Consider the following 53776-nt stretch of genomic DNA (forward strand, 5'->3'; position numbering starts at 1 on the left):
GGCCGCGGCGGCAATTGGAACGGGCACGGTGGCAACTGGAACGGCGGAGGCTGGCGCCATCACCGTCACGGCGGTTTCTGGCCTGGCTTCGCGGCCGGCGCCGCGATCGGCGGGTTAGGCTCTTACGCCTATTACGGCGGCGGCTACTACGATGACCCCTACTACTACTATGGCGACAGCTACTATGATGAGCCGTCAGTAGCGGTGGTCCCCGATAGCGGCGGCGACTCCGCGGCGTATTGCGCGCAGCGCTACAAATCGTATGACCCGGCTTCGGGCACCTATCTCGGCTATGACGGCCAGCGGCATCCCTGCCCGTAACGACTCAGGTCAGGTTTGAAGGAAGGCGTCGCAGCGCTGCGACGCCTTTTTTTCGCGCATTCATGCGTCACAGCGGTGCCGCCCATGTCGGGCCGTCGCCGTCGATGATGCGTACAAATCGACCTAAACGGACCTGTATTCACCGCACCGTGCATATCTCCCCTGATCCAATCCAAAATTGACCCGACACACGATTCGCGGATATCACCAATCACAATGGGGACTTCGATCTACTGGGAAGTGTCATGCCGCGTATTCTCGTGGTTGATGACGATCCGATGGTCGGCGCGACCATCGAGGTCCTCCTCCAACGTCAGGGCTTCGACGTCACGCTTGCCGACGGTGGTGAAACAGGACTGGCTGCGCTGGAAGCGCAGACCTTCGAGGTGATGCTGGTTGACATCTTCATGCCGCATATGCGCGGCTTCGAGTCGATCCGCATCTTTCATGAGCGCGCGCCGGCTACTCCGCTGATCGCGATGTCCGGTTACGCCTTCGCATCATCCGCCTCGCCCTCTCCCGATTTTCTCCGGATGGCGCTCGAGCTCGGCGCAACGCGCTGCCTGCGCAAGCCGTTCACGCCGGAAACGCTGCTGACCACGATCCGGGAATGCCTCGCGGGCGAGAACGCGCAGCCGAAGGACAAGAAAGAAGCCCCTTGATTCCAACGCAGCGCGTCATTCTCGGTGCTGGACTTGCCATCCTCCTGATCATCACCGCAGCCTCGATCGCCCTCGACGTCAAGTCGCGGTCCGATGCGGCCTGGGTCAACCACACCGTCCAGGTGCAGAAGAAGATCTCCGATCTGCGGGTGCTGCTGCGCCGCGCCGAGAGCGCCGCGCGCGGCTTTGAACTCTACCGCAGCCCGGCCTTCAGTGCCGAATTCGAATCTGTCCACGGCCAGATCGCGCCCGCCCTCGCCGAACTCAAGCGCGGCCTGCGCGACAATCCCGATCAGCTCACGCGGCTGGAGGGCATCGAGCCGCTGGCGCTGCGCCGGGTCGAGATCGCCGCCGAAGCGATGCGCCTGCGCGCGGCGAACGACGAGGCTGGCATAGCCGCGCTCAACGGCAAGGCCGAAGGCCGCGGCCTCATGGACGCGGTGATGGGCAACCTCGACCAGCTCAGCGCGGACGAGGAGGCCCTGCTTGCCGCGCGGTCCCAGGACTCCCGCCGCACCGGCATTGTGCTGCTCGGCATCGATGTCGCGGGTGCTCTGGTGATCCTGCTGCTGGTCGTGATGGTGATGCGCGAAAGCCAGCGCACGACGGTGCAGCTCCAGACCTCGCTCGAGCAAACACAAGCTGCCAAGCAGGCGCTCGAGGCGGCGGTCGCCGAGCGCACGCAGCATCTGGTGGATGCCCATGACGAGCTGCGTTTGTCGGTCAACGTGCTCCAGAGCACGTTTCACAGCATGGCGGAGGCGGTGCTGGTGATCGACGCCGACGGCAATGTCCTGCTGTCCAATCCGGCAGCGGAGCGCATGCTGCTGCATCGCACCGGCATGAACCTGCGCAATCTGCGCGCGCTGTCGGATGTGTTTCACGGCGACGGCGTCACGCCGCTCAAGGCCGACGAGCTGCCCTCGGCGCGCGTGCTGCGCGGCGAAAAGTTCGAGGACATGGAGATGATCGTCCGCCCGCACAGCGGCAATCTTCCGCGCCATCTGATGATCAGCGGCCGGCCGATGCTGGACGGGCAAGGCGAGATATCCGGCGCGGTGCTGGTCTATCACGATGCCACCATGTCACGCGAGACCGAGCGGCAGCTGTACCAGTCGCAGAAGCTGGACGCGATCGGCAAGCTCACCGGCGGCGTCGCGCACGACTTCAACAACATGCTGACGGTGATCTCCGGCAACACCGAGACGCTGGTGGCGAGCCTGAAGCAGCAGCCCGAGCTTCAGCACGTGGCGCGGCTGATCGACGAGGCCGCCGAACGCTGCGCCGAGCTGATCCAGCATCTGCTCGCCTTTGCGCGCAGGCAGCCGCTGCAGCCGCGCAACATCGAGATCAACGCCGCGATCGCGGACATCGCGAAACTGTTGCGCCCCACCCTCGGCGAGCAGATCCAGATCGAGACCGTGCTGGAACAGGGTCCGATCACTGCGCATATCGATCCGTCCCGGCTCACCAATGCCGTGCTCAACATGGCGATCAACGCGCGCGACGCCATGCCGAACGGCGGCAAGCTGCTGCTGGAGACCCACCGCGTCGTGCTGGACGAGGCCTACGCGCAGGCCCATGCGGACGTGGCGGCCGGCCCCTATGTCATGCTCGCGGTCAGCGACACCGGCACCGGCATGTCGGTGGAGACCCAGCACAAGGCCTTCGAGCCGTTCTTCACCACCAAGGAGGTCGGCAAGGGCTCGGGCCTCGGCCTCTCCATGGTCTATGGCTTCGTCAAGCAGTCCGGCGGCCACATCAAGATCTACAGCGAGGAAGGCCACGGCACCACGATCAAGCTCTATCTGCCGCCGGGCGAAGGCATGACGGAGGCCGCCGCCGCCGTGCCGCCGGCCGAGGGCGGCGCCGAGACCATCTTCGTGGTCGAGGACGACAATCTCGTGCGCACCTTCGTCACCGCGCAGCTCCAGAGCCTCGGCTACAAGACCGTGGCCGCCCCCGACAGCAAGGTGGCGCTGGAGTTGATCGCGGCCGGCCAGCCGTTCGATCTGCTCTTCACCGACGTCGTGATCCCCGGCGGCATGAGCGGGCGCGAGCTCGCCGAAGAGGTGGCCAAGCTCCGGCCGGGCCTGAAAGTGCTCTACACCTCCGGCTACACCGACAACGCCATCGTCCACCACGGCAAGCTCGATGACGGCGTGCTGCTGCTGACGAAACCGTATCGGAGAAACCAGCTGGCTGAGATGATCCGGAAGGCGCTGGGCTGAGATCGTAGTCGGATGGGTAACCGATCCTACATGCCCTTGCGCCTCAACGCGTCGCCAGCACCACCGCCGCCAGCGTGAACACCAGCGCGGCGATCTGGCCCGGTCCCAGCGGCTCGTGCAGCGCGATCGCCGAGGCAACGACGCCGATGACGGGCACTGCCATGGTCCCGATCGCGGCGACCGATGCCGGCAGGCGGGCCAGCGCTGCGAACCAGCTGACATAGGCGATGCAGAACTGCACCACGGTCGAATAGACCAGGAGCCACCAGCCGACCGGCGTCACCTTGTCCAGATGCGTGGTCTCGACCAACAGGCCGATGATCGAGATCGGCAGGCAGCCGATGCCGATCTGCCAGGCCGCGGCCGTGATCGGCGGCAGGTGGATCGGGTACTTCTTCGAGAACACCGTGCCGACGGCAAAGCCGAGCGCGCCGCACAGCGCCATGATGATTCCCGGCAGCTTCTCGACGCTGGCGGTGATGCCGTTGCCGCCCATGATCGAGGCAAGCCCGACGAAGGCCATCACCAGCCCCAGCGTGCGCAGCACGGTCGGGCGCTCACCCAGCACCGGCCAGGCGATGATCGAGGCCCAGACCGGCATCGTATAGGCGATCAGTGCCGCCTCGCTCGCCGGCAGCCAGAGCAGCGCCAGGCCCATCAGCACCATCCAGCCGGTGACGTTGAGCACGGCGGCGGTGAGCAGGCGCGGCCAGATTCCGGGCTCGACCCGCAGGCTCTGCCGGCGAACCAGCGCCAGCGCCGCCAGCAGCAGCGCGCCCAGCACGCCTGTCACCCCGCGCAAGGTCAGCGGCGGCAGCTCGGAGATCAGGAATTTCGTGACAGGCCAATTAAAGCCCCAGCCGATCGAAGTGATCGCGAGGAACATCAGGCCGGCCGGGGCGATGCGCGGTCGCGCATCCCGGCGAGTCGAATCAAGCATGTGGGTAGTCCGGCAAAATCTGCGGTCAGCTTGGCGCGGATTCGCAGCCCAGACCACCACCTCGGCGGGCATGCCTGCCCTCACCTTCCGTAGGGCTACGTGAGTCCTGCTGACGCAATCCCGTTGCTCAAAAATATACCTGCCCTGTGAACAGCGGGATGAAGGCTCCGGATCACCACGGGATGCAAATTTTTTCAGTTGGGAATCCTTCAGGACTCACTGATACTTGCCCCCACAACAGGCGCGGCGAAGACCCCTGTTATCCCCCACAATCCACCATATTTAGTATTTGATTCAGGAACCCGCACTAGTTCTTGACGGGCGCAACGGAGAGTCCTAGCTTCCGATCCGTTCGGCGCGAGTGAGTTTGCGTCCCGCCGGCACTCCCCCAAAGGGCACCGCAAATTTCAGCTCCGCCGGCCAGCCAAAGGCAGCGGATGAGGGCTTGTCTGTCCTCGAAAGGCGGACTCTTCGGGCGCCAGAACGGGCCGGCAACAGGCTCGGATGGCATCGATAGACGTTGTGACAGTGGGGCGTTGAACGCATGTCGCGCACATCCCCTTGGGGGCGGATGGGTGTGGATATGCCGGCGGGATGGATCGATGCACGCATCAACCCATCGCGTCGGGAAAAACAGGGCCGGGTCCACCGGCTGAACTGCGGAGCCTGTCCGGCCGATGGCCGAAGGGGCGCCGCGAAACGAAATGTCGACCCGGCACGCCTGAACGGAGGCGGGACCGGTCAAACTTAGGACGGGGCAAGACGATGCGGATTGAGCGGCGCCACACCACCCAGGGACAGTCACCTTACGCCGGGATCGAATTCCGGCTGACCACGTCGGAGATTCGCAATCCCGACGGCTCGGTCGTGTTTAAAATGGACGGCGTCGAGGTCCCGACCGAATGGTCGCAGGTCGCCTCCGACGTGCTCGCCCAGAAGTATTTCCGCAAAGCCGGCGTCGCCGCGCGCCTGAAGAAGGTCGAGGAGGAATCCGTCCCCTCCTTCCTGTGGCGCTCCGTGCCCGACACCGAGGCCCTCGCCGCTCTGCCTGAGAAGGAGCGCTATGTCAGCGAGCTCTCGTCGAAGCAGGTGTTCGACCGCCTCGCCGGCTGCTGGACCTATTGGGGCTGGAAGGGCAAGTACTTCTCGTCCGACGAGGACGCCCAGGCCTTCTACGACGAGCTCCGCTACATGCTCGCCATGCAGATGGTCGCGCCGAACTCGCCGCAATGGTTCAACACCGGCCTGCATTGGGCCTATGGCATCGACGGCCCCGGCCAGGGCCACTATTACGTCGACCCCTTCACCGGCAAGCTGACCAAGTCCAAGTCCGCCTACGAGCATCCGCAGCCGCATGCCTGCTTCATCCAGGGCGTCGGTGACGACCTCGTCAACGAAGGCGGCATCATGGACCTCTGGGTCCGCGAAGCCCGCCTGTTCAAATACGGCTCCGGCACCGGCTCCAACTTCTCGCGCCTGCGCGGCGAAGGCGAGAAGCTGTCGGGTGGCGGCCGCTCCTCCGGCCTGATGAGCTTCCTCAAGATCGGCGACCGCGCCGCCGGCGCGATCAAGTCGGGCGGCACCACGCGCCGCGCCGCCAAGATGGTCGTCGTCGACGTCGATCACCCCGATATCGAGACCTATATCGACTGGAAGGTGAAGGAGGAGCAGAAGGTTGCCGCCCTCGTCACGGGATCCAAGATCAACCAGAAGCACCTCAAGCTGGTGCTCAAGGCCTGCGTGAACTGCGAAGGCTCGGGCGATGATTGCTTCGACCCCGAGAAGAACCCTGCCCTGCGCCGCGAGATCAAGCTCGCGCGCCGCAGCCTCGTGCCTGACAATTACATCAAGCGCGTCATCCAGTTCGCCAAGCAGGGCTACAAGGACATCCAGTTCGACACCTACGACACCGACTGGGACAGCGAAGCCTACCTCACCGTCTCCGGCCAGAACTCCAACAACTCGGTCTCGCTGAAGGACGACTTCCTGCGCGCGGTCGAGACCGACGGCGACTGGAATCTGAACGCCCGCACCTCCAAGAAGGTGACGAAGACGCTGAAGGCGCGCGACCTCTGGGAAAAAATCGGTTACGCCGCCTGGGCGTCGGCCGACCCGGGCCTGCACTTCAACACCACCATGAACGACTGGCACACCTGCAAGGCGTCCGGCGACATCCGCGCGTCGAACCCGTGCTCGGAATACATGTTCCTGGACGACACGGCGTGCAACCTCGCCTCCGCCAATTTGCTGACCTTCTACAACACCGAGACCAAGCAGTTCGACGTCAGGGGTTATGAGCACCTGTGCCAGCTCTGGACCATCGTGCTCGAAATCTCGGTGATGATGGCGCAGTTCCCGTCGAAGGCGATCGCCGAGCTCTCCTACGAGTTCCGCACGCTCGGCCTCGGCTACGCCAATATCGGCGGCCTCCTGATGACCATGGGTCTGTCGTATGACAGCAAGGAAGGCCGTGCGCTCTGCGGCGCGCTGACCGCCGTGATGACGGGCATCACCTACAAGACCTCGGCGGAGATGGCGGCCGAGCTCGGCACCTTCCCCGGCTACAAGAAGAACGCCGCGCACATGCTGCGCGTCATCCGCAATCACCGCCGCGCCGCGCACGGTGAGACCTCCGGCTACGAGGCGCTCAGCGTCAACCCGGTGCCGCTCGACCACGCCTCCTGCCCGCAAGCCGACATCGTCGAGCGGGCGAAGCTGGCCTGGGATGCGGCGCTCGCGCTCGGCGAGCAGCACGGCTATCGCAACGCCCAGACCACGGTGATCGCGCCGACCGGCACGATCGGCCTGGTCATGGATTGCGACACCACCGGCATCGAGCCCGACTTCGCGCTGGTGAAGTTCAAGAAGCTCGCCGGCGGCGGCTACTTCAAGATCATCAACCGTGCGGTGCCCGCGGCGCTGCGCGCGCTCGGTTATCGCGAGAGCGAGATCGCCGAGATCGAGGCCTACGCCGTCGGCCACGGCTCGCTGTCCAACGCGCCGGGCATCAACGCCTCCACACTGAAGTCCAAGGGCTTCACGGATGAGGCCATCGCCAAGGTCGAGAAGGCGCTTCCGACTGCCTTCGACATCAAGTTCGCCTTCAACAAGTGGACCTTTGGCGAGGACTTCATCCGCGACCAGCTCGGCATCGGCGCTGAAGCCATTGCGGCGCCGGGCTTCGACCTGCTCCAGGCCGTCGGCTTCACCAAGCGCGAGATCGAGGCGGCCAACGTCCACATCTGCGGCGCGATGACGGTGGAAGGTGCCCCGCACCTCAAGGCCGAGCACTATCCGGTGTTCGACTGCGCCAATCCCTGCGGCAAGATCGGCAAGCGTTATCTGTCGGTCGAGAGCCACATCCGCATGATGGCGGCGGCCCAGCCCTTCATCTCGGGCGCGATCTCCAAGACCATCAACATGCCGAACGACGCCACGGTGGAGGACTGCAAGTCCGCCTACATGCTTTCGTGGAAACTCGCTTTGAAAGCCAACGCGCTCTATCGCGACGGCTCCAAGCTCAGCCAGCCGCTCAACTCGCAGCTCATCAGCGACGATGAGGACGAGGACGATGCGGTCGACCATCTCTACGAGAAGCCGATGGCGGCCCGTACCGCCCAGGTCTCGGAGAAGATCGTCGAGAAGCTGGTCGAGCGCATCATCGTGATGCGCGAGCGCGAGAAGATGCCTGACCGACGCAAGGGCTACACCCAGAAGGCCGTCGTCGGCGGCCACAAGGTGTATCTGCGCACCGGCGAATATGACGACGGCCGTCTCGGCGAGATCTTCATCGACATGCACAAGGAAGGCGCCGCGCTCCGCTCCTTCATCAACAATTTTGCGATCGCGGTCTCCCTCGGTCTGCAATACGGCGTGCCGCTCGACGAGTATGTCGACGCCTTCACCTTCACCCGCTTCGAGCCGGCGGGCCCCGTGCAGGGCAACGACAGCATCAAGTACGCGACCTCGATCCTCGACTATGTCTTCCGCGAGCTCGCGGTGAGCTACATGTCGCGCTTCGACCTCGCCCATGTCGATCCCAACGAGACCGGCTTCGACGCGCTCGGCAAGGGCGTCGAGGAAGGCAAGGAGCCGGACGAGGACGGCGGCCACCACGCCACCCGCCTGGTCTCGCGCGGCCTCACCCGCTCGCGGACCGACAACCTCGTCGTGATGCGCGGCGGCTCGAACATAGCCGAACTCGCGAAGACTTCGGATGGACCACGTATGGGCTTCTCTCCCCCGGAAGCGCGATCCGAGGCGGTTGTCGAAGGAGCTATAGCGCTTAAGCAGGAAGTGCATCACGACCTCTCCCCGACGGAGAAGCTGGAAGCGCTGCAGTGGAGCAAGGCCGGAAGCGCCGCTACCGCAGCCCCCACCAAGGCCGAACGCAGGGCCGAAGCGAAGGCTAAGGGCTACGAAGGCGAGATGTGCTCCGAATGTGGCAATTTCACCCTGGTCCGCAACGGCACGTGTATGAAGTGCGACACCTGCGGAAGCACGACCGGATGTAGCTGAGGCATCTCAAGCATGGCGCTCCGCGATCACAAAGTCCGGCATCAATCTCGCGAGCATATCGCACGCGTAGCATTGTTCTGGTGGTTGATCGCGGACCGTCGCGGCGGCAATAGCTTCAACATCTGCTCATTTGTGCTGCAAGTCCTTGCCAAACGGCTTCGCGGCAAGGGCAAACTACAGATAGAATTTTATAGTCCCGAGGATTTACCCGAGGGCGCTTGCGTCACGTTCAATCCCCTAACCTTGCACATCGTGAAGCGGATTTGGGACGACGCCGGCGCGGGTGAAACATATGCACGCTTCATAGTGGCTCATGAAATCGGGCATATCTTATTACACGATGGACTCGCCGTCGCATTTTCCAATGACAACGAAGCCGTTCTCAAATTCGTCGAGGAGGAAGAATCTGCTGAGGCCCAAGCAAATGCCTTCGCAGACCTATTTCTTGCGCCGGATCACGTGGTGCTCCGCTTGCGTGAACAAGATACCATTGCGGGTCTTTGCGTCGTAAGCGACGCGGTGGCAAAGCGCCGCTTGAAAGATGCACTGGCCACCAAGCATCCGCTATTCCCTCAGTATACGGGAGACGCTTGCGACAAATGCCGCAGCTTTACGTTGCTTCATATCGGAGTTCTGCTGAAGTGCGACGAGTGCGGCGACGTCACCGAGACGTAGGCGTCTAAGAAAACAAAGTCGTGGGAAAGCAGCAGACCGTTGCCACCACATCGAATCACGGCGATTAAATTTTCAGTTGGTACGGCGATTCGAGTTCTAGAGACACCAATGCCGAGGCGCGCCTCGGCATTGGGCCCGTGAAGACCAGCTAAGGTACTTACGGGGACGTCGAGAAAGCAAAGCTTCCTCTCCGTGGCACGAGCAGTTAAGCGATTCTTTCTTCGGGCGTCTAGCGGAGCCTTAGCGTTTTCTACAACGAGGTTTGGAGATGAGCGGCAAGAAAGACTATCACGTTGTTCCCAACGGAGATCGCGGTGGCTGGGACATAAAGCGAGAAGGTGCTGAACGTTCCAGTGGTCATTTTGATCGAAAGAGCGAGGCTATGGAGCGTGGGCGCGAGCTTGCTCGCGAGCACAGAACTGAGCTGGTGGAGCACGGCCGGAACGGCAGAATCCAAGACAGCGACAGTTATGGCAACGACCCCAATCCTCCGAGGGACAAGAAACACTAGCCAAAACCAATAAGCGTAGCGAAGCTTCGGGCCGCATTGCGCATTGCTACCCAGGTATCGCTACGTCTGCGCTAGCATTAGCTCGTAGGATGAACAGAAGAGCACTTGCGAAACCCATCATTTTCGAAGCAATCGATGGGTTTCGCTTCTCTCACCCCATCCGACGAGCTGTCATCGTGTTGCTCAATGCGCGATATTGTCCCGCGGACCGGTAGCTAGTGGGAATGAGTAGATTGCTTGTGGACCCCATCAATCGATGCTCGGTCACGATGGGCTGCTCCTCTCTGCCTAGCCTACGCTCTGCCGGTCAATTCAAGTCAGGACAAGGCGAGATGGCATGAAGTGTCCTCATTGCACCATTCATTTCCATGAAAACTGGTTTGCGGACTATCTCCGACGCGGGCAGGACTTGTTGAGAGACAAGTTGGGCGACGCTGCCGGTGCGTGGATGTACCGCAACTGCGTTTGTCCGGAATGCTCTGAAGTGACTATCGAAGTCACTATCGGCGCAAATCGGGAACCACTTGGGCCATGGCGTCAAATTTTTCCGATAGGTGCGAACCGAGGTCCAGTACCCGCCGAAGTGCCAGCGAATATCTCCAGCGACTACGTGGAGGCGTGCAATGTTCTTTCGATCAGTTCGAAAGCCTCCGCGGCCCTCTCGCGGCGCTGCCTTCAGAACATATTGCGCGCCACCGGCTACAAGAACAAAGACTTAGCTCGTGAGATCGAGCAGTTGCTTGACGAGGACGATCCAAAGAAGGCGCTGCCAAGCAGACTCCGCGAAACGATCGATGCGATCCGCAACTTTGGCAATTTTTCGGCTCATCCCATTGACGACAAGACCACCCTGCAGCTGATCGAGGTCGAACCGCATGAGGCGGAGTGGTGTCTCGAGGTAATTGAAGAGCTATTCGACCACTTTTACGTCGGCCCAGCGCTTGCGGCGGCAAAAAAGGCCTCGCTTAATGCGAAGCTCAAGGCCGGGGGAAAACCTGCTGCGAAGTAGGCCCGTAAGATAGGTTGGGCCCTTTGCTCAACGCATCCTACAAGCCGAATTGCCTTTGCGGTCGACCTCTTCACCCCTAAACTCCTGATACCACCGGCATGCGTTCCGACGGGCCCGGTAGCAGCGGAGTCATCTTATGCCCAAACCGGAAAGCTTCCCGATCGAGATTATCTTCGTTCCCACGAAGCAGAAGAAAGCCCTCAAGCCAGAGACCGTCGCGGAGATCGCGGAAAGCATGCTGGACATCGGACAGCAGACCCCCATTTCGGTCAAGCGCGACGGAGACCGCCTCGTCCTGGTCGAGGGACTGCATCGGCTGGAGGCTTGTAAGGCGCTCGGCGAGACGACCATTCTCGGCGTCGTGGTCACGGCGGAGTTTGCTCAAGCCAAGCCGCAGCTCGCCGAGCGACCCGAGGTCGAGGCCGAGCGCCTCAAGATGGCGCGATTGAAGCAGTTGCGCCTGGAGAAGGAAGCCGCGGAGGCATCGGCGGCTTCCTTGAGGAGCGCGGGCGCATCGCAGGCGACGCGCACCGGCCCGGCGAAGGGCGTCCGCGACAATGCGAAGGCGTCGCCCGTCCGGATGGTGAAGGCGAAGCCGAAATCACTGTCGGACTGGATCACGCAGCAGAAGGGCAGCGGCGGCCGCTATTGATGGCCGGCTTGTTGCCAGACGCAGCTCGTAGGATGGGGTGAGCCCCTCGCGAAACCCATCCTCTGCCCGCGACTGACGATGGGTTTCGCGGCCGCTCTACCCATCTTGCAAATCTCGCCCGCCTTCATCTTTCGGGAACCAAATCGCGAATCTCCGCAAGTGCCTCAAGCGCAATTGCGCAAGCGCTGTCGATGATCTCCTCTCCCCGCGGCGTCGCGTTGATCAGGCTTCTCATCTCCGCCTGATACTGGCCTTTCGCCAGGTTCAACCGGCTCAGCGCGGACGACACGACATGGTGGGTGATGGCCGGACATCGCGCGATCTCACCCAGCGCCGAACGATCATGCAGATAGATCGCGGCAAGATCGAAGGCGTCGCGCGCCGTGTAGGTCGATGCGCGATAGACCAGCTTCTTGGTCGCGATTTCCGCAGAGCGCTCCGCCGCGATGAAACGGTCGCCGAATTTCAGCTCATAGGTCGGACTGGCGATGTAGGACGGGGCGTTCAGGAAATCGATCTCACCGACGTCGCGCAGAATGAGCTTCAGGTATTTGCCCGGCCATTGCCAGCTATCGCACAGCGACTTCGTTACCGGGTTCGTGTTCGGCGCGAGGTTCTTCAAGTCGGTGCTCGAATCCAGGAAGATGTCGACATCGTAGCTGATGCGATGCCCCAGGATCTGCGCCAACGCGGTGCCGCCGCCGAACGTCCACGGTCCGCCGCCGCCTTCCAGACTATCGAGCGCGACCAGCGCCTTCTGCAGGAGGTCTTCCCACCGCGAAGGAAGCCATCTCCCTGACCCATCTTTCATTCTCGGACTCCCCGACCTGCCAGGCGTCGATGGCTTTCAATAGCTCGTCGAACGTCACGATATGATCAACGACGAGGTTATGAATGACGGAGACATCGACCTCGTCGAACAACGCTTGCACGTGCACGCGCCATTTTCGCTCGGAATTCTCGCCCTTCAGGCATGCCAGCAGAGTACCTTCGTCGATGCGTTCAGGCATCGGCGTGTTGATCGTCGTCACCGCTGCGGTCAGGTTCTCGAACGCACCTTTCAACATTCCAGCAATATGGTGCTATTCGGCGAAAGCCTCAACCGGCGCCTCGGCCCGATCGTCGACCGTCGCTGCCCGCGACTGGATAAGTCATTAAGAATGCTAGGCTTTTCAGGCGAACGCGCGACCGACCCCAGGTGCCGGGAAAGCACGGTGCCGTGGGGTGGGCAAAGGCGCCCTTGCGCCGTGCCCACGATCTTTTCCGATGACGGCCACGGACGCGTGGGCACGCTTCCGCCTTCGCTAAAGGAGCTACGGCGGACAAGTCGCTCCGCCCACCCTACGAGCTCACGGGCCTACCACCAATACGGCCAGCGCCAGCCCTCATAGCGCACATAGGACGGCACGATCGGCGGGCCGTAGGGATCGACCTTGTCGTCCTCGGGGCGATAGCGATAGCGCGGAACGACGTTGTAATCCCACGGCGTCGGCCGCAGCACGGGCGCCGTGACGATGAGGCGCTCCTGTGGTGCGCGAACGACGACGGCTTTGCGCGTCTTCGCTTCCACTCCGGATGTCGCAAGGCTGCCCAGCGCCAGGGCGGTTCCGAGCGCGAACGCGGCGGTCTTGTTGGTCATGCGTGATCTCCTTCGCGCGAAGAGTGCAAAAGGATGCCGGGCAAGGCAAGCAAATTTCGCGCGAGGTGCGCGGATGCGTGCGGCCGGTTTGGCGCTCCGCTCTATCCCCGTCATTGCGAGGAGCTCAGCGACAAAATTGCGTAGCAATTTTGCGCAGATGCGACGAAGCAATCCAGAACTGTTTCCGCAGAAGCAGTCCTGGATTGCTTCCGCCTTCGCCAAGGCTTCGGCGGACAACGGCTTCGGCGGACAAGTCGCTTCGCTCGCAATGACGGGCGGAGAGAACGGCGAACGTAGCTCGACGAACCGCCTTCCGCACTACAGCCCTACGCCGCGTCGACCTCTTCCGGCGCGGGCCCCGCCACCAGCCCGTCGAGGCCGACCATCAGCAGATCGGCGATGTGCATGAGCTGGTACAGCGGAATGTCCACCTCACCCTGCTCGGCCTGGCCGACGAAGGCCGGCGTGACGCTGAGATGTTCGGCGAGCTGGCCTTGCGTGTAGCCGCGGCTCTCGCGCGCGGCCCTGATGCGCGCGCCGATGCCGAGGCGATGCCGGGCCTGCTCGTCCGCGGTCATCATGGCGGCCTGCTCGTCCGGGCTCGCATAGCCGTCCGCGAACGCAGCTCCGATCAGCCGCTCCTTGCGCCATGCGACGCGGCAGGGCTTGCGCAGGCCGTTCGCGAACACCAGCGTGAACGCGTCGGCGATCCATGCGGAGCTGTTGAGCTGCAGCCGCGCGCCGGTGGCGGAGACATCGCGGATCGTGCAGGGCACGCTGACGCTGCTGCCGGCGCCGTTGTCGAATTCGACGAGGCCGGTGCGCAAGGTGTGATGCCTGACGGCGGCGCGATGATCGCTCATGACAGATCCCAAAAAGCATGCGGCGGCGTCGACCCCAGAGGGAGCAACGCCGCAATGACCGGGGCACGCTAGCGCAGAATTTTTCCGCGACCTCTAAACATGCCGCCGTCCGGCCAGGACCTCGCGGCTATGGTAAAGGAAATCTCACCCGTCTCTCCCGCGTCTCGCGCGGGCCGGGCGCAGCACGATCAAGACGGATCAACTGCGCCCGTCGTCGAGCAGCGCGAGCGCCCGCGGGACCTCGTCGCGGTCGGCCACCAGCACATATTCCTGCCGCGCCAGGCTGGCGCCGCTCGCGACCACGATGGACTTCTTCGGGGACAGGCCGAAGCATCCGGTCATGACCAGCTTGGCCGGCTTGGTGCCGTCGCGCTTCTTCGCCTTCAATCCGGACTTCAGCGCACGCCTGATGTCGCGCCCCTCATCGCTGCGCTTGAGGCACTTCCGGCACACCAGGACTGGCGCCGCGCGGCGCGGCCGTACGATCATCGGGCTTGCAGATTTTGCGGGCTTGTCGAGCATTGAAATCCTATAGGGGCCTTCAGCTCATATAGGGATGGAACCGCGCTCTCGCCGCTGCGCGCGACAATCGCGCCATGCGCTTTCGCGGGCCTACGCCCGCGCGCGGCGCAACGCCTCCTGCAGCTTCATCCGCTGCTTGTCCCAGCGATCCTGTTCCGCTTCGGCGCGCGCGTCCAGCGCGGCGCGGGCGGCCTCGATCTCCTCAGCGCGCGTGTCGTGCTCCCGCCTCGCTCTGTCCAGCGCCGCCTCGGCGGCGGCGACCGCCTTGTCGCGGCGTGCGCGCTCCCTGGCGCGGGCGGCCTCCTCCTTGGCGCGCGCGGCCTCGCGCCGCCGCTCCTCCTTCTCGAACGCCGCGGCAGCCTTGCGCGCGGCCTGCTCGTCGGTCTTGCGGGATGCTTTCTTTGCGGCCTTGGCCGGACGCGTCTTCGCTCGCGTCTTGCTTCTGGATTTGCTCTTGACCTTGCCTCTGGGCTTGCTCTCGACCTCGCCGAGATCAGTCGGCAGCTCGGCGCTCTCCGTGAACGGGCCGTTCGAGCCGACCGGGCGCCTGAGCACGACACCGGGCTTGTCCAGCGTCGCCGCGACGATATCGGGGTCGTCGGTCTCCGTCGCGGCGCCCTGGTGGAACAGGTTGGAGCTCGCGCCCCAGGCCTCGAGCGCCGCCTTCATCGAGGGCGCGGCCACCGCCTGGTCGAAGAAGCCGAGCGAGGTCCGGTAGGTCTTCAGCTTCCGTTTCGGCTTTGCCGGCATGTCATCCCGATTGTGGCTCGCTGTCCGCCAGCGATCATAGCAAGCGTAGACCTACGAACGCCCCAGCAGCGCATCGTATCCCTTCTCGCTGAACGCCAGCAGACAAAAGCCGTGCCCGAACGGATCGGCCAGCATCGCGATCCGGCCATAGGGCGCATCGCGCGCGCCCGCCTCCAGGATCGCGCCGGCGTTGACCGCGCGTGCGACGGCCGCATCGACATCCTCGACGACGACGTCGATATGCAGCGGCGTCCAGTGGCGCTCGTAGCGGCGGCGGTCGGCGCCGGCACCGACCGTGCCGGCCTGCTTGGTCAGCAGATAGACCGGCGCGGGCCAGCCGAGCAGCTCGACGAAATCGGTGCCGAAGCGGCGGCCGACGGTGAGACCGAAAGCGGCGGTGTAGAAGCGCGTGGCTTGCGCCACATCGGGAACGTCGATGTTGAGCAGGAAGGACATGGCGGGCTCGTCTGCGAATTGCCGCGACAACCTAGCCCGGATGGCGCGCAGCGCAACCCGGGATGATGCCGCACGCTCGCGCGGCGGCGGGTGCCGGCCCGCGCGCCTGTTCTGCCCGACGCCGCAATCTCAATTCTGCTTCACCGAACGTTCGGCTTAACCGAAAACAACAGCCTTATCAAACACATCCCTACTGTGCATGGGGTTGTTTTCGCAAAAATGCCTCGGGGCTGCCCTCACCTGTCGCGCAGGCTGAGGATATAGGCCGACAGCACATCCGCCTGCTCTTGAGGGATCACGAGGTTCGGCATGTTGCGGTGGCTGGTGCGCCAAAACACCTTGAGCGACAGCGCGGTGGTGCCGCTGCGGTCGGCGATGGCCTGGAAGCTCGGGGCCTCGTCGAAGAAGCCGGCCATGTGCGGCTCGACGGCGTGACAGGTCTCGCACCACGCCTGCGCCAGGCGATGCCCTTCGGCGATTGCGCGCGGACCGGACCTTGGAGCGCCCGCGGCGGTGTGAACGACGCTGAGCAGAAACAGCACCGACAGCGCGACGAGGACGGCGAGGCCGAGATAGATTCGAACGCTGTGTGACATCGCCAGTCTCCGCCATTGCTCCGCCGACACGCAAAGCCTAGGGCGCGCGGAGCGACCGAGGTTGATTTGCGTCAAGAGCGCCCGCCGCGCCGTTTCGGTGATATCGCACCTTCAGCTGGTCGCCGCTCCCGGCTGCCGCAGCTTTCCCTTGCTTTCCTGGTTCCGGCCCCTACGGTCGCCCCGAACGAAGCGCCTGACGAGACCTGTGATGACCGACGCGATGACATGCCCCGCCTGCAACTCCGAGCACGCCTATCAGGACCGCAATCTCTGGGTCTGCCCGGAATGCGGCCATGAATGGAGCGGCACAGCGGAGGCGGCCGCGGACACCGCGCAGGATGCCGGCGTCCGCGATGCCAACGGCAATGCACTGACCGACGGCGACAGCGTCATCGTGATCAAGGATCTCAAGATCAAGGGGTCCTCCTCGGTCGTGAAGGGCGGCACCAAGGTGCGCAACATCCGCCTGCAGGAGGCCAGCGACGGCCACAACATCGCCTGCAAAATCGACGGCATCGGCGCGATGAACTTGAAGTCGGAGTTCGTGCGGAAGGCATAGGCAGGCGGCAGCGGCGGCCTGCGGTAAGGCTAACGCCGGTTCCAGCTCCGGAACGCACAATCCCTCTTAACCCGCCGAAAAATAGGTGTAAGCTGCCACGTGCCGGGCAGGCGTTTGTAGCGCGTATCGATTTTCACGACCCGGGGCTGGCTTGCAGGGTTACCTGTTCGATTGCGTCACGTCTTCAGACTTGAGCGGCCGCCTTGTGGGGCGGCCTTCTGTTTTTGCGGCGCGGTTCTAGCGCTGCCGCTGCGCCAGATAAAACCCGCACAGCACCGTCACCAGGCCCGCGGTCTGCAACATCGTCGGCGCCTCGCCGAGCAGCAGCCAGCCGGTGATCAGCGTCAGCGCCGGCACGCAGGCCGGAAACACGGCGGCGCGGGCAACGCCGAGGCGCTGCACCGAGACCGCGAACAGATAGAGCGCGGCGGGACCGGCAAGCACGCCCTGCGCAAGCGCCTGGATCGCGTTTTCGGTGACGCCGATCGCCGCAACATGGGCGAGCCCGACAATCGCGATGTAGGCCGGCAACAGCAGCAGCGACAGCACGTTGATGACCAGCGCGGCCGAGACCGCCGAGACGCGCCAGTGCCGCAGCGCTGCACCGAAGCAGGCGAACATGAAGCCGGTCAGCACGAAGATCAGATCGCCCCGCACGCCGTCGACGCCGATATGACCGATCGATTCCGCGCCGATCACGCCAAGGCCGGCGACGATGACGAGGGCGCCCACGAGGCGCGACGCGGAGATGTGCTCCTTCAGCACGAGCGCTGCGAGCAGCAGGCCGCCGAGCGTCGCACAGGACGGCTGGATCACGCTGCCATGGCCGAGCGGGACGAACAGGAAGCCGGTGTAGGAGATCAGCGACATCACGGGGCCGCCCAGCACCATCAGCACGAGGCCCCTGCTCCAGCCGATGCCGCAGAGATCCCCAATGCCGGCGCGCAGCACCAGCGGCAGGAACACGATCCCCGACCAGACATAGCGATGCACGAGCAGATCGACCGGCGTGAAGCCGACCTTGAGCCCATGCCGCGTGCCGGCGAAGCCGAGCGCCCAGAACAGCGCCGCAGCCAGGCCGCAGGCCACGCCGAGCAGAGCCGGCGCGGCGTCGTTCGTTCGAGTGAGAGCGTCAGCGCCGCTCGTCCGCTGATCCATGAATCAAGCCTTACGTCAGCGCGTCGATCGCCTCAACCCACGCAGCCGCAGGGCTGGCCCGCAGCCGTGATCGCGGGGGGCGCCGCTCGTCACGTCCCCTCCTCGAAGACCATCCGCCATCCCTTGCGCGTATCCATGTATTCCCGCACTTGCCGGATCCGGTCGCCCGCCACCGTGAACACGAAGCAATAGTCGTTCTCGTACGGCCTGCCGCCGGGCAACGTCGCGCGCATCCGTTCCTCCACGATCACGACGTCGCCGTCGGCATACACGCCGCGGAAGGCGATATCGATGTTCGAGAACATCTTGTGCATCTCCTGCGCGATGAAGCGCGCGATCTCGTGCGGGCCCGCCATGTGGTCGGCATGATCGAGCGCGACGGCCGTGGCATTGCCCTTCGGCGCGATCCATTCAGCATCGTCGGTGAACAATGCCGCGATGCGCATGGCATCGCGCGACGAAAAGGTCTTCCAGGCGTTCAGGACGATATCTTTCGGGCTGGACACGATCCGCTCCTCCTTGTCTTTGAGGGGCGCCTTCTAGGCCGCGATGCGCCTTGCAGCTCGCCACAATCGGACTCGGTCATCCCGCAGCCCTTCCGCCCCTGCCCTCATGCGCTATGATCCGGCCATGCTGAGCTTCGACGTCTGCAACGCCGCGCGCCTGCGCCGCGATCCCCGCTATGACGGCCGCTTCTTCACGGCGGTGAAGACCACCGGCATCTATTGCCGCCCGGTCTGTCCGGCCAAGCAGCCGCTGACGCGCAACGTCGCCTATTATCCGAGCGCTGCGGCGGCCGAGGTCGCCGGCTTCCGGCCCTGCCTGCGCTGTCGTCCCGAGACTGCGCCGTTCTGCCCGGCCTGGAACGGCACGCGCTCCACGGTGGCGCGTGCCGTGAGGCTGATCAATGACGGCGCGCTCGACGAAGGCTCGGTGGTTGATCTGGCGATGCGGCTCGGCATCTCCTCGCGTCATCTGGCACGCCTGTTCGAGCGCCACGTCGGTGCCACGCCTCGACAGCTCGCCAAGACGCTGCGCGTCCAGCGCGCCAAGCGCCTGCTCGATGCCGGCGACGACAGCATGACCGACATCGCGTTTCGGGCCGGCTTCGGCAGCTTGCGCAGGTTCAACGCCGCCTTTGCCGAGCTCTACGGCCGCTCGCCGTCGAGCCTGCGCGCGGTCCGCGCGCGGAGAGCTTAGCGCGCTGCCGACGATTGCTCAGAAAAATCCCGGGCTGAGATCGAGGCCGTACGTCAGGCTGAGCACGAACACGAACAACGCAGCGGCCGCAAACAAAGCGGTATGCTTGAGAATGAATGCGCGCGGCGACGTGGTGGCAGCGACGAGTTTCTGCGCAACGGGCATGATGGCCTCCATTATGATTTCAAAAATTGGCCGCGACGATGCGGCCGCCGCATCAAGCAATGCGGTCTGCAAAACAACTGTTAAAGAGATCACGCCCGTTATGAACGGGCATACATAGCCGGCATAGTCACGCGAACTTGTTTCGCGACCGGAGTCTCAATCAGCGCACCGATGTCAATTCATCGTGCCGAGACACTGCACGGGTGGGCGCTGGCGCACAAAGCAGTTCCATCAATTCCTGCACGCGCGAGACGCGGGCAGCATCCACTTCGAGAACGCGTGTGAAGCAGTGGATCCCGCCTTTCCGCGGAACCCTCCTGCCATTCACGATATCAGCTTAGTGGGCCACGCCGACGGTCGCGGTCTTCACCTTGCGAGGGCTGAGGACCTTGGCCTGGTGGACCGAGGCGACCGTGGTCGGCGCAGCAGCCTGCTGCTCGACATGCGCGGCGCCGAGGACGCGAACCTGCAAGGGCGAGACCGGAAATCCATTGGTCTCGTAAGTCGGCAGTTCAGCAGCGAAAGCCGCGGTGCTGCCCGCGATCGTCAGGATGGTGGCGGCGATCGTCAGAGTCTTCTTGTTCATTGGTGATGCTCCTGAGTGGAAGAGTCGGAGCATATTTAGGCCCCAGTTGCTGCATTGCGACATGCTTTGTTGCATTGCAACAGCGCGCGTTATGCATGGCGATATGTTTAATGCGTCCAAGGCCTTGGGCGAATCGTGGAGACCCGCAAGATAATGCCTCAGGGACGGTACTCAGCCCCCGAGCACGTTGCCCCAGCCATCGACCCGACAGGCCTTCCAGGCCACGGTTCCAGCGCGCTTTCCCGGGCGGTCAGACACTTCATGGAACTCGCGTTGCACCTCGGCAACACCCCTTCGAAAAGCCCGTTTTCACCGATTTGCGCCATTGCGCTGCCACACGGTCCTCCGAACAATCGACGTGCTGCGTGCCTTTCCGTGCAAGACTGTTTGCGTAAGACTGTTTGCATCATCACGGTCCGGACAAGACGGGTTCGGGCAGAACCGTTTGGAGGCAGGGATCATGAACGATCGGCGGTCTCTTCTGGTAGCGGTCACTTGCCCGTCGGCCGTGCTCGCCGGCTGGCTGGCGCTTTCCCTCTCCGCTTATGCTCCAGCCCTCATCGAGAACAGCGGTGCCAATGCGGCTGCGATCTCGCGTGCCAAGGATCTCGGCCGGCTCGACCTCGCCGACGTGCCGCGCGCTGCGACGATCGAGGACGGCATCGCCTTGACCGCCGACATTGCTGCGGCCGTCGCCGCAGCACCGGCCCCGACGATCGCTGAAGCCGCGCCCGAGCCGCCCGCCCCCGCTGTCCAGCTCGCCTCAGCCGATCCGGCGCTGATCCTGCCGGTGGAGACACCGCCCGCACCGCAGATATCGCCTGAACCGGAGCCCGTCGTCAGCGAAGCTGCTCCTGTCTCGGCCCCGGAACCCGTCAAGCTGGCGTCCGCTGATCCCACCGAGATCGTGATGACGGACGAGCTGTCCCCCGCGGCCATCGCAAGCGGCCCCGTCACGCCTGTGAGCAAGGCATCCCCGCCAGCCGATACCGTCGCCGTGCTCGACGAATGCTTCGTCATGGATGCCTGCATCGACCGTTATCTCTGGGCGCTCTATCAGCGCACCGCAAAGGAAGACTCGATCAAGGTTCAGGAGCGCCGCGCCGTCGCCATCAAGCGCAAGGGCAAGACGGTCACGGTGATGCGCAGCTTCACCAAGCTGGTCGATGAGGATTTCGGCTGGAAGGATCCGAAGGCGGCCGAACACGCCGGCATGTCGATGATGGATTACGTGATCGGCGGCATGGACAAGAGCTTCAAGCAAAAGCTGTTTCGCACGCTGCTCGCCGCCGAAGCCGCCGGCCTCTCGCCCGGCATCACCAGCGCATTCCGCGACGATTATCGCCAGTCGATCGCGAGCGGCCTGAAGGCCGCCTCCGACCGTTCCTATCATGGCGGCAGCTCGCGCGGCGGCTATGGCCACGGCATGGCGGCCGACATCGTCAGCACCCAGGGGAACAACCGCGCACAGCGCTGGGTCTCGACCGAAATTCTTTGGAAGTGGGTCGATGCCAATGGCAAGGCGTATGGCATCGGCCGCCCCTATCTTGGCCGCGATCCGCCGCATGTCGGCCCGGTCGACGGCCCCGAGTATATCTCGCGTCGAGGCAACGGCGACGGCAAGCAAGTCGCCAGCGTGAAGTCCAGGAAGGTGGTGCGCGCCGCGGCCCATGCAAAGCCGCCAAAGGCCCAGGCCGCACGCGAGCAGAAGGGTCCCGCCAAACCGCAGAAATCGGCGCAATCGGCCGGCAAGCGCGCGACCTGAGACCGCTACGGCGCGCGGCTCGGCGTCGGCAGCGGCACCAGCCGCATCTCGGCCGTACCGGCGTCCTGTGTGCGCACCAGCACCGCAAAGATCGTCTCGACCGCAAGCCGCACCGCTGCCTCCATTGCCGCGCCCTTGGCCAGATGGGCCGCGATCAGGCCGGTGAGGAGATCGCCGGTGCCGTAGGGGCGGATCGGCAGGCGCGGCGTCGCAAAGCGCGACAATTGCCCGTTGGCGCACAGGATCGTCTCCACCTGCCCCGCCGCAGTATCAGCGAGCGTGCAGCCGGTGGCGACGACATCGATGCGACCGGTCCCCGCCAGCGCCGCGCACGCCGCGCGCAGGCCCTGCGCGTCAGCGATCGTGAGGCCCGAGAGCAGCTCGAGCTCGAACTGGTTCGGCGTCGTCAGGTTTGCGGCCGGCAGCAACCGGTGCCGGACCACATCCAAAATGCCGTCTGCAACATAAACGCGGCCGTCATCACCGATCACGGGATCGCAGAGATAGACGAGCTTCGCATTCCGCGTGAGCGCCCGCTCGACGAAGTCGGCGATCACGGCGGCGTTGCCGGGCGAACCGAGATAGCCGGTCACGAGCACGGCCGCCTCGTCGACGAGGCCCCGATCCTCCACACCCTTCAGGAGATCGGCGACGAGCTCGGTCTCCAGCACCCGTCCGCGCAGGCTCGGATAGCGCGGGTGGTTGGACAACAGCGTCGTCGGCACCGCCGCAACGTTCACGCCCTCCGCCTGGATGGCATAGGCGGCCGCGCTGTTGCCGACATGGCCGTGGATCACCTGGCTTTGAATGGAGATGACGAGCATGAAAGAGGTCCGTAAGGACAATCGCGCCGCGACGCAAGCGTAGCGATCATGGCGCGGCACTTTCAAGCCGGACTCATGCAGCGCCCGCACTTCAGCGTCGCGCCAACTCTCCGAGATAGGCGCAGAACATGTCGGCGAGGCCGTCGGCGTGACGCGCGACCTCGGCCTCGCTCCGCGGTGCTTCCGAAAACCGCTTGCCGATCTCGCTCAGCGTCGTCTTGATCAGCTCGCCGGCAAGCACGCGCGTTGCATTCGGCGCCTTGGGCAGCGCTTCCCGCATGAACGCTGCGATGATCTCCTCACCGGCGGCCCGCGCGTCCTGCGCCTCGGGGGCGTCGCGATAGAGCGGCGCGGCATCGCTCAGCGCAATGCGGATTGCGGCCTCCTCGCACTCGGAGTGTATGAAGGCATGGACCAGCGCGCGCAACCGCACCAGTGGCGGCTTCGTCCGGTCCGCGAGGATATCGCGCAGTAGCTCGCTGGTGCGCCGCCACTCGTCGCTCTGGAGACGGAACAGGATCGCGGCCTTGTTGGGAAAATACTGATAGAGCGACCCGACGCTCACCCCGGCCCGCTCCGCCACCCGCGCCGTGGTGAAACGCTGCGCGCCTTCCATCGCCAGAACCTGAACAGCGGCATCGAGAATGGCCGCCACAAGCTCGCTGGAGCGGACCTGTTGCGGCTGTTTTCGCGAGGAAATTGAACGGCTTCGACGCTCGGCCATCGCGCTCTCCGGCAATGCGAATAGGAAATGCGACGAATTAGTCGTATTTCCATCCGCACGCAAGCACCCGTTCCTTTCCACCTTCTGGAGAATTCGAATGACCACCTCGACCATCATATCGCTTGCTCCGCTGCTGGATCGCCTGTTCGACGAGGCCGAGGCAGCAAACGGCGCAATGCGAGCCGCCGTCGCCGACTTGTCCGACGCAGACCGGGCGCGGATGATGCGAAGCAAGACCGACTACCACGACCTGTACGGACGCCTGAAGGACGTCCCGCTCGCGGTCTCGCGCGAAACGGGAACGCTGCTCTACATGCTGACGCGCAGCTCGCGCGCCCGGACGATCGTCGAGTTCGGCACATCGTTCGGCATCTCGACGCTGCACCTTGCCGCGGGCTTGCGCGACAATGGCGGCGGCCGCCTCATCACCAGCGAGTTCGAACCGTCCAAGGCGGCTCGGGCGCGAAAAAACCTCATCGCCGGCGGCTTGATCGATCTCGTCGAAATCCGTGAAGGCGACGCGCTGAAGACGCTCAGTGCCGATCTGCCCGACACGATCGATCTCGTGCTGCTCGACGGCGCCAAGGCGCTCTACCCGGAGATCCTCGATCTGCTCGAAGGCCATCTCGGGACTGGCGCGATCATCGTCGCTGACAATGCCGACGACAGCCCGGACTATCTGGCGCGCGTCCGCAAGGCCGGAAGCGGCTACATGTCGACGCCGTTCGCCGAAGACATCGAGCTCTCCGTCCGGATCAACTGACACGGGTCGAACCGCCGCGACCAGCTGGAGCCGCTGCGCGATTCATCACGCGGCGGCTTCACGCCCGTCTTCCCCTGTCGCAGGCTCGTCACTCACATGTGATACCTGCTGCGGGCCAAAGCCAAGAGCCGCGTGCTAAACATACCTACCGCGCGGTATCTTTCTTTCGCCCCGAGCTGACCATGACCTCCACCTTCAATGCCTATGCGGCGCTCGCCCTCGCCATCATTCTCGAGGTCACGGCATCGGCCTTCCTGCAGCAATCCGCGCAGTTCACGCGGCCCTGGCCGACGCTGGCCATGGTGCTGTTCTACGTCGCCTCGTTCTACGCGCTGTCGATCGCGATCCGCGTCATCCCCTTGAGCATCGCCTATGCGATCTGGGGTGGGGTCGGCATCATCCTGACCGCCACCGTCTCGTTCGTGCTGTTCCGACAGATGCTGGACGCCGCAGCCTTCGTCGGCCTCGCCCTGATCGTCTCAGGGGTCGTGATCATCAACCTGTTCTCGCAGACCACGGCGCATTGATGCCGGAAAATCGCTACACCCGTGCCAAGCAGCCCGAGCAGGTCCGGCGCGCCCTGCTCGACCACGCCGCGGCGATCGCGATGGACCACGGCGTCGCCGGCGTCACGGTGCAGGCAGTCGCCGAGGCGGCCGGCGTCACCAAGGGCGGGCTGTTTCATCACTTCGGCAGCAAGCAAGCGCTGATCGACGGCCTGTTTGCCGATCTCCTCGCCCGGGTCGATGCCGAGATTGACGCCGCCGTCGAAGCCGATCCAAAGCGACGCGGCAGCTTCACGCGGGCTTACGTGAATGCGGTGTTCACCGGCAAAGCCTTCGGCTTTGCGACCCCGTGGGCAGCGTTGAGCATGGTCGTCGTCACTGATCCGCCGCTGCGCAAGCTCTGGAACGACTGGATCAAGGCACGCCTGAAGCGTCATCGCGCGACCGACGGAACTTCCGATTTGCAAATCGTGCGTCTGGCTGCCGACGGCGCTTGGCTATCCTATGTCACGACGGGACAGACGCGCATGAGCGCCGAGCTGCGGGCCGTGCACGCACGGCTGCTCGCGCAGACCTATCGGCGCGGTTAGCAGCAACCGGGCGGCCTACTGGCTCTGCGCCGGCTTCGGTGGACGCGGTGCGGACCGCGCGGGTTTCCTGGCGGGTTTCTTGGCGGGCTTGGCCGCGGCACCCGGCGGCGGCTCGTCGACCGACTCCAGATAGGCTGCGAGTACCTTGGCCGAGTCCGAGCTGGTCGCGTAATGGTCCTTCAGGAACCAGGACAGCGTCAGGCTGAAGCGCCCTTTGGCGAGCCCCCGCGGACTGCGATGGCAGGTCGCGCAGCCGTCAGCGAAGAGCTTCGCAGGCGGCTTGCCAGCGTCGAGATTTTGAGCGGCGGCAACCGTCGCCGTCAAGATCGCGGCGGCCGCAAGACCCATCACGGGCGCGATCCGGTCGCGCCCCGGTCGAAACAGCGATGTCAAGCGTCGTTCCCTTCGCCCCATCAGGCAGTCAGGCGGCCGACAGTTGATCGAATTCGGGCGGCGCATACGCCTTGCCGTCCTGATCGGTGATCACGACCTGCCACCCTTCGCTCGCCCACACCCTCGCCTTCGCCACGATGAGCAGCCGGCTCTCGCGGGCGAAACTGTACTTCGCATTGTCGCGTTCTGCGATCATCTTGTAGGCCAATTCGCGTCCCCTTGCGTCGCCCTGCACCCGGCCTCCTCGTGGCAGCGGGCTTTGGCGGCAATTCGCCGGGAGCGTGGCAATTTGGTGCCATCCGCAAAGCATGTCGCTCGCGGCTGGCATCCGCGTGCCTGCGGAACGCGATTCCTCCGGTCGCGGGCCTGATGCCTGCGACGGCCCGAACCGTCTTCATGTCATGCTGGATCGGCTGCCGGGGACCCCGGCCCGTCACATCGGCGACGGAACCGATCGTCTCACGTCCGGGCTCCGCTAATGCACGCGGATGATGTGGGGACGGCCGAGATCAATCAGCCCCTGCACCGCCGAGAGGCGGTCGTCGAGGGCTGCGATGGTGAGCAGCAAATTGTTGCGGCGCTCATCGAGCAGCCCCATCTCGGCGCCGGTGAGCTTGGCACTCGTCCGTTCCTTGAGGATCCCGTCGAGGGATTCGCGCAATCCGGCAATCAGTCCGGCCAATTGCTTGGCCTCCTTCGTCATCGAACGCTTCGCGACATTCTGGCGGCGCGTCTCCGCCTGGCTCTGTCTCATGTCATCCTCCCGTGCCCCGCTGCCCCGAGTGGATACTTACAGCTTTGGGTAGACATGTTACGATCGATGAAATCTGCCCGCGAAGAACTGACTTAAATTTTCTCGACTTGCTCATGACAGAGAAAAGCCCGGCGCGAGGGGCCGGGCTTTTCGATCGACGCTTCGGCTCTCGAGACTTCAGTGCTTTTGCCCGGGGCCGCCGGCCGGTGCACCGCCGCCGCGCGGTGCCGCATTGATGTGGGGAGCGCCACCACCGCCGGGGTGCGGCATTGCAGGTGCCGCCGCTCGCGGCGCCGGCATCTGCGCATGGGCATTCATCGGCGAACCCCGACTCACATTCGGCTGCGCGACATGCGGCATCGCAGGCCGCGCGGCAGGCGCGGCGGACAGACGCGGTGCTTCATGCGCACGCGCCATCGGCTGGGCGCGCACCGCAGCGGGGCTCGCTTGCCGTTCATGCATCATGCGTGCCTGGGCATCGCGCGGATTGCGCGTGTGCACATTGCTCCGCTCATGCGCGATGCGCTCGCTCCGTCCGGCGCGGGTCCGGTCGACCGCAACAGCCGAATCGGGTTTTGCAGCGTCACGCGTCGCGATCCCAGCGTCGCCCTTGGCGATCGCCGCGTCGCGTTTCGCGATCGCCGCGTCGCGCTTCGAGATCGCTGCATCGGGCCGTGCGTTCGCAGCGTTACGTCCGGAGATCGCGGCGGCGCCCTTGCCGCGCACGCCTTCCCGCTCCAGGGCAACCGCGGCATCGCGTGTCGCCGCGCGACCGATGCGCGCCGCACGCGGGTCGATCGTCATCCGCGTCGCGACGCGCTGGTGCGAGCTCCAGTAGCTATTCCAATGGGCGTGGCGGTGATACCACGGCCGGCCCGCATAATAGCTCGACCAGTACGATGTCAGCACGAACGGAACGACGGGCACGTCGATCTCGTCGACATAGTCGGGCAGATAGACGTAGTGGTTGCGATAGAGATACTCGAGATATTGCGACGACACCCAGCCGCGATCGTCCGAGAAGCTGACGTCGCACCAGGCATTGCCGCGCAGGCAGCCATGGATGTTGACGCGGGCACCCTCGGGGACTCGGTCGACCAGTGGAAAGCCCGGCCCCGGCCCGGCGCGCAGGCCGGTCGAGACGGTGACGATGCCCGGCGCGGCCAGTGCGGCTGTCGGCGCGAGCAGCAATGCTGTAACTAGAACGCTCCTGAATTTCATGACGTGTTCCTCCTCATTCAAGTCGGAACGCGCCAGCGGAACGGGCGTTCCGCACAGAAGGGTCTCATCCGTCAAAAGGCTGAACCGCACGCGGCGTGCAGTTCAATATTCATCCGCCGTTCATCAGTGCAACGCGTCAGCGACGCTGCAGCATCGTCATTCGATCCGCATCATGAACGCGTCGAAGTAGGACGCAAGCCCGGCAAAGTCATCGAGCGGCAGCACGCTTGCGACATATTGGTCGGGCCGCACCACGACCATGCAGCCCGCACTCCGATCGATGCCGCGCATGGCAAAGACGTCGTGGCCGCTCTTGAGGTCCGGGCAGAACATCTTCTCGTAATCGGACAAGCCGTAACGGCCCTTGCGCGGGAGCAACATGGACGGCATTGCCTCGATCGCGAGCTCGCGATGATCCTGCTGAAACACCGCGCGCAGATCGATCACGCTGTCGATGTCGGAGTTTCCGGACGTATAGCGCCGGATCGGAGATTCGGGGGACTCCGCGAGAAAATTGCACAAGCGACGAATGGCCGAGTCCGACGCTGCAGGATTCTCGGCAGGAGAAAACGCGTAGATCCGGAAACGTCCGTCAGCTTGCGCCGCATGCCCCAGATGCACCGGCTTTGCGTCCGCAAACCGGATCACCGGCGCCGAATGGAAGCGCTTGCCGATGATAAGGCCTTCTGCGAGGTGCTGATGCGAGCCCGCTCCGGTGAGGATCGACGGCGTGTAATGCGTCGCCGTGCCCGCGGTGTAGCGGCCGTGGCGGACGAAATAGTCCTGCGTCCTGGCGGCATCGGCGCCGCCGGCCTTGGCGGCAGAGGCGAGAATGCCGGCCCATTCGCGATCGAAGTCGATCAGCTCCTTGGCAACAGCCTGGCGCTCCGCCGAGTAGGAATGCAACAGATCCGGCGCCACCTGCTTGCACAACACTGCAGCAAGCTTCCAGCCGAGATTGAAGGCGTCCTGCATCGAGACGTTCATGCCCTGCCCCGCCTTCGGGCTATGGGTGTGGCAGGCATCGCCGGCTATGAAGATCCGCGGCAGGCGCGTTGCGATTTCCGCCTCCGGCACGTCGTCGAACTTGTCGGTCAGGCGCTGGCCGATCTCGTAGACCGACCACCAGGCAATCTCCTTCACATCAAGCGTATGCGGCTTCAGGATCCGCTGCGCCTTTGCAATCACGTCGTCAGCGCTGATGTTGCGATTGGCGACGCGCTCGCCGATGTCGAGTTTGGCGAGTTCGACATAGATGCGGACCATGTAGCCGCCTTCGCGCGGGATGATCAGCAGGCTGCCGTCCTTCGCCGACTGGATCAGGGACTTGAAGCGGATGTCCGGAAAATCGGTCACGGCCAGCACGTCCATGACGCCCCAGGCGTGGTTGGCGGAATCGCCGTGCAGCTCGCGGCCGATCGATTTGCGCACCGTGCTGCGGGCCCCGTCGCAGCCCACCACGTAGCGCGCCTTGACCGTCTCGACCTTGCCCTCGTTCGCGGCATCGACGCGTTCGAGGCGGACGGTCACGGCGTGGTCGTCAGGACCGGCGGCCGGATCGACCTGAAGGTCGAGCAAGCGGCGGCTGTAATGGGGCTCGAGCTTGGCCGGCGACTTGCGCATGACGTCGAGAAAGCCGTCATGGATGCGCGCCTGGTTGAGGATGACATGCGGGAATTCCGACAGCCCGTCCTCGACGTCCTGCACCCGGCCGCTGCGGATGATCGTCTCGGGCCGCCGCTCGTCCGGCTTCCAGAACGTCGTCTCGTTGACCCAATAGGCCTCCTTCAACACCCGTTCGCTGAAACCAAAGGCGTGGAACATCTCCATGGTGCGGCAGGCGATGCCGTCGGCCTGCCCGACCAGCAGCCGGTCCGGCTTCTGCTCGACGATGCAGGTCGTGATGTCAGGAAATTGCGCCAGTTGCGCCGCAAGCGTGAGGCCTGCAGGTCCGCAGCCGACGATGAGGACATCGACCTCATCAGGCACAGCGCCTTGCGCACCCGAGACCCGAACACGCTCGGCAGGATCGGCAGGATCGGCAGGATCGGCAGGATCGGCAGGATCGGCAATCTCCGGGTCGCCCGGCTGAAATCCATTCAGATGGAATTGCATGAGCACCTCTCCCGCAACGACTTCTTCGATATTGATCAGTATGCTGACTATCAGTATACTTGTCAACAATCCGCGCCGTCCTTGTCGCAACGGAGAATTCGGTGAAAGACAACAACGACATGCCCGGGCATCTGGCGCGCCGCTTCCAGCAGATCGCGGTCGCGGTGTTCCTGGCCGAGGTCGAAGGTGCCGGCTTCGACCTGACGCCGGTGCAATACGCCGCGCTTGCGACCATCAAGGCCAATCCGGGGCTCGACCAGGTGACGCTCGCAGGATTGATCGCCTATGATCGCACCACCATCACCGGCGTGATCGATCGCCTCGTGCAGAAGGGCCTGGCCGAGCGCCGCGCCTCCAGCCGCGACCGCCGCGCCCGTGAGCTCGAGATCACCGACGAGGGCCGGCGCACGCTGCGCAAGATCACGCCGGCCGTGGAGTCCGCCCAGCGCATCATGCTGCGCGGCCTCAGCGCGAAAGAGGGCGAGGAGTTGATGCGGCTATTGCGCAAGGCGATTGCCGCCGGCAACGATCTGAGCCGGGCGCCGTTGCGCGACGTTCAGGCGTGAACCGGTATCCTTGTCCGTAATTGTCGCAGGCCTGCGAAACCAGGAACTAACTTTCGGCTGCTACGGTCGGCAACATTCTGCGCTTAACGCGCGATTAACTTTGTCGTTCGGGGGTTTCGGATGTTCAGGTGTCTCATCGCGGCGGCGGCCATCGCGCTCTCTGCCGCTCCTGCGCTCGCAAACGGCCATGGCGGCGGCGATGCCCCTCCTCCGCCCAAGCCCGAAGCGACGACCGCGCCGGCAAAGGTGGTCATCACCAAGCAAGGTCCCAAGCTCGTCGATCTCAAGGGCATGACGCTTTACACTTACGAGCGCGATACCACCGGAAAGACGTCGAACTGCAACGGCAAGTGCACCGAGAGCTGGGTGCCGCTCGCCGCGACGGCCGATGCCAGGGCCGTCGGCGACTTCACCGTGATCAGCCGCAACGACGGCAGCAGGATGTGGGCGTATCGCTATCGCCCGCTCTACACCTCGCCCGCGGACAAGGCGCCGGGCGATGCCAACGGCACCGCCACCACACTGCAATGGCGCGTCGCCCGGCCCGAAAACTAGGGCGCAATTGTCACTGGTTGTTGTGCCCGGTCGGGCCGGCCAGTTCGGTCGGAACGGGCGTGAAGACCGGCATATCCGCGCTCGGCTGAAGCGGCTTGATCTCGGCATTCACAACCACGGGACCGGTCGCGAACCAGAGCGCCGCCACGGCCGCGATCGCCAGTCCCGCTGCGAGCGCCGCAATCTCCTTCATTTCCTTGTCCCCAGCGATCAGTTGCTGAGAATGACGCCATGCTGGTGGCGCGAGGGATGATCGGCATCGACCAAAGTGTTCGGATCGGTCGCGATCACCGCTTCCGGTAGCGGCATCGGCTCGAGGCCGGCGAAGCGGCGATAGATCGCGCCCATGACGGCCCCGCAGAATGCCGCCGGCACCACGAGAAGGGCAAGCAGCGGCACCGCAAACGCGAGCAACAGCGCACAGGCGAAGGCTGCCACGCCGCCGATCGCCGCATATTCCCACGCATTGCGACGGCTCGAAGCTCGCGCGACGTGGTGAACGCAGAGCATGAAGATGCTCGAAGGAATGACCGAGATCACCATCATGACCATGAAGGTTTGCGCCGGGATCACCGCCGCGAAAATATGCGCGGTGCTCTTGTCACCGAAGCCGTTCATCAGCAACGGCACCAACGTGTAGGGCAGCAGAGTTGCGAGCACGGTCGGTATCAGTGCGGCGATCACAATGCCTGCGAAGGACGAGCGGACCCGGACCGGCCCGTTGAACACCAGCGGCGGCGTCCCTGATCCATCGGCGGCGGAAGACTGCACGGCTGCGCGCGCAACCGGGCTCAGCCCGGCGAATTGGCCGTAAAGGAATCCAGCGATCATTCCCGCGATGGTCGGCACCAGACCGATCGTCATCACCGTGCCGTCGCCGGGCGCGGCCAGCTGAATGTGGTTGCGGATGGCAATGCCGTAGCTCAAAGCCGCCATGACGCCGCCCATCAGGCCATAGGCAAGCCGGCTCGAGACAGTCCACTGCCGCAGCACGATATGTCCGGCGAACAGCAAGGCCGCGTTCATCGCCATGCGGCCGGCATACGACATCAGGATCTGATCCGGCGCCGGCACGCCGACGGGATCGGTCAGCTGTCCTCCCGCGAGAGCGAAGACCAGCAGCACGGCTTCGACGATGGCCAGCGGAATCAACGCGGCGAACAGCGCGCGCGGCGAATTCTTCACGAGATACATGCGAGCAACCCCTTGCTCGCTGCACGCTAGGCGCGAGACGTTAGGGACCGTGCAAAGCAATAACTAAAATTGTCGCAGACCAGGACGCTGGTCGGCTCATGCGCGCGCCGCCTTACCCACGCCAGCTGCCACCCGCCTCGGCCCGCGCGCTCTGTCCGGGCGGAAGCACCACGACCATCGAATTGAGCTTCACCCGGTCGTAGAGATCAATCACGTCCTCGTTGCGCATCCGGATGCAGCCGGACGAGATCGCCTGCCCGATATATTCGGGCTGATTGGTGCCGTGGATGCGGTAGAGCGTGTCCTTGTTGCCGACATAGAGATAGATGCCGCGCGCGCCCAGCGGATTGGCCGGGCCGCCGGGAACACGCGCCGGATAAGGTCCCAGCCGCGCCTGGATATCTGCCGTCGGAACCCAGTCCGGCCATTCCGCCAGGCGGCCGACCCGCGCGACGCCCGAAAACGCCATGGCTTCCTCGCCGACCGCAACGCCGTAGCGGATCGCCTTGCCGTCCGGCAGGACGTAATAGAGGTAGCGGGCGTCGGTATCGACGAGGATGGTGCCCGGCTGCTCCTTGCGCTGGTAATCGACGACGTGACGAAGATATTGCTCGGGCACGTTCGCCTGGGCGTAAGGCGTATGCGCGAGCAACTGCCGGTCGCGCGGCGTCATGCTCGCGTCGGTCGACGGCGAAAGCGTTGCCTGCATGCAGCCGCCCAGCGGCAGCATGGCAACAGCGAACAAGGCAATTATGAATCTTGGCACCGCCGGCCCCCGATAGCGGATAGCAGCACCCCCAGCGTCGCCAGATGCTGCCCAAATCGTGCTGAAAACAAGGCAACACGGAACAATTGCGCGTGTTCGCCCGGTCGGGTTCCATCACCACAAACGGCGGAAGAGCGTCGCATCATCTCCATCCCCTCGCCTTGCTTTGGTCAAACCCGGCTGGACTCGTGCGTCTTTGGGTCGGGCTCATCCGTTTGGGTGGGTTCACTGCAACAGATCGGCTCGCGCCAATGCGGACGACCAGGACTTAACACCCGGGCTTCAAGCGCCTGGGCCTCAGAGGAGCTGCGATGCTCGCGACGCTGAACCCCAAGCAAATCGTCGATGAGATCGTGAAGGACACGGTCAAGGACAACGATCCGCACGACGCGATTCAGATCTCGCCCGACATTGTGCTGGCCTCACGCCCGATCAGTGTTGCGCCCGCGCTGGCGCCCGACGTCGCGCCGCGACCTGAGCCGAAATTCGCGCCGGAGCCGAAGGCCTCTCTGGAGCGCAAGATCTCCGTGGAGCCGAAGTTCAGTCCTGTTGCGGAGCCGCAGCCGACGACACCGCCCTCGGTCGACACCGCCATACGCGTCGCGGCGAACGAGGGTCGTGGCCCGCAGAAGCGATCCGCCGTACGCAAGTGGCTGCGCGGTGCGTTCGTCACGTTCCTGTTTGCCGGATCAAGCGCGGCCGCCACGATCGCCTGGGAGCAGCATGGCGACAAGGCCAAGCAGGTGCTCGCCGAATGGACCCCTGCATTGGCATCGCTGACGTCGCTGCTGCCTTCCACAGCGCAGACTGCGCCGGTCGCCGTCGCGCAAGCTTCGCCGCCTGCGGAGCACGCCGCTCCGCCGGTGGCACAAGCGGCTGTCGAGCAAGCGGCAGCTGAACCCGTCGCGCCGCCCCCGGTTCAGGTTGCGGCCGCCGCGCCCGCGGCGACAGCATCGGATGCCGCGCAGTCGGTGCAATCGATGACGCGCGACCTCGCCGCCATGGCGCAGCAGATCGAGCAGCTCAAGGCCAACATCGCCGAGCTGAAAGCCGGACAAGAGCAGATGGCGCGCGAGATGGCCAAACCGCCGGCGCCGAAACCGGTTGCCGATGCGAGGCCGGTTGATCCGCGCGCACGCGCCGCTGCGCTGCCGCCGAAGCCTGCGGCGGCGGCGCCGGTTCACAAGCCGAAGCCGGTTGTGTCGCGCACCTACATGCCGGCCTATTCGCCGGCACCGCTCGCGCCTCCACCGCCGCCTTCACAAGCTGCCGCGATGCCGCCGCCACCGGCCACCACGACTCAAGCCGTTGCCGATGACGACGGACCCGTCGTACGTCCGCCGATGCCGCTGCGCTAAACCGCTCAACAGCACCCGCCTACGCTGTCCGGGTCGATGTGATGCGTTGAGTCCGGGCAATTACGGAAAGCGATGCGCAGATCATTTCCCGCTCATGAGAAAAGGCCGTCGGGATCTATGCCGGCGGCCTTCTCTTGCAGCTGCCGGTTCCCGGAGCCCGGTTCTGCTGCAATTCCATGCCTTATGATCGCGCCGACATATTTAATTAAATGTTAATGCGCTCACACCCTGCACATCATTTCTGCGCCATAAGCACAGAGATTGCGCGGCCCGTTCACCCCCTGGATATCGACTCAGTGGTAGCATCCGACATGCGTTGAGACTTCCACCGAAGCTCAGCTCCTCACATCGGGGAATTCGGATGCCTTACTACTCCTTCGATCTTGTGGTTGGTGAAGAGTTCAGGAACCAGGGCGGAATCATTCTCGAGGACATCGAGGTTGCCTCCGATCGCGCCGATCAACTGGCCTGCGAGCTGTCACAGGTGAAGCCGGAGCTGCAGCAGAAGGGTTGCGCGGTGCGCGTCACCGATCGCGATCACAACGAGATCTATCGCACGCCGCTCGATCCGGTGCCGGCCTGGCGCCGCTGACTATTCGTCCAGCGCGGGCGGCTCGAACCAGTTGGTCAACGACAAGCCGCCGTCGACGACGAAGGACGCGCCGGTAACGTAACCGGACAGCTTGTCCGACAGCACCGTGAGCGCCATCGGCGCGAGGTCACGGGCCTCGCCGAGACGCCCGAGCGGAATGTGTTTCGCCAAGGAAGCATCCGCAACGAACCCGCCGGCCGCGATCGCGCCAGGCACCAGCGCGTTGACGCGGATGCCGTAACGGCCAAACGTCTTGGCCAGCTCTTTCACCAGCATCGCCATCCCCGCCTTCGCCGTCGAATAATGCGGCAGGTTGCGCGGTGTGCCCGCATGCAGCGACGTGAGAAACAGGAACGAGCCCGGCCGCTTCGCCGCGATCAGCCGCTTGGCGAGTTCGCGCGCCAGGTGGAAGCCGGCATCGAGATTGACGGCATGCATCTGCTGCCAGGTTCTTCGATCGACCGCGAGCGCATGATCTGCCTCGCGCCGCGGCGGCGATGCGCTGTGAACGAAATGCGTGATCTCGCCCAATGCAGCGTTCGCGGAGGTAAGCAATGCGTCGCACGCCTCGAGCTCGGCGAGGTCGCCGACCCAGGGTACCGCCAGTTCAGGCTTCGCACAGGCCGCGATCGCGGCCGTTACCCGCTCGGCGCTGACGTCTGCGAACACGGTCCGGATGCCCTCGCCGACCAGGGCCTGCGCGATCGCGCGGCCGATGCCGTTGCCCGCGCCGGTCACGAGCGCCGCGTCACGGATGGGATCGAACGGCGTGCTGAACAAGCTCATGTCGCGCTCCAAGGCCGGGATGCGGGCCACAATAGCGCACCGCAGCGAGGAGCGACAAATTCGCCCTGGTACCATTGCGGAGCCGACCGCCGGACGCTAGCCTCCCAAAAAAATCGGAGGAGATACCAAGGATGCGCTACGGTTTCCTGATGGCTGGCCTGTTGCTGATCGCCGCTCCGGCCCAGGCCGAGGACCACCCACGCTCGACCTATGTGACGCTGGTCTTGCAGGCCTTCGCCGCCAAGGTCGAATGCCCGGGCACGGACGTCGTCTACCAGGATCTCGTGCAGAAGGCGGAGCAGATGCACCTGCCCGAGGGCACCACCGAGAAGGTGCGCAAGGCAATCGCCTGGATGCACACCGGCGGCAAGATGGGCGAGAAGCAGGACGACGATTTGATGGCCGAGGTTGCGGTGGCGACCCAGGCAACCGATCTCAACCAGCGCCGCCTCGGCATGCCGACATGGTGCGAGGCCCAGAAGACCAACCTTGCCGGCCTGATCCGCGCCAAGGGCGGTTAGCAACAAATGGCCGTCGTTTCGTTAAGCACGCCAAAAGGAACCCCGGCAACGGCCAATAATCGTCACATTCCTCGCCAGCATGCGGGCGTCTTCGAACAGGAGAAGCCCATGCGGATTGCTCACCTCGTTTTCACCGCTGCGCTCGCTGCCGGCGCGGCGCTGGCCACCCCGGCACTGGCGAAGAACTCCGGTGCCCAGAAAGCGGAGGACAAAGCAGCCGCGTCGTCCGCGTGCAGTGCCTACCAGCAGGCGCCGGACGGATCCTGGGAGCCGCTCCCGTGCAAGGAGACGGGTGAGCATGGCCAGCCGCAGACGCAGCACAAGTCCGGCGTACGTGACACCGATCAGGGCGAGCGCTGAGCCGCCAGCGCCGCGGGAACTCTCGGGTTCCATCCGCGTTAAGCCGTTGGCTTGCCACGGTGCGTATGATCGTTCCATACCGTGGACAGGGCCGAGGAGCGGCCCTTGGAAACGCCAACCCCGCGAGCGCTCGTGGATTCGATCGAGTTTGAGGACCTCCAACGCCGTCTGAAGGCGCTGGAGGAGGAAAACGCCCGCCTGAAGGCGCTCGGGGCAGCCGACCAGACCCTGCGCCGCCAGGCCGAATCCGCGCTAGCCGAGAGCGAGGAGCGGTACCGGACGCTGTTCAACTCGATCGACGAAGGCTTCTGCATCATCGAGTTCTTCGATGGGCCGCATGGACCGCTCAGCGACTACGTCCACGTCGAAGCCAATCCTGCCTATACCCAGCACGCCGGCATTCCCGATGTGGTCGGCCAGAAGGTCCGGGAGATGGTCCCGGACGAGGCCGATGGCTGGGTGGAGCTCTATCGCGGTGTGCTGCTGACGGGCCAACCGATCCGCTTCGAGCGTGAGCTGGTCGCCACCGGCCGTCATCTCGAACTCGCCGCCTTTCGTGTCGAGCCCGCGAGCCGCAAGCAGGTCGCCGTACTGTTTCAGGACATCACGCCGCGCAAGCGCGCCGAGCGGGCCCTGCAGCAGCTCAACGAGACGCTCGAAGCGCGCGTGGTGGCGGCGCTGGCCGAGCGCAAGCTGATGGCCGACCTCGTCGAGGGCACCGATGCCTTCGTCCAGGTCGTCGATCCGGACTTTCGCTGGCTTGCCATCAACGGGGCGTCGGCGCGCGAATTTCACCGCATCTACGGCATCTTGCCGAAGGTCGGTGACAACATGCTTGAGCTGCTTGAGGATCAACCCGAGCATCGCGACGCCGTCCGCGCCGTCTGGTCACGGGCCCTCGCCGGAGAAGCGTTCGTCGAGATCGCCGAGTTTGGCGCGCCCGGGCGGGCCCGCCGGTTCTATGAGATGCGCTTCAACTGCCTGCGCGACGGCAGCGGCCAGCCGCTCGGCGCCTACCAGTTCAGCTACGACGTCACAGATCGCCTGAAGGAGCAGGAGCGGCTGCGCGAGGCGGAGGAAGCGCTGCGGCAGTCGCAGAAGATGGAGGCGGTCGGCCAGCTCACCGGCGGTCTCGCGCACGACTTCAACAATCTGCTCACCGGCATCATTGGCTCGCTGGAATTGCTGCAGGTCCGGCTCGGCCAGGGCCGCATCAAGGACATCGACCGCTATGTGACGGCGGCGCAAGGCGCCGCCAAGCGGGCGGCCGCACTGACGCACCGGCTGTTGGCCTTCTCGCGGCGCCAGACGCTCGATCCCAAGCCGACCGATCTGAACCGCCTCGTGATGGGCATGGAGGAGCTGGTCCGCCGTACGGTCGGTCCGGAGATCGCCGTGGAGGTCGTCACAACAGGCGGAATGTGGGCGACGCTGATCGATGCCTCACAGCTCGAGAATGCCCTGCTCAACCTGTGCATCAACGCCCGCGACGCGATGCCCGGCGGCGGCCGGCTCACGATCGAGACCGCCAACCGCTGGCTGGACGAGCACGCCGCCGCAGAACGCGATCTCAGTCCCGGCCAATACGTCTCGCTCTGCGTCACCGACACCGGCGTGGGCATGACGCCCGAGATCATCGCACGCGCCTTCGAGCCATTCTTCACGACCAAGCCGATCGGCCAGGGCACCGGCCTCGGACTGTCCATGGTCTACGGCTTCGTCCGCCAGTCCGGCGGCCAGGTCCGGATCTATTCCGAGGTTGGCCAGGGCACGACCATGTGCCTCTATCTGCCGCGCCATTACGGCAAGGAAAGCGACAAGCCTGCGCCACACGCCAACAGGAGTGCGGTGCGCCCAGAGGCGAGCCACACCATCCTGATCGTCGATGACGAGCCCTCGATCCGGATGCTGCTGATCGATGCGCTGGAGGAGATCGGCTTCAACGTGCTGGAAGCACATGACGGGCCGACTGGCCTGAACATCCTGCAATCGGACGCGAGGATCGACCTGCTCGTGACCGATGTCGGCCTGCCCGGCGGCATGAACGGCCGCCAGCTCGCGGATGCCGCGCGCACCACGCGGCCGGCGCTGAACGTGCTGTTCATCACCGGCTACGCGGAGAACGCCATCATCGGCAACGGCCAACTCGCCCCCGGCATGCAGGTGCTGACAAAGCCATTCGTGGTCGAGGCGCTGGCTGCCCGCGTCCTCGAGATGATCAAGGACGGAACCGACCGGTCATGAAAAGATCAGCTGTGGGCGGGCCCGCGCATGATCTTCATGGCGTCGGCGATGTGGCGCCATTCCTTGGCCTCGTCGGCCTCGCCGCGGCCCTCGCAGGCCTGGGCCTGTTCGGCAGCCTTCGCGATCGCAGCAAAACCGTGCTGTTCGAGCATCTGCCGCGCAACGGTATGGACCTGGACCTCGGACATCATGGGCTTTTCTCCGGCTATGAGGAAACCGCGGCGCCCGGCTCGGCGCTCCGCGTCCAGGACAACGATCTCGCCGTGATCACCGTTCCGGCCGCGCCGATCACATCGGCATTGGCTGGAGCTCGCCCCCCGGAACGACGAAGGCGGCCCGCCATGCCCGGCGGACCGCCTTCTCACCCACCCCAAAGCTTGGAGTCGCCGGCCGCGCCCTTACGCGACCGCCACTTTCTTGCGCTCGAAATCGTTGGGCACCTCGATATCGACCTCGAGGGTCGAGACCTCGTCGCCGCGCTCGAGCCGCACGATGACCTTGGTCGGATCCAGCATCACATGCTTGGACACGACGGCGAGAATTTCCTCACGCAGCACGCCGAGCAGGTCGGGCTGGCCGCGCATTCCGCGTTCATGGGCCAACAGGATCTGCAACCGTTCGCGAGCGACGGGTGCAGACGCCTTGTTGCCGCGGAGAAGCCGGAGCAGACCCATGCTCATGCAGCCCTCCGTCGCAGCAGACGATCCATGAAGCCCTTGCGCTCGGTCGGCACCTGCATCGGCACGGTGTCGCCGCAGAGCCGGCGCGCCGCGTCGATATAGGCCCGCGCAGGCGCACCGTCGGCGTTCGACAGGGTCACCGGCGTGCCGACGTTGGAGGCACGCAGCACGTCCTGGCTCTCGGGGATGATGCCCAGCAACGGCGTTGCGAGGATCTCCAGGATGTCCTCGATGGTCAGCATCTCGCCGCGCGCGGCGCGCGAGGGGTCGTAGCGGGTGATGAGAATGTGCTTCTCGACGCGCTCGCCCTTCTCGGCGCGCACGGTCTTGGAATCGAGCATGCCGATGATGCGGTCTGAATCGCGCACCGAGGAGACTTCGGGATTGGTGACGATCACGGCTTCATCCGCAAAGCGCATCGCCATGGAGGCGCCGCGCTCGATGCCGGCCGGGCTGTCGCAGATCACCCAGTCGAAGCGGGCACGCAGCTCGTCGATGACCTTGCCGACGCCCTCTTCCGTCAGCGCATCCTTGTCGCGGGTTTGCGAGGCCGGCAGCAGCCAGAGGTTTTCCAGCCGCTTGTCCTTGATCAGCGCCTGCGGGAGTTTCGCAACGCCCTGCACCACGTTGATGAGGTCGAACACGACCCGGCGCTCGGCGCCCATGACGAGGTCGAGGTTGCGCAGGCCGACGTCGAAATCGACGACGACGACCTTGTCGCCGCGCTGCGCCAGCGCTGCTCCCAGGGCGGCGGTCGTCGTGGTCTTGCCGACCCCGCCCTTGCCTGATGTCACGACCAGTACCTTGGCCATTTCTGAAATCTCCTTCTGGTCAGTTCAGCGCGGTAATTCGCATGGTGTTGCCCTGCAGGAAGGCCTGCGCGGGCCGGCCGCGAAGCGCGGCGTCGATATCGTCGGCGGTCTGGTAAAACCCATCGATCGCAAGCAGTTCGGCCTCGATCTTCTGGCAATAGATGCGTGCGCTGGTGTGACCGTTCACACCCGCCATGGCGCGGCCGCGCAAGGCGCCATAGATGTGGATCGAGCCGCCGGCGACGACTTCCGCGCCGGACCCGACCGAGCCGAGGATGGTGACGTCGCCTTCCGGGAAGATCACGGTCTGGCCCGAGCGCACCGGGTTTTCCAGCAGCAGCGAGGTCGGCTTGGTCTCGGACTTCTGTTCAGGCTTCTTCGGTGCGCTCGGCTCGACCACGCAGCTGCGCCCGCCGGACAGCAGCGGGGGCATCATGGGGGTCAGCCTCGCCTCCTCCACGCCCTCGATGCCGAGCACGCGGATGTTGCGGTCCTGCAGGCTGGTGAGCAGGTGGCCGATGCCGGACTGGCTGAGATCGACCGAGGACAAATCGATCACCACCGGGCGGCCGGCAAAGAACCCCGGCGAGCGCGCGATGGTGGCGTCGATCTCGTGCAGCCAGTCCTGGACCGGAACCGTCGGCGTAAACACGAAGGCCACATAGGAGCGCCCGCGCAGGCGCACCATTTGGCGTTGAGGTTTGACTGCAGCCTCCATAGCGGCCGACTCGTTCCCTGTTATTGAATGGTTAACGATGCGGCGGATATGGTTAACGGCCGGTTAATTCTCCGTGGGATTACGTGGGAGTGGGCCGGCCCACCCATCCCCGTCATCCCGAGGTGCGAGTGGCGCGGTGCATTGCACCGCGCCGGGAGCCTCGAAGGATGGACGGCCCGGATGCAGCCACGGCAAGAGCGGGGCTGTCGCCCTTCGAGGGCCGCTGAAGAAGCGGCCACCCCAGGGTGACGAACGCTAAAGTATCGCTCGCAACGACGGGTAGAGAGTCCCCTACTTCTTCACCTTGCTCGCATCCATCTTGATCGCGGGATCCAGCATCTTGGTCGTGAACGCCGTGCTCACATCGAACGGCTTCTCCATGCCGAGATAGGTCTGGACCAGCTCATAGTCCTTCTTCATCCGCTCGCCATCGATCCAGCCGAGACCCTTGGTCGTCGTGAACTCGTCCGTCATCAGGAACTTGATGCGCTCCCACTGGCGCTCCTGGTTTTCCTTGTCGAGGCCGGAGACCTGGTCGAGCAGCGCCTTCAGGCACGGCGTGGCGTCGGCGACGCAGGCCGCAAAGGCCTTCTGCGTGACGCGCACGAACTCCTCGACCACCTTCGGATTCTTCTGAAGATAGGCGCCGTTGACGATCAGCGAGTTGCCGTAAGGATTGAGCCCGATGTCCTTCCAGTTGACGTAGCCGAGATCCTGGCCGAACTCGATCACCTTCAGATCGTGCTCGTTGTAGAAGTCGCTGATGATGTCGACGGTGTGACTCTTCAGCGCCGCGATCTTCGCGGTCGGACCGACATTGACGAAGCCGACGGAGTCGGGCGCGAGCCCTGCGGCCTTGGCGAAGGCCGGCCACATCACGCGCGAGGCGTCCCCGGGCGGATTGCCGATCTTGTGGCCGGCGAAATCCTTGACGCCGTTCACGCCATAGCTCTTCAGCCAGTAGAAGGTCTGTCCGGTATTGGCGTAGACGCTCATCACCGCGACCGTGTCGGCGCCCTTGCTCTTGGCCACCAGCATGGTGGCGAGATCGGCGACGCCGAAGGGCGAGCCGCCGGAGCCGACCTTGGCGGCAGAGACGCCCGAGCCCTTGCCTGTCTCGATGGTGAGGTCGATGCCGGCCTTCTCGTACCAGCCTTGCGCCTTGGCGTAATAATAGGGCGAGTGATCGGCCGTCGGCGTCCAGTTCAGGATCAGGTTGACGGCCTCTCCCGCCTGCGCGGGCACCGCGGCCACGCCGAGCACCAGAGACAAGACCAGGGCCGAGCCCGCCGCCTGCAAACGCTTCATCGCATCTCTCCTCATGCCAGCGACCCGGCTTGTCGCTCTGTCCCTGTGAGGATACCAATGCAACAAGCCCGCCCTCCACTTGTCAACTGTTTGGTTGGAAATGCCCGCAAAACGATCTGGCGACACCGTGCCGCAGCGGCGCGACCCCGTCGCCACCCGCAAGAAACTGCTCACCGCGGCCCGCCAGGAGTTCGCCCGGCACGGCTTTGCCGGCGCCCGCGTCGACGAGATCGCCGAGCGCGCGGGCGTCAACAAGCAGCTCGTCTACCACTATTTCGGCGACAAGGACGCGCTCTACCTCGCCGTGCTCGAATGGGTCTATGAGGACATCCGCGAGCAGGAGCGCAAGCTCAATCTCGAAGGCCTGCCGCCGGAGAAGGCGATCCGCCGGCTGATCGAGGCTTCGTTCGACCATCTGGCCGCCAACCCTGATTTCATCGTGCTTTTGAACGACGAGAACCGCGGCGGCGCCCGCCATGTCCGCGGCTCGACGCGGCTGGAGGCGATGCATTCCCCCCTGGTGAAGAGCGTCTCCCACATCCTCAACGAAGGCGTGCGCGCGGGCATGTTCCGCAAGGGGATCGATCCGGTCCAGCTCTATATCTCCATTGCGGGCCTCAGCTATTTCTTCTTCTCCAACACCCCGACGCTGTCGGCGATCTTCGGCAAGGACCTGTCGAGCCGCACCGCACGCCGCGCCCGCCGCCGGCATGTCGCCGACCTGGTGCTGCAGTCGCTCCGGCCCTAATCAACCAACTGGTTGAAAGTTTCCCCGAGGACGGCTAGGCTTGCGACTGACTGCTTGGGCTGACAATTTTGCGGCATCGCGGCCGCGCCAACAGGGAGCAATCGGTGGCAGCAGACAAGGCACGCGGCTGGCGCAGCTTTGCGATCATCCTGGTCGTGCACCTCGCCGTGCTCGTGCTCTGGCAGGTCGCGGTCGATGCCTTCCACGTGCCGAAATTCATCCTGCCCTCCCCGCTGGCGACCGTGCAGACCCTGGGGACCGCGAGCTACGCCTGGGGCGCCAACACGCTGGTGACGGCGGTCGAGATCCTCGGCGGCTTCGCGCTCGGCGCCTTCGTCGGGGTGGCGCTGGCGGTGATCTTCAGCTGGGCACCGCTGCTCAGCCTCGTGCTGCTGCCGCTGTTCGTGACGCTGAACATGATCCCGAAAGTCGCGCTCGGCCCGCTCTTCATCGTCTGGTTCTCCTACGGCATCGTGCCGAACATCCTGATCGCCTTCAGCATCTGCTTCTTCCCGATCCTGCTCACCACCGCGCGCGGCCTGCGCGAGGTCGAGCCCGATCTGCTCGATCTCGTCAAATCGCTGCGCGGCTCGCGCTGGACGCTGTTCCGCAAGATCCAGCTGCCGGGATCGCTACCTTACGTGTTCTCCGGCATGAAGGTCGGCGCCATCCTGGCCGTCGCCGGCGCCATCGTCGGGGAGTTCATCGCTTCCGAGCGCGGGCTCGGCTACCTCATGATCCAGGTGCAGTCGGCACTCGACACGCCCGCGATGGTGATGGCGGTCGTGCTGCTGACGCTGCTTGGGGTCGCTCTCTATGGCCTGGTGCTCGCCCTCGAACGCATGTTCGTCGTCGGCGACGCCAGACAGACCTGACAACGGCAGACCCGAGGACCCAATCCATGCTGCTTACCCGCGAGACCCTGCCGAAGACCATCCCCGACATCGCGGCCCTCGACGAGCTGCTGTGCCGGCCAACGCAGGCCCTGATCGACGACCTCGGGAAGGTCGAGGGCGACATCATGATCCTCGGCGTCGGCGGCAAGATGGGTCCCACGCTGGCGGGCCTTGCGAAGGCTGCCGTGCCGGATCGCCGCGTCCTCGGCGTCGCCCGCTTCAGCGAGGCCGGCGTGAAGGACTGGCTGCACGCGCGCGGCGTCGAGACCATCAATTGCGACCTGATGGACGAGACAGCCATTCAGGCGCTGCCGAAGGCGCCCAACATCGTCTTCATGGCCGGTCGCAAGTTCGGCGCCGAGGGCGATCTGTCGCTGACCTGGGCCATGAACGCGCACGTGCCGGCGCTGGTCGCGCAGGCCTTCCCGTCCTCGCGCATCGTGGCGTTCTCGACCGGCTGCGTCTATCCGTTCGTCCCCGTCGACGGCAAAGGCTCGACCGAGGAGATGGCGCCGAACCCACCCGGTGAATACGCCCAGTCCTGCGTCGGTCGTGAGCGCATGTTCGAATATTTTTCGCGCAAGTTCGGAACGCCCGGCCGCCTGTTCCGCCTCAACTACGCGATCGACATGCGCTATGGCGTGCTGCACGACATCGCGACGAAAGTGCTGACGGGCGCGCCGATCGACGTGAGCCTCGGCCACGTCAATTTCATCTGGCAGGGCGATGCGTCGGCGCAGGCGCTGCGCTGTCTCGCCCATTGCACGTCGCCGACCTCGCCGATCAATGTCAGCGGCCACGAGATCCTGGCGGTGCGCGATCTCGCCCAGAAGTTCGGGGCAAGGTTCGGCCGCGCGCCGGTGCTGACGGGCAAGGAGGAGCCGACGGCGTGGCTGACCGACACGTCAAAGGCGGTCGCGATGTTCGGCCTTCCGGTCGTCGATACCGAGCAGTTGATCGCCTGGACCGCGGACTGGGTCTCCCGCGCCATGCCGAGCCTCGGCAAGCCCACCAAATACGAGGTGCGCGATGGCCGTTACTGACGGTGCGCCCATCCTCAAGCTCGGCACCGACGACGCGATCGCGGGGCTCGCGCTGTCGACGGAAGCGCACTGGAACCAGACCGAGGAGGATTGGCGCATCTTCCTGCGCGACGGCATCGTGTTCGGCATTCGTGACCGCATGCGGCTGGTCGCAACTGCAGCACTGCTGCCCTATTCCGGCAACAACGCCTGGATCAGCATGGTGCTGGTCTCAGGCACGCACCGCCGCCGCGGCCTCGCCACGCGCCTCGTCGATGCCTGCCTCGAAACCGCACGCCAGAACGGCCTGACGAGCTGGCTCGACGCCACGCCCGACGGCGCGACCGTCTACGGGCCATTGGGGTTCACGCCGACCCTGCAATTGCGCCGCCTGAAGCTGGCGAAGCCTGCGCGAGCCGAAGCGCCGCCATTGTCATCCGCGACCCTGGAAGCGCTGCGCGTGCGGGACCAGCGCGCCACCGGTTTCGATCGGACCGCCCTCCTCGAAGCCTTCGCACAGCGCTACGGCTCGCGCATCGTCGCCGCGAACGGTGCCATCGCGCTGGTTCGCGACGGCAGAACCGCCCGCCATATCGGGCCGCTGCTCGCCGATAATGCCGCGACAGCACTGGCCTTGCTCGAGGCGATCATGCGCTCCGAGACCGGCCCGCTCCTGCTCGACGCCGTCGCATCGCAACATGCCTTCCTGGAAGGACTGACCACCGCCGGCTGGACCATCGAGCGGCCGTTCCAGCGCATGCGGTTCGGGCCCGCCACCGTCACGGCCGAGGACCTGCCATTCGCCGTCGCCGGCCCCGAATTCGGATAGGACATCATGCACCACAGCCAGATCAATGCCGACATCCGCAAGCTGATCGCCGACGGCACCGTTCTGCCGGCCCATCCCCTCGCCCTCACCGCCGAGCGCCAGCTCGACAAGACGCATCAGCGCGCGCTGACGCGCTATTACATCGACGCCGGCTCCGGCGGCCTTGCCGTCGGCGTTCACACGACGCAGTTCGCGATCCGCGATGTCGGCCTCTATCGTCCGGTACTGGAGCTTGCCGCCGAGACCGCAGCCAACTGGACCAGGCGCCCGCTGGCCATGGTCGCGGGCCTTGCGGGCCCGACCGCACAGGCAACCGCGGAGGCCCGTACCGCGCGCGACATCGGCTATCACGCCGGGCTGCTCAGCCTCGCTGCGATGAAGAGCGCCTCCGAGGACGAGATCATCGCGCATTGCACGGTGGTGGCGGCCGAAATCCCGCTGGTTGGCTTCTATCTCCAGCCGGCCGTCGGCGGCGTGGTGCTGTCGAGCCGCTTCTGGCAGCGCTTCGCCGCGATCGACAATGTCGTCGCCATCAAGATCGCGCCGTTCAACCGCTACCGCACGCTCGATGTGCTGCGCGGCGTCGCGGCCGCCGGCGCGCTCGACCGTGTCGCGCTCTACACCGGCAATGACGATCACATCCTGCTCGACCTGATGCTGCCGTTCGACCTTCGCGACAAGGGTGTCACCACGCGCACCTATTTCAAGGGCGGCCTGCTCGGCCATTGGTCGGTGTGGACCGCAAGCGCCATAAAACAGTTCGAGCGCTGCAAGGCGGCGCGGCACAAGGACAGCGTGCCGGCAGACCTACTTGCGCTCGATGCCCGCGTCACCGATTGCAACAGCGCCTTCTTCGACGTCGCCAACAATTTTCACGGCTGCATCGCCGGCTGCCACGAAGTGTTGCGGCGCCAGGGCCTGATGAAAGGCTTGTGGTGCCTCGACCCGAACGAGGGCCTCAGCCCCGGCCAGAACGAGGAGATCGACCGCGTCTATCGCGAGCATGCCGACCTCAGCGACGATACGTTCGTCGCCGCCAATTTGAGCAAATGGCTGGCATGAGCTCCGATCCCTTCATCAGCCTGCAAGGCGTGCGAAAGGTCTATCGCAGCGGCGGCGCTGAATTTCTGGCGGTGTCCGACGTCACCATGGACGTCCAGGAAGGCGAGCTGGTGTCGCTGGTCGGCCCGTCCGGCTGCGGCAAGACCACGGTGATGAAGATCCTGGCCGGCCTGCACGGCGCCGACGGCGGCACCGTGACGATAGGCAACGCCCAGAGCACGTTCGATCCGAGCCGCGACATCGGCATGGTGTTCCAGCAGGCCCTGCTCCTGAAGTGGCGCACCATCCTCGACAACGTGCTGCTACCGGCCGAGATCGTGGGACTGCCGATCAAGGCCGCGCGCGAGCGGGCGCGCGATTTGCTCAAGCTGGTCGGGCTTGCCGGCTACGAGCAGAAATATCCGCGAGAGCTCTCCGGCGGCATGCAGCAGCGCACCGCCATCGCGCGCGCCTTCATTCACGATCCCAAGCTGATCCTGATGGACGAGCCGTTCGGCGCGCTGGATGCGCTGACGCGCGAGCAGATGAACCTGGAGATGCTGCGGATCTGGCGCGAAAGCGGCAAGACCATCATCTTCGTCACACACTCGATCCAGGAAGCGGTGTTCCTGTCGTCGCATTGCGCCGTGCTGACCGCGGGACCCGCGAAGATGGCCGACTATTTCCCGATCGACCTGCCCTTCCCGCGCGATCTGCCGCTCAAGACGACGGATGCGTTCGGCGCCTATGCGCGAAGGATCTACGAGAAGCTGGGCTTGGGGGCGGCCTGAGCCACTTGCTCACAACCTGTAGGGTGGGCAAAGCGCAGCGTGCCCACCACCTGCCTTGATCACGACGAGATGGTGGGCACGGCGCAAAGGCGCCTTTGCCCACCCTACGAGAGCGCGACGCAATCGCGGCACCGCGCCCTCCTCGCGCTCAGGTCTTGTTGCGCGTCTTGCTGAGCAGGTAGTTGTCGTAGAAGTTTTCCGCGATCTGCGTATAGAACAGCAATTCCTTCATATACGCGTCGTGGCTTTCCTTGGTCCGCTTGAACAGGTCGCTCTTGGCGGCGAGCTCGTTCAGATGCTCCTGGGTCGCGTTGTAGCAGGCCTCCAGCACGGGCTGCGGGAATGCCTTCAGCTCCGCGCCATTGGCGATCAGCCGTTTCAGCGCGGCCGGATTCACGCTGTCGTATTTCTCGAGCATCCAGGCCCCGGCCGCCGATGCGGCCTGGTTGACGATGGCCTGGTAGTGCTTCGGCAGCGAGGCCCATTTCTCGTCGTTGACGACCATGTGCAGCATGGCACCGCCTTCCCACCAGCCGGGGAAGTAGTAATATTTGGCGACCTTCTGGAAGCCGAGCTTCTCGTCGTCATAGGGGCCGACGAACTCGACCGCGTCGATCGTGCCCTTCTCCAGCGCCGGATAGATGTCGCCGCCCGCGATCTGCTGCGGCACGACGCCGAGCTTGGCCAGCACATGACCGCCCATGCCCGCGATGCGGAATTTCAGGCCCTTGAGGTCGTCGACGGTCTTGATCTCCTTGCGGAACCAGCCGCCCATCTGGGTGCCGGAATTGCCGCAAAGGATCGCGTGCGCCTTGAACGGCTTGAGCGCCTCGTTGGTGAGATCGGCGCCGCCGCCGAAGTGCCACCAGGATTCCTGGTGGCGATGATTCATGCCGAACGGCGCGCCGGTAGCATAGGCCAGCGCCGGCTCCTTGCCGATGTAGAAATAGAGCGGGGTCTGCGCCATCTCCACCGATGAGGTGCTGACGGCATCGAGCGCCTGCAGGCCCGGCACGATCTCGCCGGCGGCAAAGGTCTGGATCTGGAATTTGTTGTCGGTGGCCTCAGCAACATATTTAGCGAAGGTCTGCGCCGTGCCGTAGATGGTGTCGAGCGACTTCGGGAAGCTCGAGGTCAGGCGCCATTTGATCTCGGGCGCGCTTTGCGCGATCGCAGGTGCAGCAACCAGCGTCGTCGCGCCAGCGACTGCACCGCCCTTCAAGAATGTACGGCGTTTCATGATGGCAATCTCCGTTGAATTCAGTTTTCAAACATATGGGTTTTGCGACGATGGTCTTCGCCGACCGTTTGCCCGTTCCTAAAGCAGAGTTCAAGATGCGACAGAACGGCCCGTAGCCGGGAGCCTGTGAGCTGAAGGCCCTTCAGAGCAGCTTCGCGCTCACGAACAGCGCACGCACCGCGTTGGTGGCCTGCACCGCCAGCATCGCGTTACCAGCAGCCCCTTCCAGGGCGGTGACGGCTTCATCATGCAGGGAGCGAAATTCCATCCACTCGACCGACTTGAAGTTGGTGAGGAATTGGTAGGCCTGGCCGACAGTCGCGATCGCCAGCGTGTCACCGTTCAGCTTGATCTTGAACGTCGTACGCAGCGGGGTCGCAGAACTTGATGGATCACTCATGGGCTGCTTCTGGACGATGACGGCTTAACGAAGGGGAAACGGCAGCCCCGCCGTGACAGGCAAATATCAGGAGTCGGTGCTCGCACGCTGCGAGGCGGTCGCCGCTCCGCTCAGGCTCGGCACCACGACAAGACGGTTGAACTCGCCATTGTCCCAGGCCTTGAGGAAACGATCATAGTCCTTGATCGAGACGCAGCCGTTGGAATCGCCGCGCGGGCCCAGCATGTAGCTGTGGGTCAACAGGCCGACCCGGCCGAGGGCGCTGGTGCCCTCAGTCGGCGTCAGGCGCAGCGCCCGGATGCCGTGGAACAGCTTTTCGCGCGGCTTCAGATCGTAGATCGCGGGCGGGGTCGCACCGACCATGCGCTGATCGACATGGTCGGGGTCGTCCATCAGCGCGCCCATGCCGGAATGGGCTTCCAGCGCGACGCCGCTCGGCAGGTAAAGCGCCTTGGCCTTGATGTCGTAGACCGCCGTGCGCGAATCATAGCCGAGCGCGGCGAGATCCGGCGCCTTGCCGAACAGGCCGTCGCCGGGCGTCAGCGAGGCCAGCCTGATCTTGTCGGTGAATTTTTCGAAGAAGTTGCGGTTGTCGACCCTGGGGTTGGTCTCGGCATAGGCCTGGCTCGAGGCGATCTGGGCGGAGAAGTCCGCCTGCGCCGGGCGCGAGCGCGGCATCGGGATGGCGTCGGCACGTTGCGAGGGTCTCGTCTCGTCAACCACGTGCCGGTCGTCATCGGTCAAGGTCGAACGCCAGTCGTCGCCCTGGAGCTTCTGGGCGAGCATCGCCTTGGCGTCGCGGAGCTTGAGCTGGACCGCACTTAGCGCAGAACGTTCAAGCGTCCTGAGGCCAAGGTCCCGGGCCGGCGGATTGCCGGACGCCGAAGCGAAACGGTCTTCAAAGGAGGGGGTATTGGCAGGCGGCAGCGCGGCGGAGGCCAGCGGGGTCGAAACGCCCAGTTGCGCCCCCCCGATATCAGCGATCCAGGCAGCAGCGCCCAGCGCCAGCGCGACGGCAGCCAGAGACAGCAGAACGCGCTCGGCTCGCCCGACACGGCGGCGCGACAACAGCCTCTCGGCGTGTGCTGCGTCGGAAACCATCAGATCCCCAAATCGACCCCCGGGGGGCCCAACCCCCACCCAGAGACTCTATACCAGCTACCACATTGGGAGCCAAAAGTTAGGCATAATCGCGGCCGCCGACCTCCGAACAGGCACCCCTGGGGTATCCAATGACCGATCCTTTCGACCTGGAACGCTTCGTTCAGGCCCAAAACCCGGTTTATCGCGACGTCCAGGGGGAGTTGGCCAGGGGCCGGAAGCAGACTCACTGGATGTGGTTCGTCTTCCCGCAGATCGCCGGCCTCGGCTTCAGCGCCATGTCGCAGCGCTACGCCATCGACTCCCGTGCCGAGGCGGCGGCCTATCTCGCCCACCCCGTGCTCGGCGCGCGCCTGATCGAATGCAGCAAGCTCGTGCTCGCGGTTCAGGGGCGGAGCATCAACACGATCCTCGGCGCGCCGGACGATGCCAAGTTCCGCTCGTCGATGACACTATTCGGCGCGGTGTCCGACGAGCCCGTTTTCGACCAGGCGCTCGCCCGCTATTTCGCAGGCGAACGCGACAGCGCGACGCTGGAGATCCTGGCCAAACTGGGCGGGCGCGCCCCGCCGGGCTGATCAACGTCCCTGGAACACGGCTGCGCGCCGCTCGATGAAGGATTGAATGCCTTCCTTCGCATCGGCGCTGCCAAGCACACGCTCGCGAATTGTCGGGATGTAGGCGATCGCTGCCGCCTCGCCGGCCTCGATATATGTCGCGGCCGCCTCCTTGGTGACCTGGATGCCGAGCGGGGCGTTGCGCGCGATGATGGCGGCAAGTGCCATCGCACGCTCGATCTGCTCGCCTGCCGGAACGACCTCCTGGACGAGGCCGATCGCATGGGCGCGCTCGGCCGAAAATTCGTCGCACAGGAACAGATGATACATCGCATCGCCCCAGCCGGCGCGCGACAGGTAGCGGAAATGCGCCCCACCGAGCGGCGCGATGCCGCGTTTGGATTCCATCTGGCAGAAGCGCGCATCCGCGGCAGCCACCACGATGTCGCCGGCGAGCATCAGCTCGATGCCGACGGTGAACACGATGCCTTGCACGGCGGTGACAACCGGCTTGCGGCAGCGCTTGGCAAGGCTGAACGGATCGACATTGCCTTCCCTGATGTTGCGCTTCTCCGCGGCGGGTCCGAAGAATTTCGGCATGTCGAGACCTGCCGTAAAGTCCATGCCCTCAGCGCAAATCACGCCGGCGCGGTAGGCTTCGTTGTCGTGCAGCACGGTCAACGCATCGGACAATTGCTCCATCATCGCCGGCGTGAACGCGTTCTTCTTCGCGGCATTGTCGATGATCATCTTGAGAACGTGGCCGTGCGTCTCGGTGCGGATTTGTCCTTCGCTCATGCGTGTCTCTCCGTGGTTGATCGTTGGATGTCGGGGCGCGTCAGGCCGACGGCGAAATCGCCGCGCGGATCGCCTTGATCCGCTCCGGCGTGAACACGCCGGACTGAAGCAGTTGAAGGATCGAGAGCACATCGCCGCGCGAGCCCCAGCTTCCCTCGGCGATGATCTCGAAATTGACCCACCAGGTCGGCGCCGGCCTTTGCATGCCGCAGGCCTCCGCAAGCTGCGCGAGCACGTTGCGGATCACATCGGCACGCACCTCTGCCGGCCAGGCCGCGTTCATCACTGCAATCCTGACGGTGATGATGTCGCGCGGGCTCTCTTGATCGGACAAGAGCTGGCCGCCGATCGCCATGCAGTCAGCCGGCAGCTCGTGGAAATGGACCTGAAACCCCATTCGCGCGGCCGCCACCTGCTGGCCGATCTCGGGCACGAGCACGGCATCGGTCAGGCTTTCCGCGAGGCGCCGACCCTGCGCCAGGCTGAGCCGGCCCGCAGGCGCGGTCACGGTGATGATGGTCAACGGGCGCTCCCATTTCATAAACTATGACAGACGTCATATTTCAGCGCCACTTGACTATGTCAAGCGTCATAGTCTAGATCAGGACGCCAACCACGGGATTTCCGATGACCTCCAGCACCCGCGACAAGATGATCGCCGGCGCCGCCGATTTGATGAGCCGCCGCGGCGTCAATGCCACCAGCATGCGCGACGTGGTCCGCCACACGGCGACGCCGCGCGGCTCGATCAGCCACCACTTTCCCGACGGCAAGCGGCAGTTGATCGCCGAAGCCGTGATCTTCGCCGGCGCAGAAGTCGCCACTCCCCTGGAGAAAGCCATGCGCGACCGCGGTGTGATCGACGGCTTGCGGGCCTTTATCGCCTCCTGGCGCCGCCGGCTGCAGGCGACCGGCTTCGAGGCCGGATGCCCTGTGCTCGCGGTCGCCGTCGACCGCTATGTCGGAGAGGCCTCCGACAAGGACGATGAGGCGGCGCAGCAGCATCTGCTCGACCTCGCCGACGGTGTGTTCACGCAGTGGCGGCAGATCATGCGCGCAGCCTTGCTGCGGGAAGGGCTGGCTGAGGAGCGCGCCGAGCGACTCGCAACCCTCGTCGTCGCCTCGATCGAAGGCACGGTCGCGATGTGCCGGGCCAAGCGCAGCACCGATGCACTCGATCAGGTTCAGACGGAGCTGGAAACGATTCTCGCCGCCGCCCTCGCCCGCACCAATGGATAGATTGGAGACGTACTGTGGACTTATCCCGGCAACGCGAACTCGCGCGTCATCTCGCCACACTGCGCCGCGACGGCCGACAGCAAAGCGGCCTCGATGAACGGCTGGTCCCGCCGGATGCGGACACGGCATACCGTGTCGCACGGATGGTGGAAGAGGAACTGGGCTGGGATGTCGTCGGCTGGAAGATCGCCGGCATGAAGTCCGGGCTGCAGCGCCAGCTTCGCATCTCCACGCCGATCTATGGGCGGGTGTTCGGGCCGTTGATCAAGCCTTCGCCGGCCAGCGTCGAGCACGCCAGGCAGTGCAGTCCGATCCCGGAAGTCGAGTACCAGGCGCGCCTCGGCGCCGACCTGCCGCCGCGCGCGCGGCCGTACACGGCGGCTGAGGTCGGCGACGCCGTCGCCTCGCTGCATCCCGGCATTGAGCTTGCGGAGTGCCGCTTCGTTCACGACGCGGCGTTTCCGCCGATGCCGGCGATCATGGCCGACGGCTCCGGATCCGGCACGATCGTGATCGGGGCGCCCATCGCGGACTGGCGCAACCGCGACATCGCCAATCAGGACGTCATCCTCAATTGCAATGGCGCCGAGAGGCGTCGCGGTTCCGCTGCGGAGGCGATCGACCATCCGCTGCTGCCGCTGGCCTGGCTTGCCAACGAGTTGTCGCGGACCGGCATAGGTCTCAAGGCTGGCCAGACGATCAGCACGGGCACGCTGACCGGGATGCTGCGGCCGAAGGCCGGTGAAACCTACGTTGCCGATTATGGTCCGTTCGGATCGGTCAGCGCGACCTACAGCTGAGAGGATCTCTGCCGGTTTGGAGCGTAAACCCGGGATTAACACGGGCATCCTAGGTTCAGGAGAATATCCTTCTCCACCGCGCCAATTGCCGGACAGATCATGAAAATCGGTACGCTCCTGACCACTGCCATTGTTTCGCTCTCCACCGTGGGCGGCGGCCTCGCCGTCTACGTCGCCGTGACGAAG

At 64.9% G+C, this 53776-nt stretch carries 65 protein-coding genes (2 of these 65 only partly in view); 31 read left to right on the forward strand and 34 right to left on the reverse strand.

Annotated features, from left to right (window positions below):
- From Q0743_RS23520 to Q0743_RS23530, 3 genes are all read left to right on the forward strand, one after another.
- On the forward strand, positions 1-321 hold the 3' end of the coding sequence (locus Q0743_RS23520) for a BA14K family protein (protein ID WP_298243866.1). 354 nt of this gene lie to the left of the window's left edge; only the last 321 of its 675 coding nucleotides appear in the window; its start codon lies beyond the left edge, outside the window; the stop codon is at positions 319-321.
- Positions 322-566: 245 nt separating this feature from the next.
- Positions 567-983, forward strand: coding sequence for a response regulator (locus Q0743_RS23525; protein WP_298243867.1), 417 nt, complete (start codon positions 567-569; stop codon positions 981-983).
- Positions 980-3214: a CHASE3 domain-containing protein gene (locus tag Q0743_RS23530; protein WP_298243868.1), complete on the forward strand. Its 2235-nt coding sequence runs from the start codon at positions 980-982 to the stop codon at positions 3212-3214. The genes Q0743_RS23525 and Q0743_RS23530 overlap by 4 nt, the downstream gene beginning before the upstream one ends.
- A gap of 43 nt (positions 3215-3257) precedes the next feature.
- Here the strand turns inward: Q0743_RS23530 and Q0743_RS23535 are convergent, their stop codons facing one another.
- Positions 3258-4154, reverse strand: a complete 897-nt coding sequence (locus Q0743_RS23535; protein WP_298243869.1) for a DMT family transporter — start codon at positions 4152-4154, stop codon at positions 3258-3260.
- A gap of 765 nt (positions 4155-4919) precedes the next feature.
- Between Q0743_RS23535 and Q0743_RS23540 the strand changes: the two genes are divergently transcribed.
- The 5 genes from Q0743_RS23540 to Q0743_RS23560 all read left to right on the forward strand — a co-directional run bounded on the left by Q0743_RS23540 (position 4920) and on the right by Q0743_RS23560 (position 11519).
- Positions 4920-8672, forward strand: a complete 3753-nt coding sequence (locus tag Q0743_RS23540) for a vitamin B12-dependent ribonucleotide reductase (RefSeq protein WP_298243870.1) — start codon at positions 4920-4922, stop codon at positions 8670-8672.
- 12 nt (positions 8673-8684) lie between these two features.
- On the forward strand, positions 8685-9347 hold the full coding sequence (locus Q0743_RS23545) for an ImmA/IrrE family metallo-endopeptidase (RefSeq protein WP_298243871.1): 663 nt from the start codon (positions 8685-8687) through the stop codon (positions 9345-9347).
- A gap of 268 nt (positions 9348-9615) precedes the next feature.
- Positions 9616-9858: a DUF2188 domain-containing protein gene (locus Q0743_RS23550; RefSeq protein WP_298243872.1), complete on the forward strand. Its 243-nt coding sequence runs from the start codon at positions 9616-9618 to the stop codon at positions 9856-9858.
- A gap of 424 nt (positions 9859-10282) precedes the next feature.
- Positions 10283-10867, forward strand: coding sequence for a DUF4145 domain-containing protein (locus Q0743_RS23555; RefSeq protein WP_298243873.1), 585 nt, complete (start codon positions 10283-10285; stop codon positions 10865-10867).
- Positions 10868-11003: 136 nt separating this feature from the next.
- Positions 11004-11519, forward strand: a complete 516-nt coding sequence (locus Q0743_RS23560; protein ID WP_298243874.1) for a ParB N-terminal domain-containing protein — start codon at positions 11004-11006, stop codon at positions 11517-11519.
- A gap of 124 nt (positions 11520-11643) precedes the next feature.
- Here Q0743_RS23560 and Q0743_RS23565 read toward each other — a convergent pair whose 3' ends face one another.
- From Q0743_RS23565 to Q0743_RS23600, 8 genes are all read right to left on the reverse strand, one after another.
- Entirely contained in the window at positions 11644-12330 is a 687-nt protein-coding gene (locus Q0743_RS23565) for a nucleotidyl transferase AbiEii/AbiGii toxin family protein (RefSeq protein WP_367184936.1), read from the reverse strand.
- Positions 12254-12586 (reverse strand): hypothetical protein, encoded by a 333-nt coding sequence (locus Q0743_RS23570; protein WP_298243876.1) that lies wholly within the window; start codon positions 12584-12586, stop codon positions 12254-12256. The genes Q0743_RS23565 and Q0743_RS23570 overlap by 77 nt, the downstream gene beginning before the upstream one ends.
- A gap of 290 nt (positions 12587-12876) precedes the next feature.
- On the reverse strand, positions 12877-13158 hold the full coding sequence (locus tag Q0743_RS23575; protein ID WP_298243877.1) for a hypothetical protein: 282 nt from the start codon (positions 13156-13158) through the stop codon (positions 12877-12879).
- Between the two features lie 326 nt (positions 13159-13484).
- Positions 13485-14021, reverse strand: a complete 537-nt coding sequence (locus Q0743_RS23580; protein ID WP_298243878.1) for a helix-turn-helix domain-containing protein — start codon at positions 14019-14021, stop codon at positions 13485-13487.
- Between the two features lie 198 nt (positions 14022-14219).
- Positions 14220-14543, reverse strand: a complete 324-nt coding sequence (locus tag Q0743_RS23585; RefSeq protein WP_298243879.1) for a hypothetical protein — start codon at positions 14541-14543, stop codon at positions 14220-14222.
- Between the two features lie 90 nt (positions 14544-14633).
- The gene (locus tag Q0743_RS23590; RefSeq protein ID WP_298243880.1) at positions 14634-15293 is read right to left on the reverse strand and encodes a cell envelope biogenesis protein TolA; all 660 of its coding nucleotides are present in this window, start codon (positions 15291-15293) and stop codon (positions 14634-14636) included.
- A 51-nt stretch (positions 15294-15344) separates the two neighbouring features.
- Positions 15345-15749 (reverse strand): VOC family protein, encoded by a 405-nt coding sequence (locus tag Q0743_RS23595; protein WP_298243881.1) that lies wholly within the window; start codon positions 15747-15749, stop codon positions 15345-15347.
- 236 nt (positions 15750-15985) lie between these two features.
- Entirely contained in the window at positions 15986-16345 is a 360-nt protein-coding gene (locus Q0743_RS23600) for a cytochrome c (RefSeq protein ID WP_298243882.1), read from the reverse strand.
- Positions 16346-16553: 208 nt separating this feature from the next.
- Between Q0743_RS23600 and Q0743_RS23605 the strand changes: the two genes are divergently transcribed.
- Entirely contained in the window at positions 16554-16904 is a 351-nt protein-coding gene (locus Q0743_RS23605; RefSeq protein WP_298243883.1) for a zinc ribbon domain-containing protein YjdM, read from the forward strand.
- 237 nt (positions 16905-17141) lie between these two features.
- Here the strand turns inward: Q0743_RS23605 and Q0743_RS23610 are convergent, their stop codons facing one another.
- A complete protein-coding gene (locus Q0743_RS23610) occupies positions 17142-18062 on the reverse strand; it encodes a DMT family transporter (RefSeq protein WP_298243884.1) in 921 nt (306 codons plus the stop codon).
- Between the two features lie 89 nt (positions 18063-18151).
- Positions 18152-18568, reverse strand: coding sequence for a nuclear transport factor 2 family protein (locus Q0743_RS23615; RefSeq protein ID WP_298243885.1), 417 nt, complete (start codon positions 18566-18568; stop codon positions 18152-18154).
- A 124-nt stretch (positions 18569-18692) separates the two neighbouring features.
- On the opposite strand from Q0743_RS23615, the gene Q0743_RS23620 reads away from it, so the two are divergent.
- Positions 18693-19262, forward strand: coding sequence for an Ada metal-binding domain-containing protein (locus Q0743_RS23620; protein WP_298243886.1), 570 nt, complete (start codon positions 18693-18695; stop codon positions 19260-19262).
- 18 nt (positions 19263-19280) lie between these two features.
- Here the strand turns inward: Q0743_RS23620 and Q0743_RS23625 are convergent, their stop codons facing one another.
- A complete protein-coding gene (locus Q0743_RS23625) occupies positions 19281-19520 on the reverse strand; it encodes a hypothetical protein (RefSeq protein WP_298243975.1) in 240 nt (79 codons plus the stop codon).
- Between the two features lie 244 nt (positions 19521-19764).
- A complete protein-coding gene (locus Q0743_RS23630) occupies positions 19765-20013 on the reverse strand; it encodes a hypothetical protein (protein WP_298243887.1) in 249 nt (82 codons plus the stop codon).
- Positions 20014-20473: 460 nt separating this feature from the next.
- Between Q0743_RS23630 and Q0743_RS23635 the strand changes: the two genes are divergently transcribed.
- Positions 20474-21778, forward strand: a complete 1305-nt coding sequence (locus tag Q0743_RS23635) for a hypothetical protein (RefSeq protein ID WP_298243888.1) — start codon at positions 20474-20476, stop codon at positions 21776-21778.
- A 5-nt stretch (positions 21779-21783) separates the two neighbouring features.
- On the opposite strand, the gene pdxY is transcribed toward Q0743_RS23635, so the two are convergent.
- Both pdxY and Q0743_RS23645 read right to left on the reverse strand, forming a co-directional pair.
- The gene (pdxY, locus tag Q0743_RS23640) at positions 21784-22602 is read right to left on the reverse strand and encodes a pyridoxal kinase (protein ID WP_298243889.1); all 819 of its coding nucleotides are present in this window, start codon (positions 22600-22602) and stop codon (positions 21784-21786) included.
- 91 nt (positions 22603-22693) lie between these two features.
- A complete protein-coding gene (locus Q0743_RS23645) occupies positions 22694-23326 on the reverse strand; it encodes a TetR family transcriptional regulator (RefSeq protein WP_298243890.1) in 633 nt (210 codons plus the stop codon).
- Positions 23327-23423: 97 nt separating this feature from the next.
- Here Q0743_RS23645 and Q0743_RS23650 point away from each other — a divergent pair, with 97 nt between their 5' ends.
- The 3 genes from Q0743_RS23650 (at position 23424) to Q0743_RS23660 (ending at position 25185) form a co-directional block, all read left to right on the forward strand.
- Positions 23424-24089 (forward strand): O-methyltransferase, encoded by a 666-nt coding sequence (locus Q0743_RS23650; RefSeq protein WP_298243891.1) that lies wholly within the window; start codon positions 23424-23426, stop codon positions 24087-24089.
- A gap of 182 nt (positions 24090-24271) precedes the next feature.
- A complete protein-coding gene (locus Q0743_RS23655; RefSeq protein ID WP_298243892.1) occupies positions 24272-24616 on the forward strand; it encodes a multidrug efflux SMR transporter in 345 nt (114 codons plus the stop codon).
- Positions 24616-25185 carry a TetR/AcrR family transcriptional regulator gene (locus tag Q0743_RS23660; RefSeq protein ID WP_298243893.1) on the forward strand — a complete coding sequence of 190 codons (570 nt, stop codon included), beginning with the start codon at positions 24616-24618 and terminating at the stop codon, positions 25183-25185. Before Q0743_RS23655 ends, Q0743_RS23660 begins: the two co-directional genes overlap by 1 nt.
- Positions 25186-25200: 15 nt before the next feature.
- Here the strand turns inward: Q0743_RS23660 and Q0743_RS23665 are convergent, their stop codons facing one another.
- From Q0743_RS23665 to Q0743_RS23685, 5 genes are all read right to left on the reverse strand, one after another.
- Complete coding sequence (locus tag Q0743_RS23665) at positions 25201-25533, reverse strand: hypothetical protein (RefSeq protein ID WP_298243968.1); 333 nt, start codon at positions 25531-25533, stop codon at positions 25201-25203.
- A 73-nt stretch (positions 25534-25606) separates the two neighbouring features.
- Entirely contained in the window at positions 25607-25813 is a 207-nt protein-coding gene (locus Q0743_RS23670) for a hypothetical protein (RefSeq protein ID WP_298243894.1), read from the reverse strand.
- A 240-nt stretch (positions 25814-26053) separates the two neighbouring features.
- A complete protein-coding gene (locus tag Q0743_RS23675) occupies positions 26054-26332 on the reverse strand; it encodes a hypothetical protein (RefSeq protein ID WP_298243895.1) in 279 nt (92 codons plus the stop codon).
- 177 nt (positions 26333-26509) lie between these two features.
- Positions 26510-27553: an SH3 domain-containing protein gene (locus Q0743_RS23680; protein WP_298243896.1), complete on the reverse strand. Its 1044-nt coding sequence runs from the start codon at positions 27551-27553 to the stop codon at positions 26510-26512.
- Between the two features lie 156 nt (positions 27554-27709).
- The gene (locus tag Q0743_RS23685) at positions 27710-29668 is read right to left on the reverse strand and encodes an FAD-binding monooxygenase (RefSeq protein ID WP_298243969.1); all 1959 of its coding nucleotides are present in this window, start codon (positions 29666-29668) and stop codon (positions 27710-27712) included.
- 101 nt (positions 29669-29769) lie between these two features.
- Between Q0743_RS23685 and Q0743_RS23690 the strand changes: the two genes are divergently transcribed.
- On the forward strand, positions 29770-30234 hold the full coding sequence (locus Q0743_RS23690) for a MarR family winged helix-turn-helix transcriptional regulator (RefSeq protein WP_298243897.1): 465 nt from the start codon (positions 29770-29772) through the stop codon (positions 30232-30234).
- Positions 30235-30354: 120 nt separating this feature from the next.
- Positions 30355-30789, forward strand: coding sequence for a hypothetical protein (locus tag Q0743_RS23695; protein ID WP_298243898.1), 435 nt, complete (start codon positions 30355-30357; stop codon positions 30787-30789).
- Positions 30790-30799: 10 nt separating this feature from the next.
- On the opposite strand, the gene Q0743_RS23700 is transcribed toward Q0743_RS23695, so the two are convergent.
- The 3 genes from Q0743_RS23700 to Q0743_RS23710 form a co-directional block, all read right to left on the reverse strand.
- On the reverse strand, positions 30800-30982 hold the full coding sequence (locus Q0743_RS23700) for a hypothetical protein (protein ID WP_298243899.1): 183 nt from the start codon (positions 30980-30982) through the stop codon (positions 30800-30802).
- A 17-nt stretch (positions 30983-30999) separates the two neighbouring features.
- Positions 31000-31983, reverse strand: a complete 984-nt coding sequence (locus Q0743_RS23705) for a hypothetical protein (RefSeq protein ID WP_298243900.1) — start codon at positions 31981-31983, stop codon at positions 31000-31002.
- Positions 31984-32095: 112 nt separating this feature from the next.
- Positions 32096-32713: a L,D-transpeptidase gene (locus Q0743_RS23710; RefSeq protein ID WP_298243970.1), complete on the reverse strand. Its 618-nt coding sequence runs from the start codon at positions 32711-32713 to the stop codon at positions 32096-32098.
- 347 nt (positions 32714-33060) lie between these two features.
- On the opposite strand from Q0743_RS23710, the gene Q0743_RS23715 reads away from it, so the two are divergent.
- Entirely contained in the window at positions 33061-34107 is a 1047-nt protein-coding gene (locus Q0743_RS23715; RefSeq protein WP_298243901.1) for a hypothetical protein, read from the forward strand.
- A gap of 361 nt (positions 34108-34468) precedes the next feature.
- Positions 34469-34699, forward strand: a complete 231-nt coding sequence (locus Q0743_RS23720) for a hypothetical protein (RefSeq protein WP_298243902.1) — start codon at positions 34469-34471, stop codon at positions 34697-34699.
- Here the strand turns inward: Q0743_RS23720 and Q0743_RS23725 are convergent, their stop codons facing one another.
- Positions 34700-35485 (reverse strand): SDR family NAD(P)-dependent oxidoreductase, encoded by a 786-nt coding sequence (locus tag Q0743_RS23725; RefSeq protein ID WP_298243903.1) that lies wholly within the window; start codon positions 35483-35485, stop codon positions 34700-34702.
- 131 nt (positions 35486-35616) lie between these two features.
- Here Q0743_RS23725 and Q0743_RS23730 point away from each other — a divergent pair, with 131 nt between their 5' ends.
- The 3 genes from Q0743_RS23730 to Q0743_RS23740 all read left to right on the forward strand — a co-directional run bounded on the left by Q0743_RS23730 (position 35617) and on the right by Q0743_RS23740 (position 38610).
- A complete protein-coding gene (locus Q0743_RS23730) occupies positions 35617-36006 on the forward strand; it encodes a hypothetical protein (RefSeq protein ID WP_298243904.1) in 390 nt (129 codons plus the stop codon).
- 6 nt (positions 36007-36012) lie between these two features.
- Entirely contained in the window at positions 36013-36366 is a 354-nt protein-coding gene (locus Q0743_RS23735; protein WP_367184937.1) for a hypothetical protein, read from the forward strand.
- 132 nt (positions 36367-36498) lie between these two features.
- Positions 36499-38610: a PAS domain-containing protein gene (locus Q0743_RS23740; protein WP_298243905.1), complete on the forward strand. Its 2112-nt coding sequence runs from the start codon at positions 36499-36501 to the stop codon at positions 38608-38610.
- Between the two features lie 5 nt (positions 38611-38615).
- Here the strand turns inward: Q0743_RS23740 and Q0743_RS23745 are convergent, their stop codons facing one another.
- The 5 genes from Q0743_RS23745 to Q0743_RS23765 all read right to left on the reverse strand — a co-directional run bounded on the left by Q0743_RS23745 (position 38616) and on the right by Q0743_RS23765 (position 42128).
- On the reverse strand, positions 38616-38801 hold the full coding sequence (locus Q0743_RS23745; protein WP_094974415.1) for a hypothetical protein: 186 nt from the start codon (positions 38799-38801) through the stop codon (positions 38616-38618).
- A 207-nt stretch (positions 38802-39008) separates the two neighbouring features.
- The gene (gene minE, locus Q0743_RS23750) at positions 39009-39290 is read right to left on the reverse strand and encodes a cell division topological specificity factor MinE (RefSeq protein WP_097660833.1); all 282 of its coding nucleotides are present in this window, start codon (positions 39288-39290) and stop codon (positions 39009-39011) included.
- Positions 39287-40102 (reverse strand): septum site-determining protein MinD, encoded by an 816-nt coding sequence (gene minD, locus Q0743_RS23755; protein ID WP_298243906.1) that lies wholly within the window; start codon positions 40100-40102, stop codon positions 39287-39289. The genes minE and minD overlap by 4 nt, the downstream gene beginning before the upstream one ends.
- Positions 40103-40121: 19 nt before the next feature.
- Positions 40122-40820, reverse strand: coding sequence for a septum site-determining protein MinC (minC, locus tag Q0743_RS23760; RefSeq protein WP_298243907.1), 699 nt, complete (start codon positions 40818-40820; stop codon positions 40122-40124).
- A 291-nt stretch (positions 40821-41111) separates the two neighbouring features.
- Positions 41112-42128, reverse strand: coding sequence for an ABC transporter substrate-binding protein (locus tag Q0743_RS23765; RefSeq protein WP_298243908.1), 1017 nt, complete (start codon positions 42126-42128; stop codon positions 41112-41114).
- Positions 42129-42228: 100 nt separating this feature from the next.
- Between Q0743_RS23765 and Q0743_RS23770 the strand changes: the two genes are divergently transcribed.
- The 6 genes from Q0743_RS23770 to Q0743_RS23795 all read left to right on the forward strand — a co-directional run bounded on the left by Q0743_RS23770 (position 42229) and on the right by Q0743_RS23795 (position 47455).
- A complete protein-coding gene (locus Q0743_RS23770; protein ID WP_298243909.1) occupies positions 42229-42876 on the forward strand; it encodes a TetR/AcrR family transcriptional regulator in 648 nt (215 codons plus the stop codon).
- 104 nt (positions 42877-42980) lie between these two features.
- Positions 42981-43751 carry an ABC transporter permease gene (locus Q0743_RS23775; protein WP_298243910.1) on the forward strand — a complete coding sequence of 257 codons (771 nt, stop codon included), beginning with the start codon at positions 42981-42983 and terminating at the stop codon, positions 43749-43751.
- A gap of 26 nt (positions 43752-43777) precedes the next feature.
- Complete coding sequence (locus Q0743_RS23780; protein ID WP_298243911.1) at positions 43778-44815, forward strand: NAD(P)-dependent oxidoreductase; 1038 nt, start codon at positions 43778-43780, stop codon at positions 44813-44815.
- Entirely contained in the window at positions 44802-45623 is an 822-nt protein-coding gene (locus tag Q0743_RS23785) for a GNAT family N-acetyltransferase (RefSeq protein WP_298243912.1), read from the forward strand. The genes Q0743_RS23780 and Q0743_RS23785 overlap by 14 nt, the downstream gene beginning before the upstream one ends.
- Before the next feature lie 6 nt (positions 45624-45629).
- Entirely contained in the window at positions 45630-46685 is a 1056-nt protein-coding gene (locus tag Q0743_RS23790; protein ID WP_298243913.1) for a dihydrodipicolinate synthase family protein, read from the forward strand.
- Positions 46673-47455 carry an ABC transporter ATP-binding protein gene (locus Q0743_RS23795; RefSeq protein ID WP_298243914.1) on the forward strand — a complete coding sequence of 261 codons (783 nt, stop codon included), beginning with the start codon at positions 46673-46675 and terminating at the stop codon, positions 47453-47455. The genes Q0743_RS23790 and Q0743_RS23795 overlap by 13 nt, the downstream gene beginning before the upstream one ends.
- Before the next feature lie 148 nt (positions 47456-47603).
- On the opposite strand, the gene Q0743_RS23800 is transcribed toward Q0743_RS23795, so the two are convergent.
- The 3 genes from Q0743_RS23800 to Q0743_RS23810 all read right to left on the reverse strand — a co-directional run bounded on the left by Q0743_RS23800 (position 47604) and on the right by Q0743_RS23810 (position 50127).
- Complete coding sequence (locus Q0743_RS23800; RefSeq protein ID WP_298243915.1) at positions 47604-48695, reverse strand: TRAP transporter substrate-binding protein; 1092 nt, start codon at positions 48693-48695, stop codon at positions 47604-47606.
- A 142-nt stretch (positions 48696-48837) separates the two neighbouring features.
- Positions 48838-49095 carry a hypothetical protein gene (locus tag Q0743_RS23805; RefSeq protein ID WP_097660821.1) on the reverse strand — a complete coding sequence of 86 codons (258 nt, stop codon included), beginning with the start codon at positions 49093-49095 and terminating at the stop codon, positions 48838-48840.
- 66 nt (positions 49096-49161) lie between these two features.
- The gene (locus tag Q0743_RS23810) at positions 49162-50127 is read right to left on the reverse strand and encodes a DUF2778 domain-containing protein (RefSeq protein ID WP_298243972.1); all 966 of its coding nucleotides are present in this window, start codon (positions 50125-50127) and stop codon (positions 49162-49164) included.
- 200 nt (positions 50128-50327) lie between these two features.
- Between Q0743_RS23810 and Q0743_RS23815 the strand changes: the two genes are divergently transcribed.
- On the forward strand, positions 50328-50774 hold the full coding sequence (locus Q0743_RS23815; RefSeq protein ID WP_298243916.1) for a DUF1810 domain-containing protein: 447 nt from the start codon (positions 50328-50330) through the stop codon (positions 50772-50774).
- On the opposite strand, the gene Q0743_RS23820 is transcribed toward Q0743_RS23815, so the two are convergent.
- Positions 50775-51551, reverse strand: a complete 777-nt coding sequence (locus Q0743_RS23820) for a crotonase/enoyl-CoA hydratase family protein (protein WP_298243917.1) — start codon at positions 51549-51551, stop codon at positions 50775-50777. It lies immediately after the preceding gene.
- Between the two features lie 40 nt (positions 51552-51591).
- Positions 51592-52074, reverse strand: a complete 483-nt coding sequence (locus Q0743_RS23825) for a tautomerase enzyme (protein ID WP_298243918.1) — start codon at positions 52072-52074, stop codon at positions 51592-51594.
- A 104-nt stretch (positions 52075-52178) separates the two neighbouring features.
- On the opposite strand from Q0743_RS23825, the gene Q0743_RS23830 reads away from it, so the two are divergent.
- The 3 genes from Q0743_RS23830 to Q0743_RS23840 form a co-directional block, all read left to right on the forward strand.
- Entirely contained in the window at positions 52179-52790 is a 612-nt protein-coding gene (locus tag Q0743_RS23830; protein WP_298243919.1) for a TetR/AcrR family transcriptional regulator, read from the forward strand.
- Positions 52791-52804: 14 nt separating this feature from the next.
- Positions 52805-53590, forward strand: coding sequence for a fumarylacetoacetate hydrolase family protein (locus Q0743_RS23835; RefSeq protein ID WP_298243920.1), 786 nt, complete (start codon positions 52805-52807; stop codon positions 53588-53590).
- Positions 53591-53689: 99 nt separating this feature from the next.
- A protein-coding gene (locus Q0743_RS23840) for a methyl-accepting chemotaxis protein (protein WP_298243921.1) crosses the window boundary here: on the forward strand, positions 53690-53776 show its 5' end (the start). It continues 1995 nt past the right edge of the window; only the first 87 of its 2082 coding nucleotides appear in the window; its start codon is at positions 53690-53692; its stop codon lies beyond the right edge, outside the window.

Source organism: uncultured Bradyrhizobium sp., from assembly GCF_936943645.1.
Lineage (GTDB): Bacteria > Pseudomonadota > Alphaproteobacteria > Rhizobiales > Xanthobacteraceae > Bradyrhizobium.

Excerpts from the sequence above, each read along its gene's own strand:
- Q0743_RS23570 (WP_298243876.1), bottom strand. The coding sequence starts at position 12,586 with ATGTTGAAAGGTGCGTTCGAGAACCTGACCGCAGCGGTGACGACGATC.
- Q0743_RS23680 (WP_298243896.1), bottom strand. The coding sequence starts at position 27,553 with ATGAAATTCAGGAGCGTTCTAGTTACAGCATTGCTGCTCGCGCCGACA.
- Q0743_RS23675 (WP_298243895.1), bottom strand. The coding sequence starts at position 26,332 with ATGAGACAGAGCCAGGCGGAGACGCGCCGCCAGAATGTCGCGAAGCGT.
- Q0743_RS23585 (WP_298243879.1), bottom strand. The coding sequence starts at position 14,543 with ATGCTCGACAAGCCCGCAAAATCTGCAAGCCCGATGATCGTACGGCCG.
- Q0743_RS23630 (WP_298243887.1), bottom strand. The coding sequence starts at position 20,013 with ATGAACAAGAAGACTCTGACGATCGCCGCCACCATCCTGACGATCGCG.
- Q0743_RS23815 (WP_298243916.1), top strand. The coding sequence starts at position 50,328 with ATGACCGATCCTTTCGACCTGGAACGCTTCGTTCAGGCCCAAAACCCG.
- Q0743_RS23780 (WP_298243911.1), top strand. The coding sequence starts at position 43,778 with ATGCTGCTTACCCGCGAGACCCTGCCGAAGACCATCCCCGACATCGCG.
- Q0743_RS23725 (WP_298243903.1), bottom strand. The coding sequence starts at position 35,485 with ATGAGCTTGTTCAGCACGCCGTTCGATCCCATCCGTGACGCGGCGCTC.
- Q0743_RS23785 (WP_298243912.1), top strand. The coding sequence starts at position 44,802 with ATGGCCGTTACTGACGGTGCGCCCATCCTCAAGCTCGGCACCGACGAC.
- Q0743_RS23705 (WP_298243900.1), bottom strand. The coding sequence starts at position 31,983 with ATGTATCTCGTGAAGAATTCGCCGCGCGCGCTGTTCGCCGCGTTGATT.
- Q0743_RS23565 (WP_367184936.1), bottom strand. The coding sequence starts at position 12,330 with ATGAAAGATGGGTCAGGGAGATGGCTTCCTTCGCGGTGGGAAGACCTC.
- Q0743_RS23525 (WP_298243867.1), top strand. The coding sequence starts at position 567 with ATGCCGCGTATTCTCGTGGTTGATGACGATCCGATGGTCGGCGCGACC.
- minD (WP_298243906.1), bottom strand. The coding sequence starts at position 40,102 with ATGGCCAAGGTACTGGTCGTGACATCAGGCAAGGGCGGGGTCGGCAAG.
- Q0743_RS23600 (WP_298243882.1), bottom strand. The coding sequence starts at position 16,345 with ATGTCACACAGCGTTCGAATCTATCTCGGCCTCGCCGTCCTCGTCGCG.
- Q0743_RS23730 (WP_298243904.1), top strand. The coding sequence starts at position 35,617 with ATGCGCTACGGTTTCCTGATGGCTGGCCTGTTGCTGATCGCCGCTCCG.
- Q0743_RS23710 (WP_298243970.1), bottom strand. The coding sequence starts at position 32,713 with ATGCTGCCGCTGGGCGGCTGCATGCAGGCAACGCTTTCGCCGTCGACC.
- Q0743_RS23635 (WP_298243888.1), top strand. The coding sequence starts at position 20,474 with ATGAACGATCGGCGGTCTCTTCTGGTAGCGGTCACTTGCCCGTCGGCC.
- Q0743_RS23800 (WP_298243915.1), bottom strand. The coding sequence starts at position 48,695 with ATGAAACGCCGTACATTCTTGAAGGGCGGTGCAGTCGCTGGCGCGACG.
- Q0743_RS23715 (WP_298243901.1), top strand. The coding sequence starts at position 33,061 with ATGCTCGCGACGCTGAACCCCAAGCAAATCGTCGATGAGATCGTGAAG.
- Q0743_RS23790 (WP_298243913.1), top strand. The coding sequence starts at position 45,630 with ATGCACCACAGCCAGATCAATGCCGACATCCGCAAGCTGATCGCCGAC.
- Q0743_RS23745 (WP_094974415.1), bottom strand. The coding sequence starts at position 38,801 with ATGATGTCCGAGGTCCAGGTCCATACCGTTGCGCGGCAGATGCTCGAA.
- minC (WP_298243907.1), bottom strand. The coding sequence starts at position 40,820 with ATGGAGGCTGCAGTCAAACCTCAACGCCAAATGGTGCGCCTGCGCGGG.
- Q0743_RS23695 (WP_298243898.1), top strand. The coding sequence starts at position 30,355 with ATGTTCAGGTGTCTCATCGCGGCGGCGGCCATCGCGCTCTCTGCCGCT.
- Q0743_RS23540 (WP_298243870.1), top strand. The coding sequence starts at position 4,920 with ATGCGGATTGAGCGGCGCCACACCACCCAGGGACAGTCACCTTACGCC.
- Q0743_RS23620 (WP_298243886.1), top strand. The coding sequence starts at position 18,693 with ATGCTGAGCTTCGACGTCTGCAACGCCGCGCGCCTGCGCCGCGATCCC.
- Q0743_RS23560 (WP_298243874.1), top strand. The coding sequence starts at position 11,004 with ATGCCCAAACCGGAAAGCTTCCCGATCGAGATTATCTTCGTTCCCACG.
- minE (WP_097660833.1), bottom strand. The coding sequence starts at position 39,290 with ATGAGCATGGGTCTGCTCCGGCTTCTCCGCGGCAACAAGGCGTCTGCA.
- Q0743_RS23720 (WP_298243902.1), top strand. The coding sequence starts at position 34,469 with ATGCCTTACTACTCCTTCGATCTTGTGGTTGGTGAAGAGTTCAGGAAC.
- Q0743_RS23550 (WP_298243872.1), top strand. The coding sequence starts at position 9,616 with ATGAGCGGCAAGAAAGACTATCACGTTGTTCCCAACGGAGATCGCGGT.
- Q0743_RS23645 (WP_298243890.1), bottom strand. The coding sequence starts at position 23,326 with ATGGCCGAGCGTCGAAGCCGTTCAATTTCCTCGCGAAAACAGCCGCAA.
- Q0743_RS23660 (WP_298243893.1), top strand. The coding sequence starts at position 24,616 with ATGCCGGAAAATCGCTACACCCGTGCCAAGCAGCCCGAGCAGGTCCGG.
- Q0743_RS23665 (WP_298243968.1), bottom strand. The coding sequence starts at position 25,533 with ATGGGTCTTGCGGCCGCCGCGATCTTGACGGCGACGGTTGCCGCCGCT.
- Q0743_RS23655 (WP_298243892.1), top strand. The coding sequence starts at position 24,272 with ATGACCTCCACCTTCAATGCCTATGCGGCGCTCGCCCTCGCCATCATT.
- Q0743_RS23650 (WP_298243891.1), top strand. The coding sequence starts at position 23,424 with ATGACCACCTCGACCATCATATCGCTTGCTCCGCTGCTGGATCGCCTG.
- Q0743_RS23795 (WP_298243914.1), top strand. The coding sequence starts at position 46,673 with ATGGCTGGCATGAGCTCCGATCCCTTCATCAGCCTGCAAGGCGTGCGA.
- Q0743_RS23830 (WP_298243919.1), top strand. The coding sequence starts at position 52,179 with ATGACCTCCAGCACCCGCGACAAGATGATCGCCGGCGCCGCCGATTTG.
- Q0743_RS23545 (WP_298243871.1), top strand. The coding sequence starts at position 8,685 with ATGGCGCTCCGCGATCACAAAGTCCGGCATCAATCTCGCGAGCATATC.
- Q0743_RS23820 (WP_298243917.1), bottom strand. The coding sequence starts at position 51,551 with ATGAGCGAAGGACAAATCCGCACCGAGACGCACGGCCACGTTCTCAAG.
- Q0743_RS23595 (WP_298243881.1), bottom strand. The coding sequence starts at position 15,749 with ATGTCCTTCCTGCTCAACATCGACGTTCCCGATGTGGCGCAAGCCACG.
- Q0743_RS23575 (WP_298243877.1), bottom strand. The coding sequence starts at position 13,158 with ATGACCAACAAGACCGCCGCGTTCGCGCTCGGAACCGCCCTGGCGCTG.
- Q0743_RS23770 (WP_298243909.1), top strand. The coding sequence starts at position 42,229 with ATGCCCGCAAAACGATCTGGCGACACCGTGCCGCAGCGGCGCGACCCC.
- Q0743_RS23685 (WP_298243969.1), bottom strand. The coding sequence starts at position 29,668 with ATGCAATTCCATCTGAATGGATTTCAGCCGGGCGACCCGGAGATTGCC.
- Q0743_RS23700 (WP_298243899.1), bottom strand. The coding sequence starts at position 30,982 with ATGAAGGAGATTGCGGCGCTCGCAGCGGGACTGGCGATCGCGGCCGTG.
- Q0743_RS23610 (WP_298243884.1), bottom strand. The coding sequence starts at position 18,062 with ATGGATCAGCGGACGAGCGGCGCTGACGCTCTCACTCGAACGAACGAC.
- Q0743_RS23590 (WP_298243880.1), bottom strand. The coding sequence starts at position 15,293 with ATGCCGGCAAAGCCGAAACGGAAGCTGAAGACCTACCGGACCTCGCTC.
- Q0743_RS23535 (WP_298243869.1), bottom strand. The coding sequence starts at position 4,154 with ATGCTTGATTCGACTCGCCGGGATGCGCGACCGCGCATCGCCCCGGCC.
- Q0743_RS23580 (WP_298243878.1), bottom strand. The coding sequence starts at position 14,021 with ATGAGCGATCATCGCGCCGCCGTCAGGCATCACACCTTGCGCACCGGC.
- Q0743_RS23735 (WP_367184937.1), top strand. The coding sequence starts at position 36,013 with ATGGCCGTCGTTTCGTTAAGCACGCCAAAAGGAACCCCGGCAACGGCC.
- Q0743_RS23805 (WP_097660821.1), bottom strand. The coding sequence starts at position 49,095 with ATGAGTGATCCATCAAGTTCTGCGACCCCGCTGCGTACGACGTTCAAG.
- Q0743_RS23605 (WP_298243883.1), top strand. The coding sequence starts at position 16,554 with ATGACCGACGCGATGACATGCCCCGCCTGCAACTCCGAGCACGCCTAT.
- Q0743_RS23765 (WP_298243908.1), bottom strand. The coding sequence starts at position 42,128 with ATGAAGCGTTTGCAGGCGGCGGGCTCGGCCCTGGTCTTGTCTCTGGTG.
- pdxY (WP_298243889.1), bottom strand. The coding sequence starts at position 22,602 with ATGCTCGTCATCTCCATTCAAAGCCAGGTGATCCACGGCCATGTCGGC.